Annotated in this window: 53 protein-coding genes (2 of these 53 only partly in view); 24 read left to right on the top strand and 29 right to left on the bottom strand. The window is 66.4% G+C overall.

All coding sequences use genetic code 11. From position 1 onward, the window contains the following. The 7 genes from infB to B7D75_RS24550 form a co-directional block, all read left to right on the top strand. Nucleotides 1-13, top strand: the end of a protein-coding gene (gene infB / locus B7D75_RS24585) for a translation initiation factor IF-2 (protein WP_003148734.1). It extends 2,501 nt beyond the left edge of the window; the window shows 13 of its 2,514 coding nt (coding positions 2,502-2,514); its start codon lies beyond the left edge, outside the window; its stop codon occupies nt 11-13. Nucleotides 14-115: 102 nt separating this feature from the next. Further along, nucleotides 116-502, top strand: coding sequence for a 30S ribosome-binding factor RbfA (rbfA, locus tag B7D75_RS24580; RefSeq protein WP_003148736.1), 387 nt, complete (start codon nt 116-118; stop codon nt 500-502). Between the two features lie 2 nt (nt 503-504). Further along, nucleotides 505-1,419, top strand: coding sequence for a tRNA pseudouridine(55) synthase TruB (gene truB / locus B7D75_RS24575; protein ID WP_107114508.1), 915 nt, complete (start codon nt 505-507; stop codon nt 1,417-1,419). A gap of 95 nt (nt 1,420-1,514) precedes the next feature. After that, nucleotides 1,515-1,784, top strand: coding sequence for a 30S ribosomal protein S15 (gene rpsO, locus B7D75_RS24570; protein ID WP_003095184.1), 270 nt, complete (start codon nt 1,515-1,517; stop codon nt 1,782-1,784). A gap of 172 nt (nt 1,785-1,956) precedes the next feature. Next, on the top strand, nt 1,957-4,062 hold the full coding sequence (gene pnp / locus B7D75_RS24560; RefSeq protein WP_003148740.1) for a polyribonucleotide nucleotidyltransferase: 2,106 nt from the start codon (nt 1,957-1,959) through the stop codon (nt 4,060-4,062). Nucleotides 4,063-4,338: 276 nt separating this feature from the next. Next, the gene (locus B7D75_RS24555) at nt 4,339-4,683 is read left to right on the top strand and encodes a BON domain-containing protein (protein WP_003095177.1); all 345 of its coding nucleotides are present in this window, start codon (nt 4,339-4,341) and stop codon (nt 4,681-4,683) included. 52 nt (nt 4,684-4,735) lie between these two features. Beyond that, complete coding sequence (locus B7D75_RS24550; RefSeq protein WP_003095174.1) at nt 4,736-4,933, top strand: CsbD family protein; 198 nt, start codon at nt 4,736-4,738, stop codon at nt 4,931-4,933. 60 nt (nt 4,934-4,993) lie between these two features. Here B7D75_RS24550 and B7D75_RS24545 read toward each other — a convergent pair whose 3' ends face one another. The 16 genes from B7D75_RS24545 to dksA all read right to left on the bottom strand — a co-directional run bounded on the left by B7D75_RS24545 (nt 4,994) and on the right by dksA (nt 25,038). After that, nucleotides 4,994-5,299, bottom strand: coding sequence for a DUF2845 domain-containing protein (locus tag B7D75_RS24545; RefSeq protein WP_003148743.1), 306 nt, complete (start codon nt 5,297-5,299; stop codon nt 4,994-4,996). Beyond that, on the bottom strand, nt 5,296-5,589 hold the full coding sequence (locus tag B7D75_RS24540) for a DUF2845 domain-containing protein (RefSeq protein ID WP_012077487.1): 294 nt from the start codon (nt 5,587-5,589) through the stop codon (nt 5,296-5,298). Before B7D75_RS24540 ends, B7D75_RS24545 begins: the two co-directional genes overlap by 4 nt. 4 nt (nt 5,590-5,593) lie before the next feature. Next, nucleotides 5,594-8,860, bottom strand: coding sequence for a DUF748 domain-containing protein (locus B7D75_RS24535; protein WP_107114507.1), 3,267 nt, complete (start codon nt 8,858-8,860; stop codon nt 5,594-5,596). Between the two features lie 139 nt (nt 8,861-8,999). Further along, entirely contained in the window at nt 9,000-9,881 is an 882-nt protein-coding gene (locus tag B7D75_RS24530; protein ID WP_107114506.1) for an oxygenase MpaB family protein, read from the bottom strand. A gap of 97 nt (nt 9,882-9,978) precedes the next feature. Continuing rightward, complete coding sequence (gene acs, locus B7D75_RS24525; RefSeq protein WP_003148751.1) at nt 9,979-11,916, bottom strand: acetate--CoA ligase; 1,938 nt, start codon at nt 11,914-11,916, stop codon at nt 9,979-9,981. A 182-nt stretch (nt 11,917-12,098) separates the two neighbouring features. Then, the gene (gene pgi / locus B7D75_RS24520; protein ID WP_033998104.1) at nt 12,099-13,763 is read right to left on the bottom strand and encodes a glucose-6-phosphate isomerase; all 1,665 of its coding nucleotides are present in this window, start codon (nt 13,761-13,763) and stop codon (nt 12,099-12,101) included. Between the two features lie 89 nt (nt 13,764-13,852). Next, entirely contained in the window at nt 13,853-14,233 is a 381-nt protein-coding gene (gene panD / locus B7D75_RS24515; RefSeq protein WP_003148753.1) for an aspartate 1-decarboxylase, read from the bottom strand. A 91-nt stretch (nt 14,234-14,324) separates the two neighbouring features. Continuing rightward, nucleotides 14,325-15,176 carry a pantoate--beta-alanine ligase gene (gene panC, locus B7D75_RS24510; RefSeq protein WP_043104455.1) on the bottom strand — a complete coding sequence of 284 codons (852 nt, stop codon included), beginning with the start codon at nt 15,174-15,176 and terminating at the stop codon, nt 14,325-14,327. Beyond that, nucleotides 15,173-15,973 carry a 3-methyl-2-oxobutanoate hydroxymethyltransferase gene (panB, locus tag B7D75_RS24505; RefSeq protein ID WP_043104458.1) on the bottom strand — a complete coding sequence of 267 codons (801 nt, stop codon included), beginning with the start codon at nt 15,971-15,973 and terminating at the stop codon, nt 15,173-15,175. The genes panC and panB overlap by 4 nt, the downstream gene beginning before the upstream one ends. Nucleotides 15,974-16,213: 240 nt before the next feature. After that, nucleotides 16,214-16,702 carry a 2-amino-4-hydroxy-6-hydroxymethyldihydropteridine diphosphokinase gene (gene folK / locus B7D75_RS24500; protein ID WP_058129797.1) on the bottom strand — a complete coding sequence of 163 codons (489 nt, stop codon included), beginning with the start codon at nt 16,700-16,702 and terminating at the stop codon, nt 16,214-16,216. After that, nucleotides 16,699-18,102 (bottom strand): polynucleotide adenylyltransferase PcnB, encoded by a 1,404-nt coding sequence (locus B7D75_RS24495; protein ID WP_033998106.1) that lies wholly within the window; start codon nt 18,100-18,102, stop codon nt 16,699-16,701. Before B7D75_RS24495 ends, folK begins: the two co-directional genes overlap by 4 nt. Nucleotides 18,103-19,001: 899 nt before the next feature. After that, entirely contained in the window at nt 19,002-20,435 is a 1,434-nt protein-coding gene (cbrB, locus tag B7D75_RS24490) for a two-component system response regulator CbrB (protein WP_012077479.1), read from the bottom strand. A 26-nt stretch (nt 20,436-20,461) separates the two neighbouring features. Further along, the gene (cbrA, locus tag B7D75_RS24485; protein ID WP_107114505.1) at nt 20,462-23,413 is read right to left on the bottom strand and encodes a two-component system sensor histidine kinase CbrA; all 2,952 of its coding nucleotides are present in this window, start codon (nt 23,411-23,413) and stop codon (nt 20,462-20,464) included. After that, the gene (locus B7D75_RS24480; protein WP_003095129.1) at nt 23,397-23,573 is read right to left on the bottom strand and encodes a hypothetical protein; all 177 of its coding nucleotides are present in this window, start codon (nt 23,571-23,573) and stop codon (nt 23,397-23,399) included. Before B7D75_RS24480 ends, cbrA begins: the two co-directional genes overlap by 17 nt. A gap of 69 nt (nt 23,574-23,642) precedes the next feature. Further along, nucleotides 23,643-24,524, bottom strand: coding sequence for a tRNA glutamyl-Q(34) synthetase GluQRS (gene gluQRS, locus B7D75_RS24475; RefSeq protein WP_054080552.1), 882 nt, complete (start codon nt 24,522-24,524; stop codon nt 23,643-23,645). Nucleotides 24,525-24,591: 67 nt separating this feature from the next. Further along, on the bottom strand, nt 24,592-25,038 hold the full coding sequence (gene dksA / locus B7D75_RS24470; protein ID WP_003095122.1) for an RNA polymerase-binding protein DksA: 447 nt from the start codon (nt 25,036-25,038) through the stop codon (nt 24,592-24,594). A 192-nt stretch (nt 25,039-25,230) separates the two neighbouring features. Here dksA and B7D75_RS24465 point away from each other — a divergent pair, with 192 nt between their 5' ends. Beyond that, nucleotides 25,231-26,403: a pyridoxal phosphate-dependent aminotransferase gene (locus tag B7D75_RS24465; RefSeq protein ID WP_107114504.1), complete on the top strand. Its 1,173-nt coding sequence runs from the start codon at nt 25,231-25,233 to the stop codon at nt 26,401-26,403. Next, nucleotides 26,403-27,110, top strand: coding sequence for a DNA/RNA nuclease SfsA (sfsA, locus tag B7D75_RS24460; protein ID WP_034082177.1), 708 nt, complete (start codon nt 26,403-26,405; stop codon nt 27,108-27,110). The genes B7D75_RS24465 and sfsA overlap by 1 nt, the downstream gene beginning before the upstream one ends. A 16-nt stretch (nt 27,111-27,126) precedes the next feature. Here sfsA and trmA read toward each other — a convergent pair whose 3' ends face one another. After that, on the bottom strand, nt 27,127-28,218 hold the full coding sequence (trmA, locus tag B7D75_RS24455) for a tRNA (uridine(54)-C5)-methyltransferase TrmA (protein WP_012077474.1): 1,092 nt from the start codon (nt 28,216-28,218) through the stop codon (nt 27,127-27,129). Beyond that, nucleotides 28,215-29,510 carry an NCS2 family permease gene (locus B7D75_RS24450; RefSeq protein ID WP_003148531.1) on the bottom strand — a complete coding sequence of 432 codons (1,296 nt, stop codon included), beginning with the start codon at nt 29,508-29,510 and terminating at the stop codon, nt 28,215-28,217. Before B7D75_RS24450 ends, trmA begins: the two co-directional genes overlap by 4 nt. A 415-nt stretch (nt 29,511-29,925) precedes the next feature. Here B7D75_RS24450 and B7D75_RS24445 point away from each other — a divergent pair, with 415 nt between their 5' ends. Beyond that, a complete protein-coding gene (locus tag B7D75_RS24445; protein WP_058136693.1) occupies nt 29,926-30,399 on the top strand; it encodes a SecDF P1 head subdomain-containing protein in 474 nt (157 codons plus the stop codon). Nucleotides 30,400-30,417: 18 nt separating this feature from the next. Here B7D75_RS24445 and ypfJ read toward each other — a convergent pair whose 3' ends face one another. Next, the gene (ypfJ, locus tag B7D75_RS24440) at nt 30,418-31,302 is read right to left on the bottom strand and encodes a KPN_02809 family neutral zinc metallopeptidase (RefSeq protein WP_058136692.1); all 885 of its coding nucleotides are present in this window, start codon (nt 31,300-31,302) and stop codon (nt 30,418-30,420) included. A gap of 67 nt (nt 31,303-31,369) precedes the next feature. Further along, complete coding sequence (locus tag B7D75_RS24435; protein WP_053817809.1) at nt 31,370-32,224, bottom strand: PhzF family phenazine biosynthesis protein; 855 nt, start codon at nt 32,222-32,224, stop codon at nt 31,370-31,372. Between the two features lie 168 nt (nt 32,225-32,392). On the opposite strand from B7D75_RS24435, the gene alaC reads away from it, so the two are divergent. Then, nucleotides 32,393-33,628, top strand: coding sequence for an alanine transaminase (alaC, locus tag B7D75_RS24430; RefSeq protein ID WP_033998109.1), 1,236 nt, complete (start codon nt 32,393-32,395; stop codon nt 33,626-33,628). A gap of 79 nt (nt 33,629-33,707) precedes the next feature. On the opposite strand, the gene B7D75_RS24425 is transcribed toward alaC, so the two are convergent. Further along, a complete protein-coding gene (locus B7D75_RS24425) occupies nt 33,708-34,157 on the bottom strand; it encodes a DUF411 domain-containing protein (protein WP_003152003.1) in 450 nt (149 codons plus the stop codon). Between the two features lie 249 nt (nt 34,158-34,406). On the opposite strand from B7D75_RS24425, the gene B7D75_RS24420 reads away from it, so the two are divergent. Next, nucleotides 34,407-34,862 (top strand): DUF4345 family protein, encoded by a 456-nt coding sequence (locus B7D75_RS24420; RefSeq protein WP_107114503.1) that lies wholly within the window; start codon nt 34,407-34,409, stop codon nt 34,860-34,862. 3 nt (nt 34,863-34,865) lie between these two features. On the opposite strand, the gene B7D75_RS24415 is transcribed toward B7D75_RS24420, so the two are convergent. From B7D75_RS24415 to phuR, 3 genes are all read right to left on the bottom strand, one after another. Beyond that, nucleotides 34,866-35,375 (bottom strand): DUF4136 domain-containing protein, encoded by a 510-nt coding sequence (locus tag B7D75_RS24415; RefSeq protein ID WP_043100811.1) that lies wholly within the window; start codon nt 35,373-35,375, stop codon nt 34,866-34,868. A gap of 80 nt (nt 35,376-35,455) precedes the next feature. Further along, nucleotides 35,456-35,803, bottom strand: coding sequence for a Rieske (2Fe-2S) protein (locus B7D75_RS24410; protein ID WP_074197265.1), 348 nt, complete (start codon nt 35,801-35,803; stop codon nt 35,456-35,458). Between the two features lie 99 nt (nt 35,804-35,902). Beyond that, entirely contained in the window at nt 35,903-38,197 is a 2,295-nt protein-coding gene (phuR, locus tag B7D75_RS24405; RefSeq protein ID WP_058146547.1) for a heme/hemoglobin uptake receptor PhuR, read from the bottom strand. A gap of 181 nt (nt 38,198-38,378) precedes the next feature. Between phuR and B7D75_RS24400 the strand changes: the two genes are divergently transcribed. Genes B7D75_RS24400 through B7D75_RS24380 form a run of 5 tightly spaced genes read left to right on the top strand, consistent with a single transcriptional unit; the run spans nt 38,379 to nt 43,039 of the window. Beyond that, nucleotides 38,379-39,443, top strand: coding sequence for a hemin-degrading factor (locus tag B7D75_RS24400; RefSeq protein WP_107114502.1), 1,065 nt, complete (start codon nt 38,379-38,381; stop codon nt 39,441-39,443). A gap of 9 nt (nt 39,444-39,452) precedes the next feature. After that, nucleotides 39,453-40,346 (top strand): hemin ABC transporter substrate-binding protein, encoded by an 894-nt coding sequence (locus B7D75_RS24395; protein WP_034082190.1) that lies wholly within the window; start codon nt 39,453-39,455, stop codon nt 40,344-40,346. A gap of 50 nt (nt 40,347-40,396) precedes the next feature. Beyond that, entirely contained in the window at nt 40,397-41,380 is a 984-nt protein-coding gene (locus B7D75_RS24390; RefSeq protein WP_079977081.1) for a FecCD family ABC transporter permease, read from the top strand. Further along, the gene (locus B7D75_RS24385; protein ID WP_043100802.1) at nt 41,380-42,147 is read left to right on the top strand and encodes a heme ABC transporter ATP-binding protein; all 768 of its coding nucleotides are present in this window, start codon (nt 41,380-41,382) and stop codon (nt 42,145-42,147) included. The genes B7D75_RS24390 and B7D75_RS24385 overlap by 1 nt, the downstream gene beginning before the upstream one ends. 10 nt (nt 42,148-42,157) lie before the next feature. After that, the gene (locus B7D75_RS24380; protein ID WP_107114501.1) at nt 42,158-43,039 is read left to right on the top strand and encodes a ChaN family lipoprotein; all 882 of its coding nucleotides are present in this window, start codon (nt 42,158-42,160) and stop codon (nt 43,037-43,039) included. A 445-nt stretch (nt 43,040-43,484) separates the two neighbouring features. On the opposite strand, the gene B7D75_RS24375 is transcribed toward B7D75_RS24380, so the two are convergent. From B7D75_RS24375 to B7D75_RS24360, 4 genes are all read right to left on the bottom strand, one after another. Beyond that, nucleotides 43,485-44,282, bottom strand: a complete 798-nt coding sequence (locus B7D75_RS24375; RefSeq protein WP_058136686.1) for a cyclic nucleotide-binding domain-containing protein — start codon at nt 44,280-44,282, stop codon at nt 43,485-43,487. A 104-nt stretch (nt 44,283-44,386) separates the two neighbouring features. Beyond that, complete coding sequence (locus tag B7D75_RS24370; RefSeq protein WP_003148662.1) at nt 44,387-44,659, bottom strand: TfoX/Sxy family protein; 273 nt, start codon at nt 44,657-44,659, stop codon at nt 44,387-44,389. A gap of 154 nt (nt 44,660-44,813) precedes the next feature. Further along, on the bottom strand, nt 44,814-45,161 hold the full coding sequence (locus B7D75_RS24365) for a pentapeptide repeat-containing protein (RefSeq protein ID WP_034082194.1): 348 nt from the start codon (nt 45,159-45,161) through the stop codon (nt 44,814-44,816). A gap of 92 nt (nt 45,162-45,253) precedes the next feature. Then, nucleotides 45,254-46,816 carry a bifunctional aminoglycoside phosphotransferase/ATP-binding protein gene (locus B7D75_RS24360; protein WP_107114500.1) on the bottom strand — a complete coding sequence of 521 codons (1,563 nt, stop codon included), beginning with the start codon at nt 46,814-46,816 and terminating at the stop codon, nt 45,254-45,256. Nucleotides 46,817-47,028: 212 nt separating this feature from the next. Between B7D75_RS24360 and mrcB the strand changes: the two genes are divergently transcribed. From mrcB to B7D75_RS24345, 3 genes are read left to right on the top strand one after another with little or no spacing between them, the layout of a single operon-like run. Further along, entirely contained in the window at nt 47,029-49,356 is a 2,328-nt protein-coding gene (mrcB, locus tag B7D75_RS24355; RefSeq protein ID WP_107114499.1) for a penicillin-binding protein 1B, read from the top strand. Between the two features lie 16 nt (nt 49,357-49,372). After that, the gene (lpoP, locus tag B7D75_RS24350; protein ID WP_012077457.1) at nt 49,373-50,161 is read left to right on the top strand and encodes a penicillin-binding protein activator LpoP; all 789 of its coding nucleotides are present in this window, start codon (nt 49,373-49,375) and stop codon (nt 50,159-50,161) included. After that, complete coding sequence (locus B7D75_RS24345) at nt 50,161-50,490, top strand: YqcC family protein (RefSeq protein ID WP_033998117.1); 330 nt, start codon at nt 50,161-50,163, stop codon at nt 50,488-50,490. The genes lpoP and B7D75_RS24345 overlap by 1 nt, the downstream gene beginning before the upstream one ends. Before the next feature lie 124 nt (nt 50,491-50,614). Here the strand turns inward: B7D75_RS24345 and B7D75_RS24340 are convergent, their stop codons facing one another. Continuing rightward, the gene (locus B7D75_RS24340) at nt 50,615-51,085 is read right to left on the bottom strand and encodes a DUF4124 domain-containing protein (RefSeq protein ID WP_003148655.1); all 471 of its coding nucleotides are present in this window, start codon (nt 51,083-51,085) and stop codon (nt 50,615-50,617) included. Between the two features lie 550 nt (nt 51,086-51,635). Between B7D75_RS24340 and B7D75_RS24335 the strand changes: the two genes are divergently transcribed. The 4 genes from B7D75_RS24335 to pssA all read left to right on the top strand — a co-directional run. Continuing rightward, complete coding sequence (locus tag B7D75_RS24335; RefSeq protein WP_012077454.1) at nt 51,636-53,360, top strand: acetolactate synthase 3 large subunit; 1,725 nt, start codon at nt 51,636-51,638, stop codon at nt 53,358-53,360. A 2-nt stretch (nt 53,361-53,362) separates the two neighbouring features. Beyond that, entirely contained in the window at nt 53,363-53,854 is a 492-nt protein-coding gene (gene ilvN, locus B7D75_RS24330; protein WP_003095069.1) for an acetolactate synthase small subunit, read from the top strand. A gap of 42 nt (nt 53,855-53,896) precedes the next feature. Then, entirely contained in the window at nt 53,897-54,913 is a 1,017-nt protein-coding gene (ilvC, locus tag B7D75_RS24325; RefSeq protein WP_003148652.1) for a ketol-acid reductoisomerase, read from the top strand. A gap of 155 nt (nt 54,914-55,068) precedes the next feature. Further along, a protein-coding gene (gene pssA / locus B7D75_RS24320) for a CDP-diacylglycerol--serine O-phosphatidyltransferase (RefSeq protein ID WP_003095061.1) crosses the window boundary here: on the top strand, nt 55,069-55,837 show its 5' portion. 47 nt of this gene lie beyond the right edge of the window; only the first 769 of its 816 coding nucleotides appear in the window; the start codon lies at nt 55,069-55,071; the stop codon falls past the right edge of the window.

Genomic DNA, 55,837 nt, shown 5'->3' with positions numbered 1-55,837 from the left:
ACGCAGCCTTTGATGGCGAGTGCGTAACCACAGCGCCCGGGCCGGCTTCCAGCTGTCCCGGGCGTTTGTCGCTTTTTTTTCCAGTGACCGGGTGTCGCTGGAGGCAGGTTGAAAAATGGCAAAAGACTACAGCCGTACCCAGCGTATCGGCGATCAGATGCAACGCGAGCTGGCCCAACTGATCCAGCGCGAGATCAAGGACCCGCGCCTGGGCCTGGTCACCATCACCGGTGTCGAGGTCAGCCGCGACGTGGCGCATGCCAAGGTGTTCATCACGGTCATGGGCCAGGACGACGCCGAGCGGGTCGCCCTGAACATGGAAATCCTCAACGACGCGGCGGGCTACCTGCGCATGCTGCTCGGCAAGTCGATGAAGCTGCGCAGCGTGCCGCAGCTGCATTTCCACTACGACGAAAGCATCCGTCGTGGCGCCGAGCTGTCCGCGCTGATCGAGCGCGCAGTGGCGGAAGACCGTCGCCACGGCGACGAGTCCGAGGACTGAGCGTGGCCCAGGTGAAGCGTATCCGCCGTTCCATCAGTGGCATCCTGGTGCTCGACAAGCCGCGCGGCATGAGTTCCAACCAGGCCCTGCAGAAAGTCCGCTGGCTGCTCAACGCCGAGAAGGCCGGCCATACCGGCAGCCTCGATCCGCTGGCCACCGGCGTCCTGCCGCTGTGCTTCGGCGAGGCGACCAAGTTCTCCCAGTACCTGCTCGATGCCGACAAGGGCTACGAGACGGTGATGCGCATGGGCATCACCACCACCACCGGCGACGCCGAGGGCGAGATGCTCGCCGAGCGCGAGGTGACCGTCGGTCGGGACGATCTCGAGCAGGCCCTGCCGCGCTTCCGTGGCGACATAGAGCAGGTGCCGCCGATGTACTCGGCGCTGAAGAAGGACGGGCAACCGCTGTACAAGCTCGCTCGTGCAGGAGAGGTAGTGGAGCGCGAGGCGCGTTCTGTTACTATTACGCGCCTGGGTTTGCTCTCCTTCGAGCCGCCCTGCGCGACCCTGGCCGTTTCCTGCAGCAAAGGCACCTACGTGCGTACGCTGGTGGAGGACCTTGGCCAGGTCCTGGGCTGCGGCGCGCACGTCGCGGCACTGCGGCGGACCCAGGCCGGGCCGTTCGTCCTGGCCCAGGCGATCACCCTCGAGACGCTCGAGCGCGTGCATGCCGAAGGTGGTCCGGAAGCGCTGGACCAGTTCCTGATGCCGGAAGACAGCGGCCTGCTGCATTGGCCGGTGCTGCAGTTGTCCGAGCACAGTGCGTACTACTGGCTGCACGGGCAGCCGGTGCGAGCCCCGGAAGCGCCGAAGTTCGGCTGGTTGCGGGTGCAGGATCATACAGGTCGTTTCATCGGCATCGGTGAAGTGACCGACGACGGGCGTATCGCCCCGCGTCGACTGATTCGGTCATAAGGCCGATACGAGGGTGGCTGTCAGCAGGCACGGTCATTCCTCCTTTTAAAACACGGGAAGCGATTCCCGGCCTGTTCACTCAGAGGAAGCCCATCATGGCACTGAGCGTTGAAGAAAAAGCGCAGATCGTTAACGAATACAAGCAAGCTGAAGGCGACACCGGTTCCCCGGAAGTGCAGGTAGCCCTGCTGTCCGCCAACATCAACAAGCTGCAGGATCACTTCAAGGCCAACGGCAAGGATCACCATTCCCGCCGTGGTCTGATCCGTATGGTTAACCAGCGCCGTAAGCTGCTGGACTACCTGAAGGGCAAGGACGTATCCCGTTACACCGCCCTCATCGGCCGTCTGGGTCTGCGTCGCTAAGCGACGCCGGTCGGCAGCTTGAAGCAGGAGCTGGAAGTCTGGCGTCGGTACCCGCACACGAGGCGGGTATCGGCGTCGGGCTTCCAGCTTCGCGCTTTCTAGGAATCGATTCGGGTCCGACTCCCGGCATTCCACCGATTTCCCCCAAGGCAACATAGAAGGTAAAGACACCGTGAACCCGGTAACCAAGCAATTCCAGTTCGGTCAGTCGACCGTCACTCTCGAGACCGGCCGTATCGCTCGCCAGGCCACCGGCGCCGTACTGGTCACCATGGACGACGTCAGCGTGCTGGTCACCGTGGTCGGCGCCAAGTCGCCGGCCGAGGGCCGCGACTTCTTCCCGCTGTCCGTGCATTACCAGGAAAAGACCTACGCGGCAGGCCGTATCCCCGGCGGTTTCTTCAAGCGTGAAGGGCGTCCTTCCGAGAAGGAAACCCTCACCTCGCGCCTGATCGATCGTCCGATCCGTCCGCTGTTCCCCGAAGGTTTCATGAATGAAGTGCAGGTCGTCTGCACCGTCGTTTCCACCAACAAGAAGTCCGATCCGGACATCGCCGCGATGATCGGCACCTCCGCCGCCCTGGCGATCTCCGGCATTCCGTTCGCCGGCCCGATCGGCGCCGCACGCGTCGGCTTCCACCCGGAAATCGGCTACATCCTCAACCCGACCTACGAGCAACTGCAGAGCTCCAGCCTCGACATGGTCGTGGCCGGTACCGAAGACGCGGTGCTGATGGTGGAGTCCGAGGCTGACGAGCTGACCGAAGACCAGATGCTCGGCGCCGTGCTGTTCGCCCACGACGAATTCCAGGCGGTGATCCGTGCCGTCAAGGAACTGGCCGCCGAAGCCGGCAAGCCGGCCTGGGACTGGAAAGCCCCGGCCGAGAACACCGTGCTGGTCAACGCCATCAAGGCCGAGCTGGGCGAGGCGATTTCCCAGGCCTACACCATCACCATCAAGCAGGACCGCTACAACCGCCTGGGCGAGCTGCGCGACCAGGCCGTGGCGCTGTTCGCCGGCGAGGAAGAGGGCAAGTTCCCGGCTTCCGAGGTCAAGGACGTGTTCGGCCTGCTGGAATACCGCACCGTTCGCGAGAACATCGTCAATGGCAAGCCGCGCATCGACGGTCGTGACACCCGTACCGTGCGTCCGCTGCGCATCGAAGTCGGCGTGCTCGGCAAGACCCACGGCTCCGCGCTGTTCACCCGCGGCGAAACCCAGGCCCTGGTCGTCGCCACCCTCGGCACCGCCCGCGATGCCCAGCTGCTGGACACCCTGGAAGGCGAGCGCAAGGACGCCTTCATGCTGCACTACAACTTCCCGCCCTTCTCGGTAGGCGAGTGCGGTCGCATGGGCAGCCCGGGCCGTCGTGAAATCGGCCATGGCCGCCTGGCCCGTCGCGGCGTCGCCGCCATGCTGCCGACCCAGGACGAATTCCCCTACACCATTCGCGTGGTGTCCGAGATCACCGAGTCCAACGGTTCCAGCTCCATGGCTTCCGTGTGCGGCGCTTCGCTGGCACTGATGGACGCCGGCGTGCCGGTCAAGGCGCCGGTTGCCGGTATCGCGATGGGCCTGGTGAAGGAGGGCGAGAAGTTCGCCGTCCTGACCGACATCCTGGGTGACGAAGACCACCTGGGCGACATGGACTTCAAGGTCGCCGGTACCGACAAGGGCGTCACCGCCCTGCAGATGGACATCAAGATCAACGGCATCACCGAAGAGATCATGGAGATCGCCCTGGGCCAGGCCCTGGAAGCTCGCCTGAACATCCTCGGCCAGATGAACCAGGTCATCGCCAGGCCGCGCGCCGAGCTGTCGGAGAACGCGCCGACCATGCTGCAGATGAAGATCGACTCGGACAAGATCCGCGACGTCATCGGCAAGGGTGGCGCCACCATCCGTGCGATCTGCGAAGAAACCAAGGCCTCGATCGATATCGAGGACGATGGCAGCGTGAAGATCTACGGCGAAACCAAGGAAGCCGCAGAGGCCGCCAAGCAGCGCGTGCTGGCGATCACCGCGGAAGCCGAGATCGGCAAGATCTACGTCGGCAAGGTCGAGCGCATCGTCGATTTCGGTGCCTTCGTCAACATCCTGCCGGGCAAGGATGGCCTGGTGCACATCTCGCAGATCAGCGACAAGCGCATCGACAAGGTCACCGACGTGCTGCAGGAAGGCCAGGAGGTGAAGGTCCTGGTGCTCGACGTGGACAACCGTGGTCGCATCAAGCTGTCGATCAAGGACGTAGCTGCCGCCGAAGCTTCCGGCGTATAAGTCGAGTCGCGATCGAATCGAAACAGGGCCTTCGGGCCCTGTTTTCGTTTCTGCCGTGGGAGTCGGTCCGGGTGAAGCGGGGGATCCTTGCATTTTGCAAGCCGAAACCGGGCGAATTCGGCATTCTGCAACCGTCTCGCTTTCCGCAATTTTTATAACTTATTGTTTTTAAAGGTTTTTATTTTTCAAAAAAACTGGCACAACGCTTGCGATATCTCTTATGCAACTGCCGCCAGGAATGGCTGCAGTTTTTCGAAATCCATAGGAGAAACCGCGATGAAATTCAGCAAACTCGCTATTGCCGCTGCTACTGCCACTGCTCTGAGCTTCTCGATGGCCAATGCGTTCGCTGCCCAGCCCATCAGCCTGGCGGCCAACGACACTATGCAGAAAACCGAAGAAGCGGTTTCCGACACCTGGATCACCAGCAAGGTGAAATCCAGCCTGATCGCCAACAAGAACGTGAGTGGCGTCGATATCAAGGTCGAAACCAACAAGGGTGTGGTTTCCCTGTCCGGCAACGTGAAGAGCGATGCCGAGCGTGACCTGGCGATCGAGACCGCCAAGGGCATCAAGGGCGTGAAGGCCGTTTCTGCCGACGGCCTGAAATCGGTCGAATAATCACGGTCGAGCCGAACGAGATCCTTTTCCCACGTCACTCAGGAGACCACCGATGAATTCCGATGTGATCAAAGGCAAGTGGAAGCAACTCACCGGCAAGATCAAGGAGCGTTGGGGCGACCTGACCGACGATGATCTCCAGGCTGCCGACGGACATGCCGAGTACCTGGTCGGCAAGCTGCAGGAACGCTATGGATGGTCCAAGGAACGGGCCGAACAGGAAGTCCGCGACTTCAGCGACCGCCTGTAACCCAGGCAGTAAGGAAGCCCCGCCGGGTTTTGCCCGGCGGGGCTTCTTTCATGAGGGCTCTCAGTTGCCCCGGCGGCTCTGGATGGCGCTGAGGCGGTTGCCCTCGAAACGGACGAAATACAGCATGCCGTTCCATGGGCCGTAGACCCATTCCTGGACTTCCACCTCGTAGCGTTTGCCCCACTCGCCGACGACCTCGCGATAGCCCAGGCTGTCGCGGCTGCGTGGCTCGCCGCAGCGCTCGAGGACATCGCTGCTGCTGTCGCCGCTGCTGACCAGCCGGCTGCCGCAGCGCAGCGAATCGGCCTGCGCCTGGGCCAGCGGCAGCAGCGCCAGAAGGCCGGCGTAGAGGAGGGCGCGGCTCAACGCTTGAACTCGATGCGTCTGAGCTTGTTGGCCTCGAAGGTCAGGATGTAGGTGACGCCGTTGCGCGGTCCGTATACCCATTCCTCGACCTTGAATTCCCGCCGATCATGGCTGCCGAGGGTATAGCCGACATCGTCGCGGTGATCCGGATCGCCGCATTTCTGCTGCACTTCGAAGGCGCGGTCGCCAACGCTGACCAGCGCGCTGCCGCAGCGCATGGTGTCGGCCTGCGCGGCAGCGCAGGCGAGGAGGAACAGGGGGGCCGCCAGGGCGGTGAATCGCTTGCGCACGGTATTACTCGCTATCCAGGTGCAGTTGGGTGTCGACATTACCCTTGTCCTCGCCTTCGGCGAAACTGACGTCGATCAAGTAGATGCGTTCGTCCGGCATCTGGCCTTTCTCCACCAGGTAGTCCTTGATCCGGGTGGCCCGGGCCTGGCCGATCTGGCGCAGCAGCACCTGGCTCTTGGCCCAGGAGGCGATCACCGCTTCGCGCATCTTCGCGCTGCGCTCGTCGCTGTCCAGTTCCTTCCACTCGGCCGGCGGCTGTTGCTTCAGGCGGGCCCGGTAGATGCCTTCGAGCAGCGCCGGCTGCATGTTCTCCGGCACTTCCAGCTGCTTGGCGTCGCTCGGTACCTTGTCGCCGCGCCGCTGCAACATGCGGTAGTAGGTGTTCTGGTATTCCAGTTCGAGACGCTTGGCGCCGATCGAGGGTCCGTCCGCCACGGCGGACGCCACGCCTTCCACTTCCAGGCGCAGCGCCGGGCGGTCCTTGAGCGCACCGGCGAGCTTGTCCAGGTTGGCCTGGGCCTCCGGCGACAGCTCGTCGCTGCCCGGGGCGAACGGCACCGTGCCCAGGTCTTCGTCGCCGCCGGCGGCCAGTCCGGCGATGAACTTGAATGGCGCTTGTACGGCACGCAGGACCAGGTTGCGCAGGGTCTGCCAGACGATCGGCATGACGCTGAACTCAGGGTTGTTCAGGTCGCCGGCGACCGGCAGCTGGATGTCGATGTTGCCCTTGGTGTCCTTGAGCAGGGCCACTGCCAGTTTCACCGGCAGGTCGACGGCATCCGGGCTGTCGACCTTTTCGCCGAGCTGCAGGCCTTCCAGCAGGACCTTGTTTTCCGCTTTCAACTGGCTGCGCTCGATCTGGTAGTGCAGGTCGAGGTTGAGCCGGCCCTTGCGGATACGGTAGCCGGCGAACTTGCCGGAATAGGGCGTCAGGGTGGTCAGCTCGACGCGCTTGAAGCTGGTGGTGATATCGAGCTTCTTCAGCGGGTCGAACGGATCCAGCTCGCCGACGATGGTCACCGGCGCGTACTTGTCGACCTTGCCCTTGATATCTATCTTGGCCGGCTGCGAGTTGCGCGTATCGAGGGTGCCGACTTCGCCGCTGAGCTGCTGGATGGCGGTGCCGAACGGCGGCATCAGGGTCAGGTCGGCGAAGTTCGCCGAGCCGTTGTTGATCCGCACGCCGCCGATGTGGATGCCCAGCGGCTTGCCCGCCGGCGCATTCCCGCTTTCGGCGGCGGCCTTGCCGGTCGAGCTGCCTGGTTGCGGGATGATCAGTTCGCTGACGTTGGTGCTGCGATCTTCGTTGATGATGAAGCGGGCGTAGGGCTCCTCCAGGGACACGCTCTGGATCGACAGGCTGTCCTCATGCCGATAGGCGAGGCCGTTGAGGGTCAGCTTGGTCCATTTGACGAAGTCGCGGTCCTTGAGGGTGTCCAGGGTGTGCAACTGGCTGACTTCGGCGCTGCCGTCGATGCTGAAGGCCAGCGGCTCGACGCTCTTCAGGTCGACCGCCAGTTCGCTGCCAAGAAAGCCGCTGCGCAGCTCCAGGCGGATGAATGGCGAAATGTAGGCCTGGGCCACGCGCAGATCGATGTCGCGGGTACTGACCTTGAGCCGGGCGCTGATCGGATCGAGCACCACCTGGCCGCTGGCCTGGACCTGGCCGCGGTTGCCGAGGCCGGTCTTGAGCTTGAGGTCGAAGGGGGTCTTGCCGAGGCTGTCGACGTTCTGCAGGTCGAGGTCCAGCGGGCCGACTTCCAGCGGCACCGCCGTGGCTGGCTGGCGATCCACCAGGTGCGCCTTGTAGCCGCGGAACTGGGCGTCGCGCAGGATGACGTGCCAGGGTTTGGCAGGCGTCTCCGCAGCGCCTTTCGCGCTATCGGGCGGAGGCGCCTTTGCAGTGTCGGCGAGTTGTTGCGCCGTGTCGTTGGTCGCCTTGTCGATCTCCGCGGTCTTGGCCGTTTCCTGTCCGGTTGCCTTGCCGGTCTCCGAAGCCTTGCTCGTCTCTTGCCTGGCTCCCTTGCCGGCAGCGCTTTCCGCGACCTTGGCGGGCTCTTTGCCGGTCGCTGCCTTTTCCGTCTCGGCGACGCTGGCGTCCTTCTCCGCCGGCTTGTCCTTGCTCGTTTCGCCCGAGGCTATCGCCGTTGCCTTGGCGGCGCGGTCGGTCGCCGATTCGCTGGCGGCCTTCGCCGTTTCGGCTGGTTCCGCGGCGGGATCGGTGTTTTCCTTCGGCTTGGGTGCAGGCGCTTTGCGCGGCGGCGGGGTGAAATCGGCGAACAGTTTCTGCCAGTCGAGCTGGCCATCCTTTTCCCGCGCGGCCCAGGCTTCCAGGCCCTGGCTGCGGACTTCGCCGAGCACCACTTCCTGCTTGGCCAGGTCCAGGGTGGTAGCGGCCACGTCGAGGCTGGCGAGCTTGGCCAGTGGCTTGCCCTGGGGCGAATTGATGCTGAAGTCGGCCAGCTTCAGGGCTGCCTTGTCGAGCAGCAGCTGGGTGTCCTTGGACAGGTCCAGGCGATAGTCGCTGGAGAGGCTGACCACGCCGTTCTCCAGGACCAGCGGGGCATTGTCGCGGACATAGGGCCACCAGGCCTTGAGCTGGATATCCTTGATGCTGAGGTGGCCTCTGGAAGTGATCGGCACCAGGGTCAGGTCGCCTTCCCAGTCCAGGCGACCGCCATTCGGGCCGGTGGCGACCAGGGTCATCTTCGCGCCGTCGTCGGGCAGGGTGCTGAGGTTGTGCAGCTCGAAGCCCAGCGGGTCGAAGCTGAAGTCGACCGGCTCGCTCGGACGCAGGTCCTGGAAGTGCAGGCTGCCCTCGGCCAGTTGGATGCGGTCGATGCGCAGCGGGAACGGATCGCTCGGCTGCTCGGGCTCGGGCGATTCGCTCGGCGGGATCCTGAACAGGCTGGCCAGGTTGAGCTGGCCCTTCTCGTCGAACAGCAATTCGGTATGCGGGCCTTCCAGCTCGACGTCGGCCAGGTGCAACTGGCGCTTCCACAGGCTGTCCAGCTGCAGGTTGGCGTACAGCCGGCGGAAGGCGACCTGGGGGTTCGTCTCGTCGCCCAGACGCAGGCCCCAGAGGGTCAATTCCAGGCTGAAGGGGTTGAACTCGATGCGTTCGAGTCGCGCGGGGACGGTGGCGTATTGCGCCAGTTGCTGGTTGGCGACGCGCAGGCCGATGCCGGGGATGAGCAGGAAGCCCAGCAGGCAATAGACGAGGAAGGTGATCAGCAGGGCGCTGACAGCGCGTTTCAGTCCTTTGGGCATGGCTCTATTTCATTTTCCGTTCTAAGCGGTGCCTTGGAGTATGGCACGGCCTCAAGGTTCCGGCGGCGATTCGCGCCGATTCAGAGCCTTTGGACGGGTATTCTTGCCGCTGGGGCACGAAATTTCCCGGCCTCGCCCATCAGTGGCTCACCGGTGGCAGCCCCATTCGTCGACAGGCCCGGTGCATGGAGGCGTTTCGCACCGCCCAGCGCAGTAGCGGTACGCTGCGCCTGACACCGCTGCGGATCAGGCGGCGGCGCAGCGGGCTGAAGGAGAATCCGAGCATCGACGCGGCCCACGCCGGCAGCAGTTCGGCGCCGGCGCGCAGCATCAGTGCGCCGAACGGTTTGGCCAGGGTGCTCGGCGCCGGCGCGTCGAAGAGAACCCGTACCACCTCGCGGGTGCGCTCGTCGCAGCGCAGTTGCGGGCGCATGCGTTCCAGGTAGGCGGCGATCTGCCGGCGGTTGCGCGGTACATCGCGGGCGCCGAGGCGTTCGGCGACCTGGGCGATTTCCGCGTAGTAGCGGTCCTGCTCGCTGTCCGCCAGGCCGGGGTTGAGATAGCGCAGGTAGGACTTGAGGAAGCTGCTGACTTCGGCGACGTGTACCCAGGTCAGCAGGTCCGGATCGCTGGCGGAATAGGGCGTGCCATCGGGCAGTTGGCCGGTGACGCTTTCGTGGATGCGCCGGACCCGCTCGATCAGGCGCTCGGCGTCGGCCAGCGGGCCGTAGGTGGTGGCCGAGACGAACTGGCCGGTGCGGCGCAGGCGCCCGAGCAGGTCGTCGCGGAAGTTGGAATGGTCCCAGACCCCGGCCAGAGCCAGCGGATGGAGCATCTGCAGGAGCAGCGCGCCGATGCCGCCGATCATCATGCTGCTGAAGTCGCCGTGGACTTTCCAGCAGGCCGCGCCAGGACCGAACAGGCCGGGATCGCCCTTCGGCGACTCGAAGTCGATGCCGCCCACGGCGAGCCCGGTAAGGCTCAGCACCTGGCTTTCGATGTGGCGACGGACACTTTCCATGGGCGGCTCGCTACGGCTGGTCAGGCCCGAGCTTAACCCAGGCGCCGGAGCGACTGGAACCGTCCCGCGCCGCAGGGCGGCGGGACGGTTGCGCGGGTCAGCGGTTGAGGCGGTTGTCGATCAACCCCTGCACCACTCCCGGATCGGCCAGGGTCGAGGTATCGCCGAGACTGTCCAGCTCGTTGCAGGCGATCTTGCGCAGGATACGCCGCATGATCTTGCCGGAGCGGGTCTTCGGCAGGCTGGGCGCCCATTGCAGGTGGTCCGGCTTGGCGAAGCTGCCGATCTCCTTGCCGACCAGCGCCAGCAGTTCCTGCTGCAGCGCCTCGTCGGGCTGGCTGCCGGCCATCAGGGTGACGAAGGCATAGATCGCCTGACCCTTCACCTCGTGCGGGCAGCCGACCACCGCCGCTTCGGCCACCGCGTCGTGCAGGACCAGCGCGCTCTCGACCTCGGCGGTGCCGATGCGGTGGCCGGAGACGTTGATCACGTCGTCGACCCGGCCGGTGATCCAGTAGTAGCCGTCCTCGTCGCGCCGCGCGCCGTCGCCGCTGAAGTAGTAGCCCGGGTAGGGCTTGAAGTAGGTGTCGATCATCCGCTGGTGATCGCCGTAGACGCTGCGGATCTGGCTCGGCCAACTGGCCTTGATCGCCAGCACGCCGCTGCCCGCGCCGTCGATTTCCTTGCCTTTCTCGTCGAGCAGCACCGGTTGCACACCGAAGAACGGCCGGGTGGCCGAGCCCGGTTTGAGCGCGGTGGCGCCGGGCAGCGGGGTGATCAGGATGCTGCCGGTCTCGGTCTGCCACCAGGTGTCCACGATCGGGCAACGCTTCTCGCCGACCACCTGGTAGTACCACTCCCAGGCCTCCGGATTGATCGGTTCGCCCACCGAGCCGAGCAGGCGCAGGCTGCTGCGCGAGGTCTGGCGCACCGGCCCGTCGCCTTCGCGCATCAGGGCGCGGATCGCGGTCGGCGCGGTGTAGAAGATGTTCACCTGGTGCTTGTCGATCACTTGCCAGAAGCGCGAGGCGTCCGGGTAGTTGGGCACGCCCTCGAACATCAGGGTGGTGGCGCCGTTGGCCAGCGGGCCGTAGACGATGTAGCTGTGCCCGGTGACCCAGCCGACGTCGGCGGTGCACCAGTAGACATCGCCGTCGTGGTAGTCGAACACGTACTTGTGGGTCATCGCCGCGCCGAGCAGGTAGCCACCGGTGGTGTGCAACACGCCCTTCGGCTTGCCGGTGCTGCCGGAGGTATAGAGGATGAACAGCGGGTCCTCGGCGTCCATCGCTTCCGCCGGGCAGTCGGCGGAAGCCGCGTGGAGTGCCTCGTGGTACCAGAGGTCACGACCTTCGACCCAGGGGATGTCGCCCTGGGTGCGCTCGACCACCACCACGGTGGAGACCTCCGGGCAATCCTCCAGCGCCTTTTCCACATTCTGTTTCAGCGGAATGTACTTGCCGCCGCGCACGCCCTCGTCGGCGGTGATCACGGTGCGGCAGTCGGCATCGAGGATGCGGTCGCGCAGCGAGTCCGGCGAAAAGCCGCCGAACACCACCGAGTGCACCGCGCCGATGCGGGCGCAGGCGAGCATGGCGTAGGCGGCCTCGGGAATCATCGGCATGTAGATGCAGACCCGGTCGCCCTTCTCCACCCCGCGGCTCTTCAGCACGTTGGCCAGGCGGCAGACGTTGTGGTGCAGCTTGCGGTAGGTGATATGCGCGGATTCGCTGGGATTGTCGCCTTCCCAGACGATGGCGATCTGCTCGCCGCGGCGCTCCAGATGGCGGTCGATGCAGTTGTAGGCGACGTTCAGCTGGCCGCCCTTGAACCAGCTGGCCTGGCCCTTTCTCAGATCGCCATGGTGGACGCTGTGCCAGGGCTTGAACCAGTCGAGGAAGGCCTTGGCCTGCTCGCCCCAGAATTCCTCGGGATTTTCCACGGACTGGCGGTACAGGCGCCGGTAGTCGTCATCGTTCAGGTAGGCACGCTGGCGGACGGCCTCCGGCACCGGGTGGACGCTGATCTCGAACATGGCGGTTTCCTTTGTTTTTCTGCTCCGCAAGGTGTCGAGGCGACCGCGCGCGGCCCCTCTCCAGGTTCGACCAAGGGTGGGCCAGGCGAGTGCCATGTTCAAGTGGCAAAGGGGCGAGCGGGGAGGGCGCCGGTGCCAACGAAAAAGCCCGGCGCGGGGCCGGGCTTTCGCGAGCGGGTCGATCAGCCGCGGTGGCGACCGCGGAAGAAGTCGATCAGGCCCTGGGTCGAGGCGTCCTCGGCGGGTTTCTCCTCGCTGCCGACCAGCCGCGAGTAGACGCCCTTGCCGAGTTCCTTGCCCAGTTCCACGCCCCACTGGTCGAAGGCGTTGATGCCCCAGAGGATGCTCTGCACGTAGACCTTGTGCTCGTACATGGCGATCAGCGCGCCGAGGCGGCGGGCGCTGATGCGCTCGACCACCAGGGTGTTGCTCGGCCGGTTGCCGGGGATCACCTTGTGCGGCGCCAGGCGCTGCACCTCGGCTTCCGGCAGGCCCTTGGCACGCAGCTCGGCCTCGGCTTCCTCGCGGCTCTTGCCCAGCATCAGCGCCTGGCTCTGCGACAGGCAGTTGGCGTACAGCCACTGGTGGTGGTCGGCGACCGGATTGTAGCTGCTCACCGGGACGATGAAATCCGCCGGGATCAGCTGGGTGCCCTGGTGCAGCAACTGGTGATAGGCGTGCTGGCCGTTGCAGCCGACGCCGCCCCAGATCACCGGGCCGGTGCCGCTGGTGACCGGGGTGCCGTCCTGGCGCACGCTCTTGCCGTTGGACTCCATGTCCAGCTGTTGCAGGTGGTCGGTGATGTTCCGCAGGTAGTAGTCGTAGGGCAGGATCGCATGGCTGCGCGCGCCCCAGAAGTCGCCATACCAGACGCCCAGCAGGCCGAGCAGCACCGGGATGTTGCGTTCGAACGGGGCGGTCTGGAAGTGCTGGTCCATGTTGTAGGCGCCGGACAGCAGCTCCTTGAAGTTGGAAATGCCGATGGACATGGCGATCGGCAGGCCGATGGCCGACCACAGCGAGTAGCGGCCGCCGACCCAGTCCCACATCGGGAAGATGTTCTCCTCGCGGATGCCGAAGGCGATGGCGGCTTCCTTGTTGCTGGAGACGGCGATGAAATGGCGATAGAGCTCTTCCTCGGTGCCGCCCTGGGCCAGGTACCAGGCGCGCGCGGCCTGGGCGTTCTTCAGGGTTTCCAGGGTGCCGAAGGACTTGGAGGAAACGATGAACAGGGTGGTCTCGGCGTTCAGGCGGCAGGCCAGCTCATGGAACTCGCTGCCGTCGATGTTCGCCAGGTAGTGGCAGCGCACGCCTTTCTGGGCGAACGGCAGCAGGGCCTCGGAGACCAGCTGCGGGCCGAGGAAGGAGCCGCCGATGCCGATGTTCACCACGTCGGTGATCGGCTTCTCGGTATAGCCGCGCCACAGGCCGTTGTGCACGTAGCCGACCAGTTCGGTCATCTGGTGCAGGACGCGGTGGACTTCCGGCATCACGTCGACGCCATCGACCAGCACCTTGTCGCCGATCGGTCGACGCAGCGCGGTGTGCAGTACCGGCCGGCGCTCGGAGGCATTGATCGCCTCGCCGTCGAACATCGCCCGGATCGCGTCGCTGAGCCGTGCTTCCTCGGCCAGCTTCACCAGCAGGTCGATGGTGTCCTGGCGCACCAGGTTCTTCGAGAAGTCGAGGAACAGCCCGCAGGCGCTGAAGGAAAACCGCTTGAAGCGCTCCGGATCGTCGATGAACGCCTGGCGCATCCTGAAGTCCTGCAGTTCCTGGCGATGGGCGGCCAGGGCGCGCCAACTGTCGAGTTGCGTGGCATCCAGCGGAGTGAGGTGGTGCTTCATGGCTGACCTTCTGGTTGGAATTCGATGGCGCACTTATTTGAACATGAAAAAGCCCGGATGAAACCGGGCTTTATCCAGAGGGGGCGAGGTCAGGCGACCTGTATCGGAATCGCCTCGCTGGTATGGCTGAGCTGGTTGCCCGGCGCCATGTACAGCATGCGCGGCTTGTGGCTGGCCAGTTCGGCTTCGCCGTAGTGGGCGTAGGCGCAGATGATCACGCGGTCGCCGACCTTGGCCTTGTGTGCCGCGGCGCCGTTCACCGAGATCATCTTCGAGCCGTTCTCGGCGCGGATCGCATAGGTGGTGAAGCGCTCGCCGTTGTCGACGTTGTAGATCTGGATCTGTTCGTATTCGCGGATTCCGGAGAGGTCCAGCCAATCGCCGTCGATGGCGCAGGAGCCTTCGTAGTCGAGGACGGCATGGGTGACTTCGGCGCGATGCAACTTGGCTTTGAGCATGATGGCGTGCATGGGGCGACTCCTATCGGGTCCGCGGGGCGGCAGAGTATGGCGAGTCCGTGATTGACGCTCAAGCCCCCGGCAACCGGGGGCCCGGGGCGGTTCAGTCGAGCTGTACCGAAAGGTTGTCGATCAGGCGCGTACCGCCCAGGTAGGCGGCGGCCAGGATCACCAGTTGGCGGTCCCCCGGAACGCCCGGGCGCAGGCTGACCGGCTCGCGGATCTCCAGGTAGTCCGGACGCAACCCGGCCTGCTCGAGGGCCCTCCGGGCCTCGGCGAGCAGAGCCGGGAAGTCGTCGGCGCCGGTGCGCAGGCGTTCACCGAGCTGCTGCAGGGTGCGGTAGATCACCGGCGCGGTGGCGCGCTGCTGCTCGTCGAGGTAACCATTGCGCGAGGACAGTGCCAGGCCGTCGGCGGCACGCACCGTCGGCTCGCCGAATATCTGCACCGGCAGGTTGAGGTCGCGGACCAGCTTGCGGATCACCGCCAGTTGCTGGAAGTCCTTTTCGCCGAACAGCGCGAGGTCCGGCTGGACCATGTTCAGCAGCTTGCTGACCACGGTCGCCACGCCTTCGAAATGACCGGGGCGGCTGGCGCCGCAGAGCCCTTCGGAGACGCCGGGGACATGGATGCGGGTCTGGCCGTCCATGCCGTCGGGATACATTTCCTCGACCCCGGGCGTGAACAGCAGGTGGCAACCGGCCTCGAGCAGGCGTTCCTGGTCGGCCGCGAGGGTCCGCGGGTACTTGTCGAGGTCTTCGCTGGGGCCGAACTGCAGCGGGTTGACGAAGATGCTGACGACCACGAAGTCGGCGCGTTCGCCGGCTTTCTTCACCAGCGCGGCATGGCCGGCGTGGAGGTTGCCCATGGTCGGCACGAAACCGATGCGCTTGCCTTCGCTGCGGGCGCGCGCCACCGCGGCGCGCAGTTCACGGACGGTCTTGACGGTGTTCATGCGTTGAATCCGTGTTCGGCAGCGGGGAAGGATGCGTCCTTGACGGCGCGGACATAGGCCGCGATGGCGGCCGGGATGCTTTCCTGGCCCTGCATGAAATCCTTGACGAACTTGGGCGAGCGGCCGGTCAGCGAGAGCCCCAGCATGTCGTGCATGACCAGCACCTGGCCGTCGGTCGCCGGGCCGGCGCCGATGCCGATCACCGGGATCTTCACCGCCTGGGTGATCTCTTCGGCCAGCACGCTGGGCACGCACTCCAGCAGCAGCATCGCGGCGCCGGCCTGCTCCAGGGCGATGGCGTCGGCACGCAACTGGCGCGCCTGGGTTTCCTGGCGGCCCTGGACCTTGAAGCCGCCGAACAGGTTGACCGCCTGCGGGGTCAGGCCGAGATGCGCGCACACCGGCACGCCCATCTGTGCCAGGCGGGCGATCGGCTCCGCCAGCCAGGCTCCCCCCTCCAGCTTGACCATGTGCGCGCCGGCCTGCATCAGGCGGACCGCGTCGGCCAGGGTCTGGGCCAGGGAATGGCTGGACTCGAAGGCCAGGTCGGTGACGATCAGCGCGCCCTTGTTGCCGCGTTTCACGCAGGACGTGTGATAGGCCATTTCCTGGTTGCTGACCGGCAGGGTGCTGTCGTGGCCCTGCAGTACCATTCCGAGCGAATCTCCGACCAGAAGCACGTCCACCCCGGCCTGGCTGGCGGTGTGGGCGAAGGTGGCGTCGTAGCAGGTCAGCATGGCGATCTTCTCGCCGCTCTGCTTCAACCCTTGCAGGGTGGTCAGGGTTACATCAGGCATGGAAAGGCTCCTCGTTGGGCCGGTGATGAGCCGGCGCGGGGCAAACGGCCACTTATAGTCCGGATGGGGTGGCTCGAAGTCAATTGCAGGTGTTACCGCATTGTTACGGCGTTACTGCCACTGGCGGACGCCGCGCCGCCTGCGGTTGCGCGCGCAGTGTACGCGCATCCGCGGCGTCGTTCGCCAGCTTTTCGGTAACAGTGTGAAGAGCCCGCCGCGAGGTAGTTGCGGCGGCCAGCGTCAGGCGGCTGGAAGCCGTTCGATGCCTTCGAAGGGACAGGCCGCGAGGAGCTCCGGCAGGTGGCGGCCGTCGGGCAGCAGCAGGTCGGGGGCGAGGTCGGCGAGGGGATAGAGCACGAAGGCGCGGGCCTGCATGTGGTAATGCGGCACCTTCAGGCGCGGCAGGTCGAGCAGTTGCTCGCCGTAAAGCAGGATGTCGAGGTCGAGGGTGCGCGGTCCCCAGCGCAGGTCGCGGACACGGCCCTGTTCCTGCTCGATGGCCTGCAGCGCGTCGAGCAGGTCGAGCGGCGCCAGGGTGGTATCGAGGGCGGCCACGCCGTTGACGAAGCGTGGCTGATCGGCGGGGCCGAGCGGGTCGCTGATATAGAGTGGCGAGACCGCGACCAGGCGGCTATCCGGCAGACGCGCCAGGGCCTCGAGGGCCGCCTGGATCTGCTCCCGGGGCTGCGCCAGGTTGCTGCCCAGCGCGATATACGCGCGCTGGATCATTCGCCGCTCCCGCTGCCTTCCTTGCGCGGCCCGCGCCGCCGGCGGCCGCTGTTGCCGCCGCGTCGACGCTTGCGCGGGGCGCCGCCGTCTTCCTGGCCGGCGGCCAGATCGCGAATCATGTTGCGGCGCTCGCTGTCGCTGACTTCCTGGTAGTCGGTCCACCACTGGCCGAGGCCGTCGGTTTGCTCGCCGGCGCTTTCGCGCAGCAGGAGGAAGTCGTAGCCGGCGCGGAAGCGCGGGTTTTCCAGGAGCAGGTCGGCGCGCTTGCCCTGGCGGCGCGGCAGGCGTTCCTGCATGTCCCAGATCTCGCGGATCGGCAGGGTGAAGCGCTTGGGAATGGCGATCCGCTGGCACTGCTCGCTGATCAGTTCGTGGGCGGCTTCCTGCATCGCCGGGATCGCCGGCATGCCTTTCTCCTGCAATTGCGCGACACGCGCCGGCAGGGCCGGCCAGAGCAGCGCGGCGAAGAGGAAGGCCGGGGTGACCGGCTTGCCCTGGCGGATGCGCGCATCGGTATTGGCCAGGGCCTGGCGGATCAGCTTGCCGGTGTAGTCGGGGTTGGCCTGCAGCGCCTTGGCGCTGGCCGGGAACAGCGGTGCGAACAGCTCGTATTCGACCAGCAGTTCGAAGGTACGCTCGGCTCGGCCGGCGAGGAACAGCTTGAGCACTTCGTCGAACAGGCGGGCGGAAGGGATTTCCCGCAGCAGCGGCGCCAGCCGGCGGATCGGCGCGGCGCTGTGCTTCTCGATCTCGAAGTCGAGCTTGGCGGCGAAACGCACCGCGCGCAGCATCCGCACCGGGTCTTCCAGGTAGCGTTGCTCGGGATCGCCGATCAGGCGGATCAGGCGGTTGCGGATGTCGTGCACGCCGTGTGCGTAGTCGAGCAGGCGCTCGCTGGTGACATCGAAGTACAGGGCATTGATGGTGAAGTCGCGGCGCTGGGCATCGTCTTCCAGACTACCGTAGACGTTATCGCGCAGGATGCGACCGCTTTCGTTGCTCGACGCGCGGCTGTCGCCGTCGTCCTGGCCTTCCGGATGGTGGGCGCGGAAGGTGGCGACCTCGATGATCTCGCGGCCGAAATGCACGTGCACCAGCTTGAAGCGGCGGCCGATGATGCGTGCGTTGCGGAACTCGGCGCGGACCTGCTCCGGCGTGGCGCTGGTGGCGACGTCGAAGTCCTTGGGGGCGATGCCGAGCATCTGGTCGCGTACGCAACCGCCCACCACATAGGCCTGGTAGCCGGCTCGCTGGAGGATCTCGACGACCTTGACGGCGTTCCGGCTGAACTGATCCCGGCGCAGGGAATGCTGGTTGTTACCGATGACTTCCGGCGTTGTACGGACGGCGCGCGGGCGGCGCAGGGGGGAGCGAATGGTCTGGATCAGCTTTTTCAGCATGGATGTGTTATCGGGAGCACGATGTGGGTGGTTGCACGCCTGCGTTGCTCAAGCAGGACGGACGTCGGGTAATGCCACGGCATTATCAGGACCTCTCGGGCGAGGCGTGTTCTGTACCCGTTGAATGTTTGGCCCCGGGACGCACAGGGTGTCCCGGGCGCCGGAACCGACTGCGCCATGCATCCTGACAGAAACGAACAGGGGCCGTACATCCATTGCCGCGAGGCGGGAGAGGGCCGCAAAGGCTGCGGTGAGTCTGGCAAGGCATGCGGATGGCCGCATAGTCTGCGCGGATTCTAGCATTGGATGGGGAAATGGTGTAAGGCGAAGGGAGAACGGCAGAAAACGGAGGGAAGGGGGAGAAGCTACTGGGGGAGCCGAAGCTCCCCCCAAGTAGGTGCGTGCTTTGTTTTTGTTATGATTTCGGGCTTGTTGTTTTTGTTTGTTGACCCGTCCCTTGAGCCAGTCGCTTCAGGGATATCTCCCAGGCTGGGAGTTCAATAGCAAACGGATTGCTTTGGTCGCTGATGCCGCCATGATCGCCAAGCGATCCAACCAGTCTGTGCGCTGCCTCGAGGCAGTTTTATTCTTCTTCCGACTGGCTGCGGGATGGTCCCGACAGCAACTCCTCTCCAAAAGAATCAGTTAGCTGCGCCTCCGCGATTTTGTTTTTGTTGTGCTGGAGTCGTTACGTGTTGTTTTTATTGTCTTCGTCGTTGCTTGTTATTGTTGTTGTGCCAATACATAAGCAGATGCCGTGCCAGTTTTTCTAAACCCAGTAAAATCAAGGGGTTGAGGTTTTCGGTGGGTTGCCGCAGGGCACAAAAAAACCGGGTTCCCGTTACCGATGAACCCGGTTTCTGTTACGCGGCACGTCCGCGGTAACAGGTTGCAGGGTGTTACGAGTCGGCCGAGGCCCCCGATTTGCGCCGCGGAATGCCCAGGCGCTGGCGGCGTTCCCACAGGCACTTGCGGCTGATGCCCAGCTTGCGCGCGAGCTCGGTCTCGGTCATGTGGTCCTGGTGTTCGAGGACGAAATGCTGGAAGTAGTCTTCCAGCGACAGGTCCTCGGTGGGCTCGTGGTTGCTGGCCGCGGCGCCTGCCGGGCCGAGGCCGAGGTCGGCGGCGAAGTCATCCTCGAGATCGTCCAGCTCGATATCGATGCCCAGCAGGTCGGCATGGATTTCCTGACTCTCGCTGAGGATCACCGCCCGCTCGATGGCGTTCTCCAGTTCGCGCACGTTGCCCGGCCAGGGGTAGTGACGGATCGCCTGTTCGGCATCGTGGGCGAAGCTGAGCGGCGCGCGCCCCATCCGGGTGCACTGGCGGGCCAGAAAGGCGCGGGCGATCTCCATCACGTCGTTGCCGCGCTCGCGCAGGGCGGGCAGCTTCAGCGAGATCACGTGCAGGCGGTAATAGAGGTCTTCGCGGAATTGTCCGGTCTTGGCCAGGGTCTTCAGATCGCGGTGGGTGGCGGCGATCAGGCGCACGTCGACCTTCTGCGACTGCACCGAGCCGACCCGGCGGATCTCTCCCTCCTGCAACACGCGTAGCAGGCGGGCCTGGGCCTCCAGCGGCAACTCGCCGATCTCGTCGAGGAACAGGGTGCCGCCGTCGGCCGCTTCGACCAGGCCGGCGCGGCCGGCGCTGGCGCCGGTGAAGGCGCCCTTTTCATGGCCGAACAGCTCGGATTCGATCAGGGTTTCCGGAATCGCCGCGCAGTTGACCGAGATCAGCGGCGCCTTGGCGCGCTTCGACAGGTTGTGCAGGGCGCGCGCGACCAGTTCCTTGCCGGTTCCGGACTCGCCCTGGATCAGCACGGTGGAGTCGGTCGGCGCGACCTTGCGGATCTTGCTGTACAGCTCCTGCATCGGCGCGCAGGAGCCGATGATGCCGATCTCGCCGTCGGCCGCCGGGCTGGCGCCGCGCTCGCCGCCGGCCTTGCCCGCGCCCGCCGCGGCCGGCGCGGCGCTGCGGTTTTCCTGGCGGTCCTTGAGGATACGCGCCACCGCCTGCAGCATCTCGTCGTGGTCGAAGGGCTTGGCGATGTAGTCCACCGCGCCCATCTTCATCGAATCCACCGCCGAGCGCAGGCTGGCGTAGCTGGTCATGATCAGCACCGGGATGCCTTCGGCCAGCTTGATCAGTTCGGTGCCGGGCGCGCCCGGCAGGCGCAGGTCGCTGACCACCATGTCGAAGGAGGGGATGGTGTAGCGCTCCTGGGCCTCCTGCACCGAACCGGCTTCGCTGACCTGGTACTGGTTGCGCTCCAGCAGGCGCCGTAATGCGGATCGGATAATGGTTTCGTCTTCGACGATCAGAATATGTGCCATGTATTCAGCTCTCTCGACGTGCTCGTCTACAGCTCGGCCGTCGGGCCAGGGTGCCGCGGCAGGGTCACGCGGAAGCGGGTGCCGCCTTCTCGCGAGTGATCCGTCGGGCTCTCGATGGTTATCTGTCCATAATGCTCTTCCACGATCGAATAGACCAGTGCGAGGCCGAGCCCGGTGCCCTTGCCGGGGTCCTTGGTGGTGAAGAACGGCTCGAACAGCTGGTCCATGATCGCTTTCGGGATGCCGCTGCCTTCGTCCTCGACGATCAGGTCCACGGTGTGTTCGGAGGCTTCGCTGCGGACCCGGATCGCCCCGCCCGGCGGACTGGCGTCGCGGGCGTTGGAGAGCAGGTTGATGAGCACCTGGGCCAGGCGCTGAGAGTCGCCCTCGACCCAGTGCGCCGGATCGCACAGGTTGAAGAACTGCACCTCGACGCTGCGCCGGTTCAGCGACAGCAGGCCGATGGCCTCCTGGGCGACCTCGCTCAGGCACACCGGCTCCAGGGCCTGCAGGTGACTGCCGGAATGGGCGAAGCTCATCAGCGACTGGACGATCCTCGAGACGCGCTTGGTCTGGTCGAGGATCTGTTCGCTGATTTCGGTCAGTTCGCCGTCGCCCTCGCGCTCCTCGCGTAGATTCTGCGCCAGGCAGGCGATGCCGGTGATCGGGTTGCCGATCTCGTGGGCGACGCCGGCGGCCAGGCGGCCAATGGAGGCCAGGCGCTCGGAGTGGACCAGCTTGTCTTCCAGCAACTGGGTTTCGGTGAGGTCCTCGACCAGCAGCACCAGGCCGCTGTTGCCCGGCGCCAGGGGCTCCTCGATCGCCGCCTTGTGCAGGTTCAGCCAGCGGGTGTGGCCGTCGTAGACCAGGCGCTGCTTGTGCAGGTGCTCGTCGGGGGCGTCGATGAAACGTTCCAGCAGGCCCTTCCAGGGTTCCGGCAGGGCCGACAGGCGCGAGCCGACGACCTTCTGCGCGCCGACCCCGGTGAGTTCCTCGATGGCGCGGTTCCACATCAGCACTTCCTGGTCCTTGGCCAGCGAGCAGACGCCCATCGGCAGGTCCTGCAGAGTCTGCCGGTGGTAGCGGCGGAGGGTGTCGAGTTCGGCGGCGAGACCGGTCAACCGCGAGTGGTAATCCTCCAGGCGGCTCTCGATGAAGTGGATGTCCTCGGTGACGTAGCTTTCCTCGCTGGTCTTATAGGGCAGGAAGGTTTCCACGATGTCCTGGGCCACGCTCGGCCCCATCAACCCGGACAGGTTGGCCTCGATGCGGTCGCGCAGGCGGCGCAGGGCGTAGGGGCGGCGTTCGTCGAAGGGCAGGTGGAGGTCGCGCAGGGCCTGCTCGACCTCCTTCTGCGCGGTCTTCGCGCCCAGCGGCTTGGCCAGCTGGCTGGCGAACTCCTGCGGCGAGCCGGCGAACAGCTCGCGGCGCTGCGGACGGCGCACATTGTCCACCGCGCAGGCCTCGGCCGCGCCTTTCTCTTCGTCGCTGGCTTCGGTGAATAGCGAGACCAGGGTGAAGACCAGGACGTTGGCCGCCAGCGAGGACAGCGCCGCCAGGTGCCAGTTGGAGTCGTCCAGCACGTAGATCATGTCGAACAGCGGCAGGTACAGGCCCTGCACGTTGCCCATCAGCGGCAGCAGCATGGTGATCGCCCAGACCAGCATCCCGGCGATCAGCCCGGCGATGAAGCCGCGGCGGTTGGCGGTCGGCCAGTACAGCACCGAGAGGGCGCCGGGGAGGAACTGCAGGGTGGCGACGAAGGACACTATGCCGAGGTTGGACAGGTCCTGCTCGGCGCCCAGCAGCAGGTAGAAGGCATAGCTGGCCATGATGATGGCGACGATCAGCAGGCGCCGGGTCCACTTCAGCCAGCGGTAGATGTTGCCCTGCGCCGGTGGCTGGTAGAGCGGCAGCACCAGGTGGTTGAGGACCATGCCCGATAGCGCCAGGGTCATCACGATGGTCAGCCCGCTGGCGGCGGAGATCCCGCCGACGAAGGCGGCCAGGGCCAGGGCCGGGCTGTCCACCGCCAGGCCGAGGCCGATGGTGTAGTACTCCGGAGTGGTCGAGGCGCCGAGGCGCAGGCCGGCCCAGAGGATCGGCGGCACCGCCAGGCTCATCAGCAGGAGGAACAGTGGCAGGCCCCAACTGGCGGAGATCAGCGCCCGCGGATTGAGGTTCTCGGTGAAGATCATGTGATACATGTGCGGCATCACGATGGCCGCGGCGAAGAACACCAGCAGCAACGTCCGCCACGGCCCCTCGGCCAGGGGGGTGTGCAGGGTGGTCAGCGCGGTCTGGTTCTGCAACAGCCAGATTTCCAGGCCTTCCGGTCCGCCGAAGACCCCGTACAGGGCGTAGAGGCCGATGCTGCCGAGCATCACCAGCTTGACCAGCGATTCGAAGGCGATGGCGAACACCAGCCCCTCGTGGCGCTCGCGGGTGGCGATGTGGCGGGCGCCGAAGAGGATCGCGAACAGGGTGATCAGGGTGCAGAAGACGAACGCGACCCGCTCCTGGGCCGGGTCTCGGGTGAGGATGCTGATCGAGTCGGCGACCGCCTGGATCTGCAGGGCCAGCATCGGCAGCACGCCGAGCAGCATGAACAGGGTGGTCAGGGCACCGGCCCAGGTGCTGCGGAAGCGGAAGGCGAACAGGTCGGCCAGCGAGGACAACTGGTAGGCGCGGGTTACCCGCAGGATCGGGTATAGCAACACCGGGGCGAGCAGGAAGGCCCCGGAGATTCCCAGGTAGATGGCCAGGAAGCCGTAGCCGTACTGGTAGGCCAGGCCGACCGTGCCGTAGAAGGCCCAGGCGCTGGCATAGACCCCCAGCGACAGGGTGTAGACCAGCGGGTGGCGCACCAGCCGGCGCGGCACGTAGCCGCGCTCGGCGATCCAGGCGATGCCGAACAGGGTGAAGAGATAGGCGACGCTGATCAGGATCAGCTGGGTGAGGCTAAAGCTCGTCAGCATCGCGCTGGCTCTGCAGGATGAAAGTGACCACGATGAGGATCAGCCACAGCAGGTACGGGCGGTACCAGGCGCCGTTGGGGTCGATCCACCAGTCCATGATGGCGGGGGAAAAGAGATAGATGCCCACGACCAGGAGCAGGACCAGTCGGTAGATGTACATGCCGCTTCCCTCATGCTTGGGCCGGCAGGCTACAGGCTGCGGGTGGGTGCCGGCAAGCCGCCGGGCGGGCTACAGGCTTTCCTCGGGGAGGGTGGCGCAGCGCGGGATGCGCGTGGCGTCCCACTGCGCGACGCCCCAGGCCAGCGCCTCGCCGGCGCTGCCTTCGGCCAGTTCGGCCGGCGGCCGCTGGCCGAGCGCGCGCAGGGCGCGGGTCAGCGGCACGGCGGCCTGTTCGGCGGGCAGCGGCGGGGAGCGGTAGGACTTGCCCAGCTTGTGCCCGTCCGGCTGGACGATCAGCGGTACGTGCAGGTAGCGCGGCTGGCTCAGCCCCAGCAGTTCCTGGAGATAGAGCTGGCGCGGGGTCGAGTCGAGCAGATCGGCGCCGCGGACGATGTCGGTGATGCCCTGCCAGGCGTCGTCCAGCACCACCGCCAGTTGGTAGGCGTAGAGGCCGTCGCGGCGCTGGATGACGAAGTCGCCGACCTCGCGGCCGAGATGCTGGCAGACTTCGCCCTGCACGCGATCGACGAAGCGATATTCCAGCTCAGGCACGCGCAGGCGGATCGCCGCGTCGTCGCGGGCGTGCCCGGCGTCGCGGCAGAAGCCCGGGTAGATACCGGCGAAGTCTTCCAGTTGCTTGCGCGAGCAGGTGCAGGCGTAGGCCAGTCCGCTGCGCAGCAGTTGTTCGATCACCGAGGCGTAGGCCGGGAAGCGTTCGCTCTGGCGTTCCACCGCGCCATCCCACTCGAAGCCGTAGCGCTCCAGGGTCTCCAGGATCGCCCGCTGGGCGCCGGGGACCTCCCGTGGCGGGTCGAGGTCTTCCATGCGCACCAGCCAGCGGCCGCCGACGGCGCGGGCGTCCAGGTAGGAGGCGACGGCCGCCACCAGGGAGCCGAAGTGCAGGTAGCCGCTGGGCGTCGGGGCGAAGCGGCCTACGTAGGAAGAGGTCATGGCGCGGGCGGTGTGGCGGGGAACGACGGAAACGAAACGGGGCGCCTTGGCGCCCCGTCGGTCCGGCTCAGGAGCCGAGTTGCTTCTCGCGGATTTCCGCGAGGGTCTTGCAGTCGATGCAGAGGGTCGCGGTGGGGCGGGCCTCCAGGCGACGGATGCCGATCTCGACGCCGCAGGAGTCGCACCAGCCGTACTCTTCGTCTTCGATCAGCTGCAGGGTCTCGTCGATCTTCTTGATCAGCTTGCGCTCGCGGTCGCGGGCGCGCAGTTCCAGGCTGAACTCTTCTTCCTGGCTGGCGCGGTCGGCCGGATCGGGGAAGTTGGCCGCTTCGTCCTGCATGTGATGCACGGTACGGTCGACCTCTTCCATCAGCTCCTGCTTCCATTTGTTCAGGATCGCGGTGAAGTGCGCGCGCATGCGCTCGCTCATGTACTCCTCGCCCTTGGTTTCCTGGTAGGGCTCGAAGCCGCGGGTCATCTGCTGGCTGCTCTGTTGTTTTGCTTTGGTGGACATGAATGGCCGCCTCTCACTTTCGCTAATCCTGTCCGCGGCAGGGTTCCCTCGCCGGCTCTCCGGCCCCGCGGTCGCAAGCGGGCGAACTTACCAGAACGACAACCTTGGCGCTACTCCCGGTTGTCGAGGCTGGTGTCACCCGCGTAATGGCTTGGTTAGAATCGGTTTTTCCCCGCAAAGTTCGGAATATCCATGGCTACCTCCTATAGCGCACGCAGTCGGGCCATCGAGCCTTTCCACGTCATGGCCCTGCTGGCCCGTGCCAACGAGCTGCAGGCCGCCGGCCACGACGTGATCCACCTGGAAATCGGCGAGCCGGACTTCACCACCGCCGAGCCGATCATCGAGGCCGGGCGCGCCGCCCTGGCCGCCGGGCATACCCGCTACACCGCCGCGCGCGGCCTGCCGGCGCTGCGCGAGGCGATCGCGAGATACTACGGCGAGCGCTACGGGGTCGATCTCGATCCGCAGCGCGTGCTGGTCACCCCGGGCGGCTCCGGCGCCCTCCTGCTGGCCAGCAGCCTGCTGGTCGACCCGGGCCGGCACTGGCTGCTGGCCGATCCGGGCTACCCCTGCAACCGGCACTTCCTGCGCCTGGTCGAAGGCGCCGCGCAACTGGTGCCGGTGGGGCCGGACAGCCGTTACCAGCTGACCCCGGCGCTCATCGAGCGGCACTGGGACTCAGACAGTGTAGGCGCTCTGGTGGCTTCGCCGGCGAATCCCACCGGGACCCTGCTCGGCCGCGACGAACTGGCCGGCCTCTCGGCCGCCCTGAAGGGGCGCGGCGGGCACCTGGTGGTGGACGAGATCTACCACGGCCTGACCTACGGCGTGGATGCCGCCTCGGTGCTGGAAGTCGACGACGAGGCCTTCGTCCTGAATAGTTTTTCCAAGTATTTCGGCATGACCGGCTGGCGCCTGGGCTGGCTGGTGGCGCCGCCGGCGGCGCTGCCGGAACTGGAGAAGCTGGCGCAGAACCTCTACATCAGCGCGCCGAGCATGGCCCAGCTGGCCGCGCTGGCCTGCTTCGAGCCGGGCACCATCGCCATCCTCGAGGAGCGCCGCCACGAGTTCGCCCGCCGTCGCGACTTCCTCCTGCCGGCCCTGCGCGAGCTGGGTTTCGGGATCGCCGTGGAGCCGGAAGGCGCCTTCTATCTCTATGCCGATATCAGCGCGTTCGGCGGCGATGCCTACGCTTTCTGCAAGCACTTCATCGAGACCGAGCATGTCGCCTTCACCCCGGGACTGGACTTCGGCCGCCACCAGGCCGGCCACCACGTGCGCTTCGCCTATACCCAGAGCCTGCCGCGCCTGCAGGAAGCGGTGGAGCGGATCGCCCGCGGGCTGAAGGGCTGGCGGCCCTGATGCGTTTCGATCCGCCGCTGGAGGAGGGGCGCCTGCTGCGCCGCTACAAGCGTTTCCTCGCCGATATCGAGAGCGCCGGCGGCGAGCGCCTGACCATCCACTGTCCGAACACCGGCTCGATGCTCAATTGCATGAGCGAGGGCTGCCGGGTCTGGTTCAGCCGCTCCGACGATCCCAGGCGCAAGCTGCCGGGGACCTGGGAGCTTAGCGAGACCCCGCAGGGCCGCCTGGCCTGCGTCAACACGGCGCGGGCCAACCGCCTGGTGGAGGAAGCGCTGCTGGCCGGCGACATCCCCGAACTCGCCGGCTTCGCCAGCCTGCGCCGGGAAGTGGCGTACGGGGTGGAGAACAGCCGTGCCGACTTTCGCCTGGAGTATCCCGCCGGCGCGTTGTTCATCGAGGTGAAGAGCGTCACCCTGGGCTTCGACGAAACCGCCGTGGCGGCCTTCCCCGACGCCGTCACCCTGCGTGGCGCCAAGCACCTGCGCGAACTGGCGGCGCTGGCGCGGGACGGTGTCCGCGCGGTGCAGCTGTACTGCGTGAACCTGTCCGGGATCGAGGCGGTGCGCCCCGCCGACGAGATCGATCCGGCCTACGGCAAGGCCCTGCGCGAGGCGGCGCAAGCGGGCGTTGAGGTGCTGGCCTATGGCGCCGAGGTGACTACGGAAGGATTGCGCCTGGCGCGGCGCCTCCCGGTGGGGCTCTGAGGCGCGGCCAGTTCGCTCAGCGGCGTTCGAGGAGGACGCCGCTTTCCATGTGGTGGGTGTAGGGGAACTGGTCGAACAGCGCGCAGCGGCTGATCCGGTGCGTGTCGTGCAGCTGGGCGATGTTCTGCGCCAGGGTTTCCGGGTTGCACGAGATGTACAGGATGCGTTCGAAGCGCCGGGTCAGCTCGCAGGTGTCCGGGTCCATGCCGGCGCGCGGCGGGTCGACGAACACGCTGCCGAAGGCGTAGCTCTTCAGGTCGATGTCGGCCAGGCGGCGGAACGGGCGGACCTCGTTCAGCGCCTGGGTCAGCTCCTCGGCGGACAGGCGCACCAGGCTGACGTTGTCCACCGCGTTGTCGGCCAGGTTGGCCAGCGCGGCGTTGACCGACGACTTGCTGATCTCGGTGGCCAGCACCTTGCGCACCCGGGTGGCCAGCGGCAGGGTGAAGTTGCCGTTGCCGCAGTACAGTTCGAGCAGGTCGTCTTCGCGCTCGCCGAGCGCCTCGTAGGCCCAGCCGAGCATCTTCTGGTTCACTTCGCCGTTGGGCTGGGTGAAGGCGCCTTCGGGCTGGCGGTAGCGGAAGCGCCGGCCGGCGACCAGCAGTTCCTCTTCCACGTAGTCGCGGCCGACGACGATGCGCTTGCCGCGCGAACGGCCGACCAGACTCACGCCCAGTTCCGCGGCGAGCGCTTCTGCCGCCTGCTGCCAGGCGGCGTCGATCGGCCGGTGGTAGCAAAGGGTGATCAGGGCGTCGCCGGCCAGGGTGGTAAGGAACTCCACCTGGAACAGCTTGAAGCCCAGCGCCGGCTCGGCCCAGGCGTCCTTCAGGCGCGGCATCAGCTCGTTGATGCGGCGGCTGGCGATGGGGAAGTCCTCGATCAGGATCGGGGTATGCTTGTCGCCCTGTTCGAACATCGCGTAGTGGCGATTCTCGTTGCCGGTCTCCCGCCACAGGCGGAATTCGGCGCGCAGGCGGTAGTGCTCGCGCGGCGACTCGAAGACTTCCGGCGCGGGCGCCGCGAACGGCGCCAGCAACCCGGCGAGGCGGGCCTTCTTGTCTTCCAGTTGCGCGGCGTAGGCGGCGGGGTCGAACTGCGGACGGCTCATGCGTTGAAGAAGCCCAGCTTGATCACGAAGAGGATGGAGAGGATCACCAGCGCCGGATTCAGCTCGCGCCAGCGCCCGGAAAGCACCTTGATAGCGGTCCAGGAGATGAAGCCGAAGGCGATGCCGGTGGCGATCGAGTAGGTGAACGGCATGGCCAGCGCGGTGACCACCACCGGGGCGGCGACGGTGATGTCTTCCCAGTCGATCTCGGCCAGGCCGGAGGCCATCAGTACGGCGACGAAGAGCAGCGCCGGTGCGGTGGCGAAGGCGGGGACGCTGCCGGCCAGCGGGGCGAAGAACAGCGCGAGGAGGAACAGGATGGCGACCACGATGGCGGTCAGGCCGGTGCGGCCGCCGGCACTGACACCCGCGGCGGACTCGATGTAGCTGGTGGTGGTCGAGGTGCCCAGCAGCGAACCGCCCATCGCCGCGGTGCTGTCGGCGATCAGCGCGCGGCCCATCTTCGGCATGTGGCCGTCCTTGCCCATCAGCCCGGCGCGCTTGGCGACGCCGATCAGGGTGCCGGAGTTGTCGAACAGGTCGACGAAGAGGAAGGCGAAGATCACGCTGACCAGGCCGATATCCAGCGCGCCCTTGATATCCAGCTGGAGGAAGGTCGGTGCCAGCGACGGCGGCATCGACACCACGCCGCCGAACTGGGTCACGCCGAGCAGGATGGCGATGGCGGTGACCACCAGGATGCCGATCAGCACCGCGCCGGTGACGCTGCGGGCCTCCAGGGCGACGATCAGGATAAAGCCGAGGGTGGCGAGGATCGGCGCCGGCTTGGTCAGGTCACCCATGCCGATCAGGGTCGCCGGGTTGTCCACCACGATGCCGGCGTTCTGCAGGGCGATCAGCGCGAGGAACAGGCCGATCCCGGCGGCGATCGCCGAGCGCAGCGGCAGCGGGATGCTGTTGATGATCCATTCGCGGATGCGGAAGATCGACAGCAGGAAGAACATGGTGGCGGAGATGAACACCGCGCCCAGCGCGACCTGCCAGCTGTGGCCCATGTGCAGCACCACGGTGTAGGTGAAGAAGGCGTTCAGGCCCATGCCGGGCGCCAGGGCGATCGGGTAGTTGGCGATCAGGCCCATGATGGTCGAGCCGATCGCCGCCGCCAGGCAGGTGGCGACGAACACCGCGCCCTTGTCCATGCCGGTCTCGCCGAGGATGCTCGGGTTGACGAAGAGGATGTAGGCCATGGTCAGGAAGGTGGTGATCCCCGCCAGGATCTCGGTGCGCACCGTGGTGTTGTGCGCCTTGAGTTGGAACAGCTTTTCCAGCATGTTGGTTTCCCCTGAATGTGCTCTGCAACGATCCCCATGACGCGTGGCCGCTGCCGGAGGCCCGGGAGCCGGCCGCCGGCCAGGGAAAACCGAAATTTCCGCGTGGCGGGCGATGCATCGCTGTCTCGTCGGCGCGGTATCGCGAGCGATCCCGGCAGACGGCTGAGTCCCGAAAATGCGCGAGCCGCATGAAACGACCCACGCACGCCAGGGGCCTTGCGGCGGCCTGCGTGGGGTTCATACGGCTCGAAAAGGCGCGCATCATACCAGTTCGCGGAAGACGGGTGAATTTCCGCCAGTCTAGACAATCGTCGCTTTGCGCAGCGGCCCGCTCGCCCGGCCGACGCGGGCGGCGTTATCATGGGTGGCGGCGTCCGGGCGGACGCCCCGCTCCGGCTCCCTGCAGTACCTCATCATGAAACGCTCGACACTCGCATTCCTTCCGCTGGGCCTGATGCTGCTGGCCGCTTGCGCCAGCGATCCGTTGCGGATCCCACAGCACAGCTTCGGGGTCTACGCCACCGCCAGCAAGCCTTCCGCGGCGTTCCGCACCCTGGCCGACCCTCAGGGCAAGGCGTTGCTGGTGGCGGTCAAGCCGAGCCTGACCCAGGCCGATGTGTTGCGCGCCGAAGTCCTCTACGACCAGAACGGCCGCCCCGGTGTCGAGGTCACCTTCACCGAACAGGCTGCCCGTCGCCTGGCCGCGCTGACCGAGGAGGCCCAGGGGCGCGCGCTGGCGGTGCTGGTGGACGGGCGCCTGCGCCTGGCACCGCGGGTGCGCGAGCCGATCCGCAACGGCAAGGTCTATCTCGGCGGGCTGGGCTCGGCGTACGAGGCCGGCGAGCTGGCCGACCAGTTGAACGCGCTGAGAAACCAGCCGGGGCGGTGAATCCCGGCCGGCGTCGACTCAGAGGGTCTGCGCCTTGAAGGTGTCGCAGCTGGCCGGCGAGCCGCTCTCGAAACCGGTCTTGAACCAGCGCATGCGTTGCGCCGAGGAGCCGTGGGTGAAGGAGTCCGGCACCACCATGCCACGACCCTGGCGCTGCAGGCGGTCGTCGCCGATGGCGTTGGCAGCGTTCAGGGCTTCCTCCATGTCGCCCGGCTCCAGCCAGTTCAGGCGCTGCTGGGCGTGATTGGCCCAGACCCCGGCGAAGCAGTCCGCCTGCAGTTCCTGGCGCACCGACAGGCCGTTGGCGCCTTCCATGCGCGCGCCGCGCTGGCGGGCGGCGCTGATCTTGGCCGAGATGCCCATCAGGTTCTGCACGTGGTGGCCGACCTCATGGGCGATCACATAGGCCTGGGCGAAGTCGCCGGCGGCGGAGAAGCGCTGCTCCATCTCGCGGAAGAACTCCAGGTCGAGGTAGACCCGGCGGTCGGCCGGGCAATAGAACGGCCCGGTGGCCGAGGAGGCGAAGCCGCAGGCGGAATTCACCCCATTGCTGAACAGCACCAGCTTGGGCTGCTGGTACTGGGCCTGGCCGCTGGCGAAGATCTGTTCCCAGGTGTCCTCGGTGTCGCCGAGGATCGCGCGGACGAACTCGCTCTGCTCGTCGTTGGCCGCCGGGGCCCGACCGCCGGCCTGCTGCTGGGTGGCGGGGGCCTGGGTGTCCATCTGGCCGAGCAGCGAACCGAGGATTTGCATCGGGTCCTGCCCCATCAGCAGGCCGACCACCACCACGATCGCCACCCCACCCAGGCTCAGGCCCTTGCCGCCGATGCGCATGCCGCCACCGCCGCCTTCGCCCCGGGCATCAATCACGTTGTCACTGCGTCGTCCTTTGCGCCAGAGCATGGCGATTCTCCTGTACGTTTCGCTTCATCAGTGTTGTCGCCGTCCGCCGCCTGCGCCACTCCGGCCGTCAGGCCGGAACCAGCAGCTCGGCGCGGGCGAGCAGTTGGACGTGGCCGCCGACCCTGACGCTGCCGTCCGTCGCGACCTCCACGTCGAGCCGGCTGGGGCGGCCGAGATAGCGCCCCTGGCGCAGGACGAAGGGTTCGCCGCGCGCGGCCAGCCCGTGTTCCACCAGGTAGGCGGCGACCGGACCGGCAGCGCTGCCGGTAGCCACGTCTTCCACCAGCCCCAGGCTGTCCCAGGTCCGGCCCTCGCGCCCGTCGACGTCGAGCAGATAGACAAACGCCGCGCCGAGTTTATCCAGCGCCTCTTGCAAATCGTTGACCTGGCGGGCACGACCCAGCGCCTCGGCGGTCACCGGCAGGAGCAGGTAGGGCAGGCCGGTGCTGACCACCCGCGGCGGATGCCCGGACAGGTCGTTGGCCGATAGCGAGAAGGCTTCGGCGAACCAGCGGCAGGTCCCGGCGTCCGGCGCGGCGCCGAATTCGGCGCGGCCCTGGTCCATCTCGGCGTAGAAACCGCTGCCCGCCCGCACGCTGCGCAGGGCCACCGACTTGCTCGCCAGGTGCAGCGTCCAGCGCTGTTCGCCGGCGTCGCCGCGCAGATGATGGAGCAGGGCCGCAGCGCCGAGCAGCGGGTGGCCGGCGAACGGCAGTTCTTCCTCCAGGGTGAAGATCCGCGCGCCGAAGACCTGCGGGTCGTCGCCCGGCAACAGGAAGATCGTCTCGAACTGGCGCAGCTCGCGGGTCCAGGCCTGCATGGTGGCGTCATCGAGGGCGCTGGCGTCGTCGAATACGGCCAGGCCGTTGCCGGTGAGCGGACGCTCGGCGAACACATCGAGTTGCCAGTAGCGTCGGGACATGGGCCTTTCCCTGTGAAATGGAATGAAAAACGCGGGGGGGACTCGACAAGCAGCCTATCGGCCTTTATGTTCGCCGACAAGAAAGCGCCTGGCTGGCGCTTTCCAGGCCGCCACAGCGGCTGGCGTCGCTCGGACGGTTCCGGGCGCTTACGTTACTCCGAGGACAGCATGGCTGAATCACGCCCTGCGCGCCGTTTCGCGCGCATCGACCGCCTTCCCCCCTACGTTTTCAATATCACCGCCGAGCTGAAGATGGCCGCACGCCGCCGTGGCGAGGACATCATCGACCTGAGCATGGGCAATCCCGACGGGCCGACCCCGCCGCACATCGTCGAGAAGCTCTGCACCGTCGCCCAGCGCGAAGACACCCACGGCTATTCCACCTCGCGCGGCATCCCACGCCTGCGCCGGGCCATCTCGCACTGGTACCGCGACCGCTACGACGTGCAGATCGACCCGGAGAGCGAAGCCATCGTCACCATCGGCTCCAAGGAGGGGCTGGCGCACCTGATGCTGGCGACCCTCGACCACGGCGACACCATCCTCGTGCCCAACCCGAGCTATCCGATCCACATCTATGGTGCGGTGATCGCCGGCGCCCAGGTGCGCTCGGTGCCGCTGGTGCCGGGCATCGACTTCTTCAACGAGCTGGAACGGGCGATCCGCGAATCGATTCCCAAGCCGCGCATGATGATCCTCGGCTTCCCTTCCAACCCCACCGCGCAGTGCGTCGAGCTGGACTTCTTCGAGCGCGTGGTGGCGCTGGCCAAGCAGTACGACGTGATGGTGGTGCATGACCTGGCCTATGCCGACATCGTCTACGACGGCTGGAAAGCGCCGTCGATCATGCAAGTACCGGGCGCCAAGGACATCGCCGTGGAGTTCTTCACCCTGTCGAAGAGCTACAACATGGCCGGCTGGCGGATCGGCTTCATGGTCGGCAATCCCGAGCTGGTCTCGGCCCTGGCGCGGATCAAGAGCTACCACGACTACGGCACCTTCACGCCCCTGCAGGTGGCGGCCATCGCCGCGCTGGAGGGCGACCAGCAGTGCGTGCGCGATATCGCCCAGCAGTACCAGCAGCGCCGCGACGTACTGGTGAAGGGGCTGCGCGAGGCCGGCTGGATGGTGGAGAACCCGAAGGCCTCGATGTATGTCTGGGCGAAGATTCCCGAGCCTTATGCACACCTGGGCTCGCTGGAGTTCGCCAAGAAGCTGTTGCAGGATGCCAAGGTCTCGGTGTCGCCGGGTATCGGCTTCGGCGACTACGGCGACGACCATGTGCGCTTCGCCCTGATCGAAAACCGCGACCGCCTGCGCCAGGCGGTGCGCGGGATCAAGGCGATGTTCCGCGCCGATGGGCTGCTGGCGCCGTCGAAGAAGGCCGATAGCGCGGCGGAGTGACCTTCACGCCGAAGCGGAAAGAAAAACGCCGTTTCCTCCAGGGGAAACGGCGTTTTCGTTGCTGGGTTGCGAAGCCCGCTCAGCGTCCGGGGTACTCCGCCAGCACCGAGGCCTGGCCGCTCCTGCTCAGGCCGACGACCTGGTAGGCATCCTGGCGGTCGCCCATTTCCATGCCCGGCGAGCCGACCGGCATGCCGGGCACCGCGGCGCCGATCAGGTCGGCGCGCGCGCGCAGCTTGAGGATATCGCTGGCCGGGACGTGTCCTTCGACGAACTTGCCATCGATCACCCCGGTATGGCACGAGCCCATGCCATGGGGTACGCCGAGCCGGGTCTTGACTGCGCTCATGTCCGCTTCCACATGGTCGTTGACCTTGAAACCGTTGGCTTCGAGGTGCTTGATCCAATCCTTGCAACAGCCGCAATTGGCGTCACGATGCACGTCGATGGCCAGTGGTTCGGCGGCCTGGGCCAGGGAACCGTGGAGCAGGGTGGCGGCCAGGACGGCCAGGGGGGCGAAGCGGCGCATGAGAGTCTCCTTGCAGCGAGCGAATGCCGCGAGCATACCCCCGGCGCACGGCGCCACCCAGCCGGCGAGCTGTATCCACTTGTGACGAAGCGTTCCGCGGCCCGGCGTGCCGGGCTGCCGTCGGGCAGGGACGAATCGTCGCAGCGAACTCGCCGGCGCGCTTCAGGTCTGCTGTCCTTGAGGTTGCCGGGGCGTGCGCCGCCGGTGTCGAACTGATTGCAGGGGGCAACAGGCCCGAGGAGAAAGGGGATGCTCTTCGCCCGTTTGGTTTTGCTGGTTCAGGCGCTGGTCTGGGGCGCCCTGGGAGTGCTGTACTGGGTGCGCCCCTACGAGATGGCCAACCTCAGCGGCATGCTGCTGATGGAGGATTCGGCGGTCAGCGATGCGCGGGTATTCTACGGCGGCCATCAGTTCGCCCTGGCGCTGTTCCTGCTGTTCGCCCTGCGCCGGGCATCGCTGGTGCAGCCGGCGCTGATCCTGGTGGTGCTGCTGCAATCCATCCTGACCCTGTCGCGCCTGCTGATCGCCTGGATCGAAGGCGGGATGGCCGCCGACGCCAACCTGTTCGGCCTGGCGTTCCGCGGCGCGATGGCGCTGCTCGGCATCGCCGCCCTGTGGTGGCTGCAGCGGCAGCCGGCTGCGCTGCCCGCAGCGGCGCCCATCGAGCGCGCCGAGCGTCGCGAGGACGACTTCGACGGGCTCTGAGGCTCAGCGCTGGCGTGCCGGGAAACCCTTCAGCAGTTGCGCCACGCCTCTGTCGAAGGCTTCCTGGGTCAGCGCCGGATCGTGCAGCCGACGGCCGAGCACGCTTTCCAGGAGGATCCGGCCGTCGCGCTCGTCGAGGATGCGCAGGGCCAGCCTGGCCTCGCTGTCTTCGGTCAACTGGGTCTGGGTGAAGACGCCATCCCGGGTTATCACCGGGCGCAGTTCCAGGCCCGGCTGGCGCCGCAGGCCGAGGGCATAGATCACCCGCAGGTCGCCGTGTTCCGCCTGGTAGCGATAGCCCTTGGCCTCCAGGGCTCGGCGCACGGCTGTATCGAAGCGCTCCTCGAAGTCGATGCGGTGGCCTTCGGCGCGTACCGCCTGGATGAAGAAGGTCCGGTAATTCGTCGCCGCTATTCCTGGGGCCAGGCGTACAGGGTCCGGATCGCTGCGGCAGGCGTAGAGCAGCAGGCCGAACAGGAGCAGCAGGGCGAGGCGCAGGCTGAATCGGCGCATGGCGCGTTCCTTCCTCTTCTTGTCGTTGTGCCGCACAGCCTAGTCGTTGGCGCGCGGCCTGCCGCCCAACCCGGGTTGGGTCAGTCGTCCAGCTCCACCCAGAGTCCCTCGGCGTCTTCCCGACAGGGCAGGGCGCGCAGCCGCTCCCCGGCGCAGGGCCCGGCGACGCACTCTCCCGACTCGACGAGGAACAGTGCGCCGTGGCTGGCACAGCGGATCAGGCTGGCGCTGTCGTCGAGGAAGGCGTCGGGCTGCCACTCCAGCGGGATGCCGCGGTGCGGGCAGCGGTTCAGGTAGACGTAGGCGCGGCCGTCGCGGCGCACCGCGAAGAGGCGGCGTTCATCGACGCGGAAGCCGCGGCTGGTGCCTTCGGCGAGCAGGGAAGAGGGACACAGGTGGATCATGGGCGCTCCGTTTGCCGGGATTATCCCCGATCCGGAGGGCGGCTTTCACCTGTCCGCCATGCAAGCGCCCGGCAGGAGCCGGGCGCGGGGATAGGGGCACTTCCGTGTGCGAAGGGGAAAGACTCAGATGTCCCAGACCAGGTTGACCGCGAAGTTTCGTCCCGGCTGGGACAGCCGGTCGAGGTTCGCCGGGGCCAGCGCCGAAGCCTCGCCGACGCCGTCGTAGCCGCGTACGTCGTCCCACAGCCAGTACTTCTTGTCGGTCAGGTTGTAGAGGCCGGCGTTGAGGGTCAGGTCCTTGCTCAACTTGTAGTAGGCGCTGAGGTCGAGAACGCCGAAGCCCGGGGTCTTGAACTGGCTGGCGGTGCCGTCCGGGGTGTGGAAGGTGCTGTCGTCGACGCGGTCCTTGCGCTTGACCAGGGTCCAGCTGAGCAGGCCGCCGTAGTTGCCGTCGGCCTCGTCGTAGCCGAGGCCGAACACGCCGGTGAGCGGGTTGACGCTGTTGATCGGCTCGCCGTTGTCCTTGTTGCGGCCATGGGCGTAGGCCACGCTGGCCTGGGTGTAGAGGCCCTGCGGCGCGCCGAGGGCGCCGAGCTCCAGGCGGCCCTTGAGTTCCACGCCCTTGATCACCGCGCGCTCGATATTGTTGGCCTGGAAGGTCTGGCCGTTGCCGCCGGTGCCAGCGGTGTTCAGTGCGTCCTCATCGATGAAGTCGCGGTACTTGTTGTAGAACACCGCCACGCCGAAGCTGCCTTCGTCGAACTTGCCGCGCAGGCCGGTCTCGAAGCTCTGGCTCTTCTCCGGCTTGAGGTTCGGGTTCGGCTCGATGTGGTAGCCGGCCTGCAGGTTCTCGAAGCGCCCGTACAGCGCCTTCGCCGTGGGCGTGCGGAAGCCCTGGGCGTACTGGCCGTACCAGGTGTAGTGCTGGGCGAAGTCATAGGTCACGCCGAACTTGGGCGAGACCCGGTGCCATTTCTTGTCCGACTCGTCGACCGCGGTGTTCTGGCTCTGCTTCATGGTGCGCAGGAACTCGTCGGTGATGTGTGGCTCCATGCGCGTGTAATCGTAGCGCAGCCCGGGGGTGAAGGTCCAGTCGTTCCACCTGATGCTGTCCTGGGCGAACAGGGCGTAGGTCTTCACCGTCGGGTCGGGGAAGTCGCTGCTGCGCTCCAGGGCGTCGCGCGGGCTCTCGGCGCCGGTCTGCAGGTTGGTGCCGGTGCCGCTGCGCATGCCGGTGACCTTCTGCTGCTTGAGGTTGATCCCGTAGCTCAGCAGGTGGTCGGTCTCGCCGATAGCGAAGCTCTTGTCCAGCTGGCTGTCGAACACCCACAGGCGTTCCTTGTAGGTGGTATCGCGGGTGCGCAGGACCTTGCGGGTGATCGGATAGTAGAACTCGCGGGTCGCCTGGTCGGTCTTCGCCACCTGGTAGTTGAGGCTCCACTGGATGCGGTCGGCGACCGGACTGTCGACCAGGAAGTGGTGTTCCAGGCCGTAGCGTTCGCGGGTCAGGGTGTCGTTGCCCTTGCGCCACTGGTACATGCCGCCCGGCAGCACGCTCGGCGGTATCGCCGGCTTGCCCTTGTCGTAGGGGCCGCCATAGGCGCTCTTCTGGTCGGTGTCGACGTCGCTCTTGTACTTCTCGAAGACCAGCCCGAAACGGCTGCCTTCGGCGTAGTTCCAGCCCAGCTTGCCGAGCAGGCTGTAGCTGTCGGCGTCCTCCGGGTTGGCTTCGCTGCGCGAGAGTCCGGTGCCGCCGTGGCCGCCGTTGGATTCGGTCTCGTGACCCCGGCGATAACCATAGTGCAGCAGGCCGTCGAAGTCGTCGGCGCGGCCGGCGACGGTGGCCGAGGTCAGCCAGGAATGGCTGGCCGACTCGTAGCCGGTCTTCAGGCGGGCGCCGACGTCCTTGCCGTCCTTGATGATGTCTGATGGATCGAGGGTGAAGTAGCTCACCGCGCCGCCGATGGCGTTGCTGCCGTATAGCGCCGAGGCCGGGCCGCGGAGGATTTCCACGCGCTTGACGATGTCCGGGTCGACGTAGTTGCGGTGGGTCTGGGCGTAGGGGCCGCTGAAGAAATCGTTGGGCAGCTCGACCCCGTCGATCTGGGTGAGGATGCGGTTGCCGTCGATGCCGCGGATGTTATAGCCGGTGATCCCGGCGCGCTGGCCGGTGCCGCCGACCGAGACACCGGGTTCGTAGCGCACCAGTTCCTTGATGTTGTTGACGTTCTGCCGGTCCAGTTGCTCGCGGGTCTGGACGCTGACGGTGCTCGGCACAGCGTCCACCGCCTGCTCGGTGCGGGTCGCGGTGATGGTGGTCGGGGTCAGCGGGACGGCATTCCCCGCCAGGGCCAGCGAAGGGCTGAGCAGCAGCAGGGCCAGGCAGGGGCGCAGGGCGAAGGGCGGGGCGAGCGACATGTGGGACTCCTTGGGTCGGGCCGATGGCGGATAGCCAGGGGGACGTCGGGCGCACAAGGTACTGCCAGAAAAACGCTAATGCAAATAATTATCAAATGGATTCAGATATGCGTTTTATGGCAAAGTTCACCTGTTTTTGCGCGTTTGCGCTACCGAACCGGAAATGCCCGAGGAACCGTCGATGAGCAGCACTCCCACCCTTTCCCATTCCCCCGCCGAGCTCTACCGGGCCTGGCAGGACCTGCGCGCCGAGCGGCCGCAGTTGCGCGCGCGGGACGCTGCGGCGCAGTTGCGGGTCAGCGAGGGCGAACTGGTCGCCAGCCGGGTCGGCATCGATGCCGTGCGCCTGCGCCCGGACTGGTCCGCCTTGCTGCCGGCGCTCGGCGAACTGGGACCGATCATGGCGCTCACCCGCAACGAACATTGCGTCCATGAGCGCAAGGGGCCGTATCGCGAGGTGACGGTATCGGCCAACGGCCGAATGGGCCTGGTGGTTTCCCCGGACATCGACCTGCGCCTGTTCCTGGGGGGCTGGAACGCCGCCTTCGCCATTACCGAGGAGACGCCGCGGGGTATCCAGCGCAGCATCCAGGTGTTCGACCAGCAGGGCGTGGCGGTACATAAGGTATTTCTTACCGAGGCCAGCGCCGTCCGCGCCTGGGAGCCGCTGGTCGAGCGCCTGCGGGCTGCCGGGCAGGATGCCGTGCTGGCGCTGCGCGAGCCCAGCGCGCCGGCGACGGCGGTCGCCGATGCGCAGATCGATGCCGCCGCCTTGCGCGAAGGCTGGGCCGCGTTGAAGGACACCCACCATTTCCACGCCCTGCTGAAGAAGCATGGCGCGCAGCGCACCCAGGCGCTGCGCCTGGCCGGCGGCGAATGGGCCGAGCGCCTGGACAATGGCGATCTGCCGAAGCTCTTCGAGGCGGCGGCCGAAAGCGGATTGCCGATCATGGTGTTCGTCGGCAATGCCCACTGCATCCAGATCCATACCGGGCCGGTGTGCAACCTGAAATGGCTGGACGACTGGTTCAACGTGCTCGATCCGGATTTCAACCTGCATCTGAAGACCAGCGGCATCGCCGAGCTGTGGCGGGTGCGCAAGCCGAGCAGCGATGGCATCGTCACCAGTTGGGAAGCCTTCGACGCCGACGGCGAACTGGTCGTGCAACTGTTCGGCGCGCGCAAGCCCGGCCAGCCCGAGCGCGACGACTGGCGCGAACTGGCCGAATCCTTCAAGGCGCTCTGAGGAGAGAACATGCGTATCGAACGACTATTCAACGGCCTGGCGCTGGGCCTGCTGCTCGGCGCTGGCGTGGCCCGGGCCGATGGCCTGCCGCAGCGCTGGGTGAGCGCCGGCGGCTCGCTGAGCGAGTGGGTGGTGGCGCTGGGTGGCGAAAGCAAGCTGGTCGGGGTGGACACCACCAGCCAGCATCCGCAGGCGCTGAAACAGTTGCCGAGCGTCGGCTACCAGCGCCAGCTGGCTGCCGAGGGCGTGCTGGCGTTGCGTCCGGATATCCTCATCGGCACCGAGGAAATGGGCCCGCCGCCGGTGCTCGAGCAGCTCGCAGGTGCCGGTGTGCGGGTCGAGACCCTTTCCGCCAAAGCGGATCTGGACGCCCTGGAAAGCAATCTGAAGAAGCTCGGCGACTGGCTCGGTGTGCCGCAGCGCGCCGAGGCCGCCGAGCTCGACTACCGCCAGCGCCTGCGACGCCAGGCCGACTGGATCGCAGCGGCACAGAAGAGCCAGCCGGCGCCGGGCGTCCTGCTGGTGATCGGCAATGCCGGCGGGCAGGTGCTGGTGGCCGGGCGCAACACCGGCGGCGACTGGGTGCTGAACCGGGCCGGGGCGCGCAACCTGGCCGCCCATGAGGGTTACAAGCCGATTTCGGTGGAAGCCCTGGCGGCGCTCGATCCTGCCGCGCTGGTGATCGCCGACCGCAGCCTGGAGGGCGACGCCGCGCGCGCCGCCCTGCTCAAGCAGAACCCAGGCCTCGCCGCGACCCGCGCGGCCCGCGACGGGCGCCTGCTGGTGCTGGACCCGACCCTGCTGGTAGGCGGTCTCGGTCCGCGCCTGCCGGATGGCCTGGCGGCGCTTTCCGCAGCCTTTTATCCTTCCGCGAAACCGCTGAGTACGGAAGCCGCCCATTGAAATCGGTTGTTCGTCCCCGCGCGCTGTTCGGCGCGCTGGGGATTTCGCTCGTGTTGGTCCTCTGGTTGTCCCTCGCCCTCGGTCCCGTCAGCCTGCCGCTGGGCGATACCCTGCGCGCCGCGTTGCGCCTGGCCGGTCTGCCACTCGATGGAGCGGGCCTGGCCCAGGCGGAGATGATCCTCGGCCAGATCCGCCTGCCGCGGACCCTGCTCGGCCTGGCCGTGGGCGCCGTGCTGGCGCTGTCCGGCGTTGCCATGCAGGGCCTGTTTCGCAATCCGCTGGCCGATCCCGGCCTGGTCGGGGTGTCCAGCGGCGCGGCGCTCGGCGCGGCGCTGGCGATCGTGTTCGGCGCCTCGCTGGGCGGCCTGCCGGCGGTCCTCGCGCCTTACCTGCTGTCGCTGTGCGCCTTCGGTGGCGGCCTGGGGGTTACCTGGCTGGTCTATCGACTCGGCCGCCGCGATGGCCAGACCAGCGTGGCCACCATGCTGCTGGCGGGGATCGCCCTGACCGCGCTGTCCGGCGCGGTGATCGGGCTGTTCACCTACCTCGCCGACGACGCCACGCTACGCACCCTGACTTTCTGGAACCTCGGCAGCCTCAATGGCGCCAGCTACCCGCGCCTGTGGCCGCTGCTGCTGGTGGCGCTGCTGGTGGCCTGCTGGCTGCCGCGCCGGGCCGACGCGTTGAACGCGCTGCTGCTCGGCGAATCGGAAGCGCGCCATCTGGGCTTCGATGTCGAGCGCCTCAAGGCCGAGCTGGTGCTCTGTACCGCACTCGGTGTCGGCGCCGCGGTGGCGGCGGCGGGAATGATCGGTTTCATCGGCCTGGTGGTGCCGCACCTGATCCGCCTGGTCGCCGGCCCTGACCACCGGACCCTGCTACCGGCTTCGATGATGGCCGGCGCCACCCTGTTGCTGCTCGCCGACCTGCTGGCGCGCCTGGCGCTGGCACCGGCCGAGCTGCCGATCGGCATCGTCACGGCGCTGATCGGCGCGCCGTTCTTCCTTTACCTGTTGCTGCGAGGGCGGGCCTGATGCTGCGCGTGGAGAACCTGTCCATCCGCCGTGGCGGAAAGACCGTGCTGGAGGGCCTGGAGCTGGAGCTGCGGGCCGGCGAGGTGCTCGGTGTGCTTGGCCCCAACGGCGCCGGCAAGAGCACCCTGCTCGGCGCGCTCTGCGGGGAACTGGAGCCGGCCGAGGGACGAGTCCTGCTTGACGAGCGCGGACTCGACCAGTGGGCGGGCGTAGCCCGCGCGCAGCGCCTGGCGGTGCTGCCGCAGAGTTCGTCGCTGGGCTTCGCGTTTCCGGTGGAGGCGGTGGTCGGTTTCGGCCGGTTGCCGCATTCCAGTGGCCGCGAGCGCGACGCACGGATCATCGCCGAGGCGCTGGCGGCTGCCGATGCCAGCCATCTGGCCGGGCGCAGCTACCTGGCTCTGTCCGGCGGCGAGCGCCAGCGCGTGCATCTGGCGCGGGTACTGGCGCAGCTCTGGCCGGGAGCGGCGGGGCAGGTACTGCTGCTCGACGAGCCGACCTCGGCGCTCGACCCGCTGCACCAGCACACCACCCTGCAGGCGGTGCACGATTTCGCCCGGCGCGGCGCCTCGGTGCTGGTGATCCTCCACGACCTGAACCTGGCCGCGCGCTATTGCGACCGTCTGCTGCTGTTGCAGAATGGCCGTCCGCACCTGCTCGGCGCGCCCGAGGAGGTCCTGCGCCCCGAGCCGCTGCGCGCGGTGTTCGGTCTCGAAGTCCTGGTCCAACGTCATCCCGAGCGAGGTCATCCGCTGATCGTCGCCCGCTGAAGGAGCTGCCATGCGCATTCGCCTGTTCGCCCTCTGCCTGCTGCTGGGCGGTTGCCAGTCCCAGCTGCCGCCGTTGCCCGAGTGGCAAGGTCCGGAGGGACGCGACTATCCACGGACCGGACGCATCGTCGACCTGCGCAGCGGTGCGACGTTGACCCCCGGGCAACTGCTCGAACGCCTGGCTGTGGCGTCACGGGTGATCGTTGGCGAGAAGCACGACAACCCCGACCATCACGCCCTCGAACTATGGCTGGCGCGGGCCCTGGGCGAACGCCGGGCGCAAGGCAGCCTGCTGCTGGAAATGCTCGGTCCCGACCAGCAGCCGCGTGTCGATGCGATCAGGGCGCAACGTAAGGCCGGCAAGCCGGTGGCGAACCTGGAGCAGGCCCTGGACTGGCGGAAAGGTTGGGACTGGTCTCAGTACGGACCCCTGGTGACCTGGGCGCTCGCGCAACCCGCGCCATTGCTCGCGGCGAATCTCGAGCGGAGCGAGATCATGCGGATCTACAAGGAGCGCCCGCTGCCCGCGGGAACGGCGTCCCGGCGCGACAGCGTGCGCCTGCCGCTACTCGCGCAGATTCGCGAATCCCACTGCGGCATGCTTCCCGATGACCAATTGCCGGCAATGCTCGCCGTCCAGCAGCAACGCGACCGGCGCATGGCCGAGCGCCTTCGCGATGCGCCGCTGCCGGCGCTGCTCATCGCCGGCGGGTTCCACGCGCGGCGCGACCTTGGCGTGCCGGTCCACCTGCGTGACCTTGGCGTGCAGGAGGTGCGGGTGCTGCTGCTGGTCGAAGCGGGCCAGGCGGTGACGTCGCGCGAGGCCGACTATGCCTGGTATACGCCGGCGTTGCCGGAGAAGGACTATTGCGCGGAAATGCAGGCGCGCTGAAAGACTGGCGACGCGAGAGGCTTTTCGCAGGCAAAAAAAGACCCGGCAAAGTGCCGGGTCGAAACCGTGATTAGCCTGATGAGGAGATAATCTGAAGAGTCCGACTGCGTGGGTCTCTCAGCTTACCTGCTGGCCTCGCGGCCAGGTGGTGTAATAATAACTATTCTCATTATCGGGTCAAGTCGGTTCTCATTCATTCCATTCCCAGCCGATGAACGGTCGTCCGGGGCCCGAATCGCAGGCAAAAAAAGACCCGGCAAAGTGCCGGGTCAAAAACCGTGATTAGCCTGATGAGGAGATAATCTGAAGAGTCCGACTGCGTGGGTCTCTCAGCTTACCGGCTGATCTCGCGACCAGTTGAGTGATATAATAATGATTCTCATTTCCATGTCAAACGCTTTCGCGAAACTTTTCTGCTAGCTAGTCGCGAGGCCTCTGGAAAGGTTCAGGCGCTGCGTGGCAGGCGCAATTGGGTCACTTCGCGGTTGAGCAGGTCGATGCGCCGGGCCATGCCTTCGATCAGGCTGTGGGCGATCCGCGGGTTGTTCTGCATCAGGCCGAGGAACTGTTCCTTGGGAATCACCATCACCGTGCAGGGTTCGCTGGCGACCACCGTGGCGCTGCGCTTCTCGCGGGTGAACACGGCCATGGCGCCGAATATCTCGTCCTTCTGCACGTCGCCGACCTTCTGCCCATCCACCAGCGCCTCGGCGTGACCCTCGATGATGATGAACACATGGTCGGCCTCGTCGCCCTGGCGGATCAGCGCTTCGCCCGCGGCGAAATGGCGGAAGCCGGTGGCCGGGCGGATTTCCGGCTGCTTCAGGTGCGCCAGGGCGTCGCCGAGCAGGGCGGTCTGTCCGATCAGGTATTGCAGCAGCAGTTCCTGGCGTCCTTCGTCGGCATGGAAGTGCCGCAGCACCTCGCTGCGCGAATAGGGACGCAGACGGATCGCTTCCTCGTTGGCATGCCGGCAGGCGGGCAGGTCGAGGCCGCGGCGCAGGCCGAGCAGGTCGCCTTCCTGCAGGTAGAACAGCGGGCGCCCGTCGACCAGCGCATGGAGCAGGCCGCTTTCCACCAGGAAGATCCGGTCGTCGGGCAGTTCGTGCTCCAGGTCGTCGCTGCGCTCCACCTCGAGGGTGGGGCCGCTGGGCGAAAGGCCTTCGAGCAAGCGGTGGGGGATTCCCTGCAGGCGGTTGATCAGTTGATCGGCATAAGCCGGTTGCTCGCCGAGTAGATACATGGCCATTTCCTTGAGCTGCCTGGGCGGGAGAGGAGGTACGAACGTCCACGAGACGATAGGTGGGCGTCCGGGAGGAGTAAATGTCTTCCCGTGGCAGGTGTGAGCTAGCTCTTGTTTCGTGCGGGGAAAGTCTCCAGCTCGCCCAGCAGCGCGGCCTTGTGGTCCGCCGACAGCTCGTTCCAGTGCACGTCCAGCAGGGCGCCCTCGATGGCATAGAGGAGTACTTTCGAGGCGCGGAAGCCGCGCGCGCGGACCGCCCGGTAGGCGCCCACCGAGCCGAGCCGGCGCAGGTCGGTGGCGCTGTGGATGCCCACGGCATGCAGCCATTGGGTGGAGGTCTTGCCCAGGTTCTTCAGGTTCAGCAGTTCGTCGTTCATCGTCGGTCCTTGCGATGCCGCTCAGAAGCGTGATGGCGCGGAACTGCCAGGAACCGGCCCGGGACCGGTGGATGCGGTCCGGGACCGGTCCTCAGCCGGCCGGATACCTGTCGGGAAGTGTAGCGGTCCTCCGGCAAAACGTGGCCGCTGGGCGTCAGACCTCGGGCAGGTAGCGCAGGCGGGTGCCGAAGCTTACCGACATGCGGATCTCGTCCGCCGCCAGGCGCAGCGGGAAGTAGGTGCCGGAGATCTGGGCGTGGGCGAGGCTGGCGCCTTCCAGGCGTGCCTCGCGCAGATCCACGCCACGCAGGTCGGCGCCACGGAAATAGGCATCGCTGAAGTCGACCCGGGCGGCATCCAGCAGGCGCAGGTCGAGGCCGCGGAAATCGCCGCCGGCCAGGTCGATCCAGCCGTCGGCCGGTTTCTGTCGGTTGAAGCCTTCGATGTCTTCGTCGTGCAACAGCTGGTAGAGCGGGGAATCGAGCTGACGGGGGGCGTTCATGGGCGGCGTCCTGCGCGGAAGGCTCGCCCAGAGTATAGAAGAGTAGTGGCACAGCGCCCGCTCCGGACGGAGCGGGCGGCGCTGGACCGTGCTCAGAGACCGGGCAGGCGCTGGCGGATGCCGTCGACCAGGCCGTCCAGGCTGGCCGCGTCGTGGGTATCGACGCGTTTGCTCTGTGCCGTCTCGGCCGCCGACAACCGCTCGCGAGTGGCCTGTTGGGTGCGGATCACGTCGAGGGTGGCATCGGAAGGATCGCGGCCTTCCGCCTGGCGCTGCGCCAGCCAGCCGGCGATCACCGCTTCGGGCGCCTGGCAGTCGAGGATTAGGAACGGCACGCCGGTTTCTTCCGCAATGTGGCAAGCGGCCTGGCGCTGGTTCTGCTTCAGGTAGGCGGCATCGATCACCACCGGGTAGCCGGCCTGGAGGACCTTCGCAGCCAACTGGTGAAGGTGCGCATAGGTCGCCTCGCTGGCCTGGGTGCTATAGATCCCGGCGGCGAACCGGCCCTTGTCGTTCTCCGGTTGCTCGCCGAACAGGCGCTTGCGTTCCACGTCGGAGCGCAGGCGCACCGCGCCCAGGGCCTCCACCAGGCGCATGGCCACCTGGCTCTTGCCGACCGCGGAAACTCCATGGGTGACGGCCAGGAAGCGCGAGGGAATGGCACTGTAGCTTTCCGCCAGGTTGGCGTAGTTGCGGTACTGGCGCAGGGTCGCGGCGCGCTGCACGGCGTCGGTCTGGTAGCCGAGGCTGAACAGCGCCACCTTGGCGCGGACCATGGCGCGGTAGGCCTTGTAGAAATTCAGCAGTTCCAGGGCCTGGTAGTCGCCGGTGCGTTCCAGGTAGAGGCTGACGAAGCGCCGCGCGTGGCATTTCAGGCCACGGTCTTCCAGGTCCATGGCGAGGAAGGCGAAGTCGGCGCAGACGTCGGTGAAGCGGAACGGCTCGTTGAACTCGATGCAGTCGAACAGCACCACCTTGCCGTCGATCAGCGCGGCGTTGCCCAGGTGGATGTCGCCGTGGCATTCGCGGATGAAGCCCTGCTCCTTGCGTTCGCGGAGTACCGGCAGCAGGCGTTCGAAGCTGCTCTCGGCCCAGGCTTCGAGGGCGTCCAGCTGCTGCAGGTCGGCCTTGTCCTTGAGCAGCGGGCGGACCTGTTCGAAGTTCTGCCGCACCGGCGCCATGCAGGATTCGGCGGTGCCCAGCGGATGCTCCAGCGGCACCTTCGGAGTGGTCTGGTGGAAGTGCGCGATCTGCTCGGCCAGTTCGTCGATGTGCTGGTTGCTCAGCTCGCCGCGCCCCTGGATCGCCGCCAGCAGGTTGTCCTGCGGGAACTGGCGCATCTTCAGCAGGTATTCGATGGCCTCGCCGTCGCCGCCGATGTGCGGCGCCTGTTCGCTGCCGGTCACCGGCAGGACCTCCAGGTAGAGGTCGTCGGTCAGGCGCTGGTTCAGGCGCAACTCTTCGTTGCAATAGAAGCGGCGTTTTTCCAGGCTGGTGAAATCGAGGAAGCCGAAGTCCATCGGCTTCTTGATCTTGTAGGCGTAGGGACCGGTCAACAGGACCCAGGAGATGTGCGTCTCGATGACCTCGAAGCGCTCCACCGGGTGGGGGTAGAGGGCCGGGTTCTGCAGGGCGGCGATCAGGGTCTGGCTCACGGGATATCCTTGCCTCGGAAATATGCGAAACCCGCATTATGGCGGGAAGGGGTGACAGTGCAAACCTTGCTGGCGGATGGCAACCATTTGCCGGATCGCCGGTCGAATGCGCCGCGCCGCCGCCGCGCCTATCCACCGGGGCCGCGCAGACCGTGGATGCCGCTCGATTCGGTGTCTGTCCGCTGTGGATAAAGTACGTATAATGCGCCGCCATGACGCGTCCCCGATCCCCCCGCTCCCGTAACGGAAAAAAAGCACGCCCGGCTCCCGGCCTGAACAAGTGGCTCGGCTGGGCACTCAAGCTCGGCCTCGTCGGCCTGGTGCTCCTGGCCGGCTTCGCCATCTATCTCGATGCGGTGGTCCAGGAGAAATTCTCCGGCCGGCGCTGGACCATCCCAGCGAAGGTCTATGCCCGTCCCCTGGAGCTGTTCAACGGCCTCAAGCTGAGCAAGGAAGACTTCCTGCGCGAACTCGACGCCCTCGGTTACCGTCGCGAGCCCAGCGTGACCGGGCCCGGCACCGTATCGGTGGCGGCCAGCGCGGTTGAGCTCAATACCCGTGGCTTCCAGTTCTACGAAGGGGCCGAACCGGCCCAGCGTGTGCGCGTGCGTTTCAACGGCAACTACGTCAGCGGGCTGAACGAGGCCAGCGGCAAGGAACTGGCGGTGGCGCGGCTGGAGCCGTTGCTGATCGGCGGCCTGTATCCGGCTCACCACGAAGACCGCATCCTGGTCAAGCTCGACCAGGTGCCGACCTACCTCATCGATACCCTGGTCGCGGTCGAGGACCGGGACTTCTGGAACCACCACGGCGTATCGCTGAAGTCGGTGGCCCGCGCGGTCTGGGTCAACACCACCGCCGGCCAGCTGCGCCAGGGCGGCAGCACCCTGACCCAGCAACTGGTGAAGAATTTCTTCCTGAGCAACGAGCGCAGCCTGAGCCGCAAGCTCAACGAGGCGATGATGGCCGTGTTGCTCGAACTGCATTACGACAAGCGCGACATCCTCGAGTCCTATCTCAACGAGGTGTTCCTCGGCCAGGACGGCCAGCGCGCCATCCATGGGTTCGGCCTGGCCAGCCAGTATTTCTTCAGCCAGCCGCTGGCCGAGCTCAAGCTCGACCAGGTGGCGTTGCTGGTCGGCATGGTCAAGGGGCCGTCGTACTACAACCCGCGGCGCTACCCGGACCGCGCCCTGGCGCGGCGCAACCTGGTGCTCGACGTGCTCGCCGAGCAGGGCGTGGCGACCCGGCAGGAAGTCGACGCCGCCAAGCAGCGGCCGCTCGGCGTAACCCGCCAGGGCAGCATGGCCGACAGTTCGTATCCGGCCTTCCTCGACCTGGTCAAGCGCCAGTTGCGCCAGGACTACCGCGACGAGGACCTGACCGAGGAAGGGCTGCGCATCTTCACCAGCTTCGACCCGATCCTGCAGGAGAAGGCCGAGACCTCGGTCAACGAAACGCTCAAGCGCCTCAGCGGGCGCAAGGGCGTCGACCAGGTCGAGGCGGCGATGGTCGTCACCAATCCCGAGACCGGCGAGATCCAGGCCCTGATCGGCAGCCGCGAGCCGCGCTTCGCCGGTTTCAACCGGGCACTGGACGCAGTGCGGCCGATCGGCTCGCTGATCAAGCCGGCGGTCTACCTGACCGCCCTGGAGCGGCCGAGCAAGTACACCCTGACCACCTGGGTCCAGGACGAGCCTTTCGCGGTGAAAGGCCAGGACGGCCAGGTCTGGCGCCCGCAGAACTATGACCGGCGCTCGCATGGGACGATCTTCCTGTACCAGGGCCTGGCCAACTCCTACAACCTGTCCACCGCCAAGCTCGGCCTCGACGTTGGCGTGCCCAATGTGCTACAGACCGTCGCCCGGCTGGGCATCAACCGCGACTGGCCGGCCTACCCGTCGATGCTGCTGGGCGCCGGTTCGCTCAGCCCGATGGAAGTCGCGACCATGTACCAGACCATCGCCAGCGGCGGTTTCAACACGCCGCTGCGGGGCATCCGCAGCGTGCTGACCGCCGACGGCCAGCCGCTCAAGCGCTATCCGTTCCAGGTCGAGCAGCGTTTCGACTCGGGCGCCGTCTACCTGGTGCAGAACGCCATGCAGCGGGTGATGCGCGAAGGCACCGGGCGTTCGGTGTACAGTCAATTGCCATCGTCGCTGACCCTGGCCGGCAAGACCGGTACCAGCAACGATTCCCGCGACAGCTGGTTCTCCGGTTTCGGCGGCGACCTCCAGGCGGTGGTCTGGCTCGGTCGCGACGACAACGGCAAGACTCCCCTGACCGGTGCCACCGGCGCCCTGCAGGTCTGGACCAGCTTCATGCGCAAGGCCCATCCGCAACCGCTGGAGATGCCGATGCCGGAGAACGTGGTGATGGCCTGGGTCGATGCGCAGACCGGGCAGGGCTCGGCGGCGGACTGCCCGAACGCCGTGCAGATGCCCTATATTCGTGGCAGCGAGCCCGCCCAGGGCCCCGGTTGCGGGATCCAGAACCCGGCCGGCGAGGTTATGGACTGGGTGCGTGGCTGGCTGAATTGATCCGAGAGGACCTGAAGTGAAGAAGATTTTCCTACTCACCGCGCTCGCCGGCAGCGCCCTGCTGGCGGGTTGCGCCAGTCCGCAACACGGCGCGATTCCGGTGGTGGATGCCGGTACTCCGGTTTCCAACCAGGAAAGCGGCGGTTTCCGCATCACCCGGACACAGGTGCCGCGCACGCAAGGCGCGGCGGCCCAAGGGATTCCCCAGGGCGGCGACTCCGGCGTGGTGGTGATGGTGCCGCAGGGCGCCAATGCCGCGCCGATCCAGACCTTCCCGGCGCAGTCCGGCGCTGCGCCGATCAACAGCGCGCCGATCGGGTCCGGCACCTCGTACCAGGCCCCGTCCGGCAACGCTCCCACGGCGCCGCTGGGCGGCAGCTACAGCATGCCGCCCAGCACCGCTCCCGGCAGCGCTCCCCGGGCCGCGCCCAGCGGCATTCCGGCTTCCGGCTCGGCCGGTAGCCTGGCGGCCGACGAGCAGCTGGACGGACCTGTCCTGGCGATGCTCACCACCGCCCAGCAACAGCAGGGCAGCGGCGACCTGAACAGTGCCGCCGCCAGTCTCGAGCGTGCCCAGCGTATCGCCCCGAGGGAGCCGCAGGTGCTCTATCGCCTGGCCCAGGTGCGCCTGGCCCAGGGCGATGCGGCGCAGGCCGAGCAGGTCGCACGTCGCGGCCTGAGTTATGCCAATGGCCGACCGACCCTGCAGGCCGGGCTCTGGGAACTGATCGCCCAGGCGCGGGAAAAGCAGGGTGATTCCGCCGGCGCGGCGCTGGCCCGGCAGAAGGCCAAGGCAAGCTCGTGATGGATCGGCGGGTCCATGCGCTGGCCGATCAGTTGCTGCTGATCGAGCGCGAGCTGCGTGCCCTCCACTGGTGGAGCGAAAGCAGTCCCGCCGCAGAGGCGCTGGCCAGTCCCGAACCGTTCTGCGTGGACACGCTGGCCCTGGAGGAATGGCTGCAATGGATATTCCTGCCGCGGATGAAGCTGATTCTCGAGAGCGATAGCGCCCTGCCGCAAGCCTCGGGCATCCTGGCCATGGCCGAGGTGGTCTATGCGCAGCGTGGCGAGAAGGTCGCCGGCCTGCTGGCGGCGCTTGGCGAGTTCGATCGGCTGATCGGCGAGTCGTCATGAACTCGCCCCGGCAAGAAGAACCCGGCCTGTAGCCGGGTTTCTTCCTGCCGGAGAGGCCGGACGCTGGCATCGCACCGCGCAGCGGCGTCGGGACCGATGCTTTCGAGGCCGGCTCGTTCTCGTCTCAGCGACAGTTTTCCTGGATCGCCTTCTCTGCCTTGGCGATTCGCTCCTGGCGTTCTTCCTCGCCCAGGCGGCGCAGCTCACCCTTGCCTTCGTCGACCCGTACGCGCGGGTTGTTCTTCAACTGCGCGAGGTTGTTGCGGGTTTCCTCGCAGAACTGCTTGCGCTCGGCTTCCTCCTTCGCCACCTGCTGTTTCACCTTGTCGTCGATCGCCTTCTGTTCGGGGTCGGCCGGCTTTTCCTCAAGGGCCGGCTTGCGCTCGATGGTCGGCGCCGGTACCGAGGCGGGCAGCGGGAAGTCGTTCTGCGGCGGGGCGGTCTGGGTGTTCACCGTGGTGGCCTGGGTTCCCTGCGGCGGCTGGGCGCCGAAATGGGTGACGCCCTCGGCGTCGACCCATTTGTAGATCGGCGCGGCCATGGCGAAAGAGGAGAGGGCGAGCAACAGGCTGGCCGGGAGGATCATGCGTCGCATGCGGAGTCCTTGGAATGCGCTAACTGCGGCTAACTATAACCAAATCCACCGGCCCGGCATGCTGCACGGCATCACAACCGCCGCCGGAGACGGCCACGCCTTGGCAAGTCCTCGCGGGAATCATGGGCATTTTGGCAATGTTTGCTCTAAATCAGAATTTTCTAGCCATAAAATCTGTTTTTGTTAGTTGATCAGCTTTTTTATGGAAGGGTATGCCGTCTTCCGTGGAATTTTTTTTGATAAATTTCAGAATAAAGCTTGACTTGCGTCCGGCGAATGCGAAGAATCCAAGCTCGCTGTAGCGGGCCGTCTGCAACCCAGTCCCCTCTCCGGCAGACCATGAGGTGCCTACCCGCGCCGAAAGTTACACCCTGCTTCGCGTTACCTCGCGCTGGGTGGAAGAGCTCCGTAACACCAGGCGCCCTTCCAAGTTCGCTCAATCGGCAGTTGACGTAGCCGGTGACTACCGTCACCCATGCTCTGCCGGGCAGCCAACCGAATTTCGGTCGCCCGCCCCTGGGTGGCCGTATAGCGTTCTAGAGGTGAAAACGTGGAGCTTTTATCTGGCGCTGAAATGGTCGTCCGCTCGTTGCGCGACGAAGGCGTTAAGTACATCTACGGGTACCCGGGTGGTGCCCTCCTGCATATCTACGACGCGCTCTTCAAGGAGCACGACGTGACCCATATCCTGGTGCGCCACGAACAGGCGGCTACCCACATGGCCGACGGCTACGCCCGCGCCACCGGCAAGCCCGGTGTCGTGCTGGTGACCTCCGGCCCGGGCGCGACCAACGCCATCACCGGCATCGCCACCGCGTACATGGACTCGATCCCGATGGTGATCCTGTCGGGCCAGGTACCGAGCAACATGGTCGGCACCGACGCGTTCCAGGAAACCGACATGGTCGGCATTTCCCGGCCGATCGTGAAGCACAGCTTCATCATCAAGCATCCCTCGGAGATCCCCGAGGTGATCAAGAAGGCCTTCTACCTGGCGCAATCGGGTCGTCCGGGGCCGGTTGTCGTGGATATTCCGAAGGACATGGGCGATCCGACCCAGAAGTTCGAGTATTCCTATCCGAAGAAGGTCAAGCTGCGCTCCTACAGCCCGGCCGTGCGTGGCCATTCCGGGCAGATCCGCAAGGCCGCCGAGATGCTCCTGGCGGCCAAGCGCCCGGTGGTCTACTCCGGCGGTGGCGTGATCATGGGCAATGCCGCGGCGCCGCTGACCGAGCTGGCGCAGATGCTCAACCTGCCGGTGACCAACACCCTGATGGGGCTGGGTGGCTATCCGGGCGCGGATCGCCAGTTCCTCGGCATGCTCGGCATGCACGGCAGCTTCACCGCCAACCTGGCGATGCACCACAGCGACGTGATCCTCGCCGTGGGCGCGCGTTTCGACGACCGGGTGATCAACGGCGCGGCGAAGTTCTGCCCGAACGCCAAGATCATCCACATCGACATCGATCCGGCATCGATCTCCAAGACCATCAAGGCCGATATCCCGATCGTCGGCCCGGTGGACAGCGTCCTCACCGAAATGGTCGCGATCCTCAAGGAAATCGGCGAGACCCCGAACCAGGAGGCGCAGGTCGCCTGGTGGAAGCAGATCGACGAATGGCGCGGCACTCGCGGGCTGTTCCCCTATGACAAGGGCGACGGCAGCATCATCAAGCCGCAGACCGTCATCGAGACGCTTTACGAAGTCACCCATGGCGACGCCTACATCACTTCCGATGTCGGTCAGCACCAGATGTTCGCCTCGCAGTACTACAAGTTCAGCAAGCCCAACCGCTGGATCAACTCCGGCGGCCTCGGCACCATGGGCTTCGGCTTCCCGGCGGCGATGGGCATCAAGCTCAACTTCCCGGACGACGACGTAGCCTGCGTGACCGGCGAAGGCAGTATCCAGATGAACATTCAGGAGCTGTCGACCTGCCTGCAGTACGACCTGCCGGTGAAGATCGTCAATCTGAACAACGGTGCGCTGGGCATGGTTCGCCAGTGGCAGGACATGCAGTACAACAGCCGCTATTCGCATTCCTACATGGAATCCCTGCCGGACTTCGTCAAGCTTGCCGAAGCCTACGGGCATGTCGGCATGCGCATCACCGACCTGAAGGACCTGAAGCCGAAGATGGAAGAGGCGTTCGCCCTGAAGAACCGCCTGGTCTTCCTCGACATCCAGGTGGACGCCAGCGAGCACGTCTACCCGATGCAGATCCGTGACGGCGCGATGCGCGACATGTGGCTGAGCAAGACGGAGCGTACCTGATCATGCGACACATCATTTCCCTGCTGCTGGAAAACGAGCCTGGCGCATTGTCCCGCGTGGTCGGCCTGTTCTCCCAACGCAACTACAACATCGAAAGCCTGACCGTGGCGCCGACCGAGGACCCGACCCTGTCGCGTCTGACGCTGACCACCGTGGGACACGATGAGGTGATCGAGCAGATCACCAAGAACCTCAACAAGCTGATCGAGGTGGTCAAGCTGGTCGATCTGTCGGAAAGCGCCCATATCGAGCGCGAACTGATGCTGGTGAAGGTCAAGGCCACCGGCGCCCAGCGCGCCGAGGTAAAGCGCACCACCGACATCTTCCGTGGACAGATCGTCGACGTCACCAGTAGCGTCTATACCGTGCAACTGGCGGGCACCAGCGACAAACTGGACAGCTTCATCCAGGCCATCGGCACCGCGTCGATCCTGGAAGTGGTCCGCAGCGGCGTCACCGGCATCGCCCGTGGCGACAAGACTCTGAGCATCTGAACTGAAAGCAGGCCCGCGAGGCCTTACTGAAGGGGAATTCCCATGCGCGTTTTCTACGACAAAGACTGTGACCTCTCGATCATCCAGGGCAAGAAAGTTGCCATCATCGGTTACGGTTCCCAGGGCCATGCCCATGCCTGCAACCTGAAAGACTCCGGCGTCGACGTCACCGTGGGCCTGCGCAGCGGCTCCGCCACCGTGGCCAAGGCCGAAGCGCACGGCCTGAAGGTCGCCGACGTGAAGAGCGCCGTCGCCGCCGCCGACGTGGTCATGATCCTCACCCCGGACGAGTTCCAGGGTCGCCTGTACAAGGAAGAGATCGAGCCGAACCTGAAGAAGGGCGCGACCCTGGCCTTCGCCCACGGCTTCTCCATCCACTACAACCAGGTCGTCCCGCGCGCCGACCTCGACGTGATCATGATCGCGCCGAAGGCCCCGGGTCACACCGTGCGCTCCGAGTTCGTCAAGGGCGGCGGCATCCCTGACCTGATCGCCATCTACCAGGACGCTTCCGGCAATGCCAAGAACGTCGCGCTGTCCTATGCCTGCGGCGTGGGCGGCGGCCGTACCGGTATCATCGAAACCACCTTCAAGGACGAGACCGAAACCGACCTGTTCGGTGAGCAGGCCGTTCTCTGCGGCGGTTGCGTGGAGCTGGTCAAGGCCGGTTTCGAAACCCTGGTCGAAGCCGGTTATGCACCGGAAATGGCCTACTTCGAGTGCCTGCACGAGCTGAAGCTGATCGTCGACCTGATGTACGAAGGCGGCATCGCCAACATGAACTACTCCATCTCCAACAACGCCGAGTACGGTGAGTACGTAACCGGTCCGGAGGTGATCAACGCCGAATCCCGCGCTGCCATGCGCAACGCCCTGAAGCGCATCCAGGACGGCGAATACGCGAAGATGTTCATCACCGAAGGTGCGGCGAACTACCCGTCGATGACAGCTTACCGCCGCAACAACGCTGCTCACCCGATCGAGCAGATCGGCGAGAAACTGCGCGCGATGATGCCGTGGATCGCAGCCAACAAGATCGTCGACAAGAGCAAGAACTAAGCGGCTCCGGCGACATACGAAGAAACGCGGCCCCGGCCGCGTTTTTTCGTTCTTGCCTGGCGATCTGGTATAAAGCCTGGGCCGGCGGAACTGTCTTCCTAGTCAGAAGAGTCTGTCGGCATATTCGCACCCCATCAGTTCCCAAGGAATTGTCCATGAGTGAACGTCCCGAGGAGCCGAACAAGGCCTCCGACGAAGAAAGCCTGCTGCCCATCGACGAACATATAGAAGAAGGGCACGACGCCGAAGGGCGGAAGGTTCGTCACCGCGGTATCTACCTGCTGCCCAACCTGTTCACCACGGCGGCCCTGTTTTCCGGCTTCTACGCCATCATCAATGGCATGAGCGGCCAGTTCGCCAACGCCGCCATCGCTATCTTCGTGGCCATGGTCCTCGATGGACTGGACGGCCGCGTGGCCCGCCTGACCAACACCCAGAGCGCCTTCGGTGCCGAGTATGACTCGCTGTCCGACATGGTCGCCTTCGGTGTGGCGCCGGCGCTGGTCGCCTTCGAATGGGCGCTTGGCAGCCTCGGCAAGGTCGGCTGGATGGTCGCCTTCATCTACGTTGCGGGCGCCGCGCTGCGTCTGGCTCGTTTCAACACCCAGGTCGGCAAGGCCGACAAGCGCTATTTCATCGGCCTGGCCAGTCCGGCCGCCGCGGCGCTGGTGGCGGGTACGGTATGGGCGTTCAGCGATTTCGAGATCCAGGGCGCCAAGGTTGCCTTCCTCGTCGCCCTGCTGGTCGCCGCCGCCGGCGTGCTGATGGTCAGCAACATCAAGTACCACAGCTTCAAGGATCTCGACCTGCGCGGCCGCGTGCCGTTCGTGGCGATCCTCATCGTGGTGCTGGCCTTCGCCGTGGTCTTTACCGATCCGCCGCGTATTCTCCTGTTGCTGTTCCTTGCCTACGCGGCCTCCGGCC

This window comes from Pseudomonas paraeruginosa (assembly GCF_003025345.2).
GTDB lineage: Bacteria > Pseudomonadota > Gammaproteobacteria > Pseudomonadales > Pseudomonadaceae > Pseudomonas > Pseudomonas paraeruginosa.
This window is presented reverse-complemented; position numbering and strand designations above follow the sequence as displayed.

What these genes read in the sequence shown, in the direction of transcription:
- rbfA (WP_003148736.1), top strand. Translation starts at nt 116, where the DNA reads ATGGCAAAAGACTACAGCCGTACCCAGCGTATCGGCGATCAGATGCAA.
- rpsO (WP_003095184.1), top strand. Translation starts at nt 1,515, where the DNA reads ATGGCACTGAGCGTTGAAGAAAAAGCGCAGATCGTTAACGAATACAAG.
- B7D75_RS24555 (WP_003095177.1), top strand. Translation starts at nt 4,339, where the DNA reads ATGAAATTCAGCAAACTCGCTATTGCCGCTGCTACTGCCACTGCTCTG.
- B7D75_RS24550 (WP_003095174.1), top strand. Translation starts at nt 4,736, where the DNA reads ATGAATTCCGATGTGATCAAAGGCAAGTGGAAGCAACTCACCGGCAAG.
- B7D75_RS24535 (WP_107114507.1), bottom strand. Translation starts at nt 8,860, where the DNA reads ATGCCCAAAGGACTGAAACGCGCTGTCAGCGCCCTGCTGATCACCTTC.
- B7D75_RS24530 (WP_107114506.1), bottom strand. Translation starts at nt 9,881, where the DNA reads ATGGAAAGTGTCCGTCGCCACATCGAAAGCCAGGTGCTGAGCCTTACC.
- acs (WP_003148751.1), bottom strand. Translation starts at nt 11,916, where the DNA reads ATGTTCGAGATCAGCGTCCACCCGGTGCCGGAGGCCGTCCGCCAGCGT.
- pgi (WP_033998104.1), bottom strand. Translation starts at nt 13,763, where the DNA reads ATGAAGCACCACCTCACTCCGCTGGATGCCACGCAACTCGACAGTTGG.
- panD (WP_003148753.1), bottom strand. Translation starts at nt 14,233, where the DNA reads ATGCACGCCATCATGCTCAAAGCCAAGTTGCATCGCGCCGAAGTCACC.
- panC (WP_043104455.1), bottom strand. Translation starts at nt 15,176, where the DNA reads ATGAACACCGTCAAGACCGTCCGTGAACTGCGCGCCGCGGTGGCGCGC.
- panB (WP_043104458.1), bottom strand. Translation starts at nt 15,973, where the DNA reads ATGCCTGATGTAACCCTGACCACCCTGCAAGGGTTGAAGCAGAGCGGC.
- folK (WP_058129797.1), bottom strand. Translation starts at nt 16,702, where the DNA reads ATGATCCAGCGCGCGTATATCGCGCTGGGCAGCAACCTGGCGCAGCCC.
- B7D75_RS24495 (WP_033998106.1), bottom strand. Translation starts at nt 18,102, where the DNA reads ATGCTGAAAAAGCTGATCCAGACCATTCGCTCCCCCCTGCGCCGCCCG.
- cbrB (WP_012077479.1), bottom strand. Translation starts at nt 20,435, where the DNA reads ATGGCACATATTCTGATCGTCGAAGACGAAACCATTATCCGATCCGCA.
- cbrA (WP_107114505.1), bottom strand. Translation starts at nt 23,413, where the DNA reads ATGCTGACGAGCTTTAGCCTCACCCAGCTGATCCTGATCAGCGTCGCC.
- B7D75_RS24480 (WP_003095129.1), bottom strand. Translation starts at nt 23,573, where the DNA reads ATGTACATCTACCGACTGGTCCTGCTCCTGGTCGTGGGCATCTATCTC.
- gluQRS (WP_054080552.1), bottom strand. Translation starts at nt 24,524, where the DNA reads ATGACCTCTTCCTACGTAGGCCGCTTCGCCCCGACGCCCAGCGGCTAC.
- dksA (WP_003095122.1), bottom strand. Translation starts at nt 25,038, where the DNA reads ATGTCCACCAAAGCAAAACAACAGAGCAGCCAGCAGATGACCCGCGGC.
- B7D75_RS24465 (WP_107114504.1), top strand. Translation starts at nt 25,231, where the DNA reads ATGGCTACCTCCTATAGCGCACGCAGTCGGGCCATCGAGCCTTTCCAC.
- sfsA (WP_034082177.1), top strand. Translation starts at nt 26,403, where the DNA reads ATGCGTTTCGATCCGCCGCTGGAGGAGGGGCGCCTGCTGCGCCGCTAC.
- trmA (WP_012077474.1), bottom strand. Translation starts at nt 28,218, where the DNA reads ATGAGCCGTCCGCAGTTCGACCCCGCCGCCTACGCCGCGCAACTGGAA.
- B7D75_RS24450 (WP_003148531.1), bottom strand. Translation starts at nt 29,510, where the DNA reads ATGCTGGAAAAGCTGTTCCAACTCAAGGCGCACAACACCACGGTGCGC.
- B7D75_RS24445 (WP_058136693.1), top strand. Translation starts at nt 29,926, where the DNA reads ATGAAACGCTCGACACTCGCATTCCTTCCGCTGGGCCTGATGCTGCTG.
- ypfJ (WP_058136692.1), bottom strand. Translation starts at nt 31,302, where the DNA reads ATGCTCTGGCGCAAAGGACGACGCAGTGACAACGTGATTGATGCCCGG.
- B7D75_RS24435 (WP_053817809.1), bottom strand. Translation starts at nt 32,224, where the DNA reads ATGTCCCGACGCTACTGGCAACTCGATGTGTTCGCCGAGCGTCCGCTC.
- alaC (WP_033998109.1), top strand. Translation starts at nt 32,393, where the DNA reads ATGGCTGAATCACGCCCTGCGCGCCGTTTCGCGCGCATCGACCGCCTT.
- B7D75_RS24425 (WP_003152003.1), bottom strand. Translation starts at nt 34,157, where the DNA reads ATGCGCCGCTTCGCCCCCCTGGCCGTCCTGGCCGCCACCCTGCTCCAC.
- B7D75_RS24420 (WP_107114503.1), top strand. Translation starts at nt 34,407, where the DNA reads ATGCTCTTCGCCCGTTTGGTTTTGCTGGTTCAGGCGCTGGTCTGGGGC.
- B7D75_RS24415 (WP_043100811.1), bottom strand. Translation starts at nt 35,375, where the DNA reads ATGCGCCGATTCAGCCTGCGCCTCGCCCTGCTGCTCCTGTTCGGCCTG.
- phuR (WP_058146547.1), bottom strand. Translation starts at nt 38,197, where the DNA reads ATGTCGCTCGCCCCGCCCTTCGCCCTGCGCCCCTGCCTGGCCCTGCTG.
- B7D75_RS24400 (WP_107114502.1), top strand. Translation starts at nt 38,379, where the DNA reads ATGAGCAGCACTCCCACCCTTTCCCATTCCCCCGCCGAGCTCTACCGG.
- B7D75_RS24395 (WP_034082190.1), top strand. Translation starts at nt 39,453, where the DNA reads ATGCGTATCGAACGACTATTCAACGGCCTGGCGCTGGGCCTGCTGCTC.
- B7D75_RS24385 (WP_043100802.1), top strand. Translation starts at nt 41,380, where the DNA reads ATGCTGCGCGTGGAGAACCTGTCCATCCGCCGTGGCGGAAAGACCGTG.
- B7D75_RS24380 (WP_107114501.1), top strand. Translation starts at nt 42,158, where the DNA reads ATGCGCATTCGCCTGTTCGCCCTCTGCCTGCTGCTGGGCGGTTGCCAG.
- B7D75_RS24375 (WP_058136686.1), bottom strand. Translation starts at nt 44,282, where the DNA reads ATGTATCTACTCGGCGAGCAACCGGCTTATGCCGATCAACTGATCAAC.
- B7D75_RS24370 (WP_003148662.1), bottom strand. Translation starts at nt 44,659, where the DNA reads ATGAACGACGAACTGCTGAACCTGAAGAACCTGGGCAAGACCTCCACC.
- B7D75_RS24365 (WP_034082194.1), bottom strand. Translation starts at nt 45,161, where the DNA reads ATGAACGCCCCCCGTCAGCTCGATTCCCCGCTCTACCAGCTGTTGCAC.
- mrcB (WP_107114499.1), top strand. Translation starts at nt 47,029, where the DNA reads ATGACGCGTCCCCGATCCCCCCGCTCCCGTAACGGAAAAAAAGCACGC.
- B7D75_RS24345 (WP_033998117.1), top strand. Translation starts at nt 50,161, where the DNA reads ATGGATCGGCGGGTCCATGCGCTGGCCGATCAGTTGCTGCTGATCGAG.
- B7D75_RS24340 (WP_003148655.1), bottom strand. Translation starts at nt 51,085, where the DNA reads ATGCGACGCATGATCCTCCCGGCCAGCCTGTTGCTCGCCCTCTCCTCT.
- ilvN (WP_003095069.1), top strand. Translation starts at nt 53,363, where the DNA reads ATGCGACACATCATTTCCCTGCTGCTGGAAAACGAGCCTGGCGCATTG.
- ilvC (WP_003148652.1), top strand. Translation starts at nt 53,897, where the DNA reads ATGCGCGTTTTCTACGACAAAGACTGTGACCTCTCGATCATCCAGGGC.